The following is a 57,671-nucleotide window of genomic DNA, read 5'->3' as shown; positions in this document are numbered from 1 at the left end:
GCTCGGCGGGGACGGCCCGGGACGACCGCCGCGCCACCCGCACCGCCTCCCGGACGGCGATGACCCGCACCCAGCCGAAGAGCGCGCCGGGATCGCGCAGGCCCTTCAGCTCGCGCATGACCACGATCAGCGTCTCCTGGGCGGCGTCCGGCGCGTCCTGCAGCGCGATCGGCCCGCAGAGCCGGCGCACGTACGGGGTGAGCGCCTCCAGCACCTCGTTCAGCGCCATCAGGTCGCCGCGTTGCGCACGCCTCACGACGTCGGGATCCAGCGCGCTCACCGGCCTGACCTTATCCTCCACGTCGGTCGATAGTATGTTCGAGTGGTGCATGTCCCGTTCCTGTGCCCCCGCGGTCACCGCCTCGTCCCCGGCCGCGTCATCGTCGGCTGGTCCCCCTGCGTCTGCCCGCCCTGCGGCGGCCGCGCCCGCGGCCTGCGCGGCCACCGCACCTACCTGTGCCTCGACTGCAAGGACGAGCACGTCACGACGAAGTGCTACCTCCCGCACCACGTCCCTTCGCAGGGCGCCGCCTACCGCTGGCCGTGAGCCCCCCGGCGGCTACGCTGTGATCATGACGGAGCGGTGGGCACTGGGCGGCGACCTGGAGGTCGCGCGGATCGGGTACGGCGCGATGAAGCTGTCCGGCTGGCCGGGCGGTCCCCGCCCCGACCGCTACACGGCCCTGACCGTGCTGCGCCGCGCCGTCGAACTCGGCGTGAACCACATCGACACCTCGCACTACTACGCGCGGGACGGCGTGGCGGCCAACGAGCTGATCCGCGAGGCGCTGTCCCCCTACCCCGACGACCTGGTCATCGTCACCAAGGTCGGCGCGCTGATCGAGGGCCCCGACATCCACCTGCCCGGCCCCGAGCAGACCGGCCTCACCCCCGACGGCCTGCGCCGCGGCGTCGAGGCGAACCTCCGCTCGCTCGGCGTGGACCGCCTGGACGCGGTCAACCTGCGCATGGGCGAACTCGCGGACGCCCGCACCCCCATCGCCGGGCCGCTGGAGACCCTCCTCGCCCTCCGCGACGAGGGCCTGATCCGCCACATCGGCATCTCCAACGTCTCCGCCGCCGAATTCGCCGAGGCCCGCGAGGCCGCGCCGATCGCCTGCGTCCAGAACCTCTACAACGTCGCGCAGCGCGACGACGACCCGCTCGTGGACGCCTGCGCCGACGCGGGCATCGCCTACGTCCCGTACTTCCCGGTAGGCGGCTTCCAGCCGCTCACCGCGGACCGCCTGAACACCGTCGCCGCCCGCCACCAGGCGACCGTCCCGCAGGTCGCCCTCGCCTGGCTGCTCGCCCGGTCCCCGAACATCCTCCTCATCCCCGGCACCGGCTCCCCGGCCCACCTGGAGGAGAACATCGCCGCCGCCGGCCTCCACCTCACCCCCGAAGACCTCGCCGAGCTCGGCTGACCCGTCCGCGGGAACCCGAACAGGGCGTCCGAGGGATAACCGGTGTAGGCACACCGCGATCCCTTGGAGGCCCCCGATGACAGAGCCGTCCGCACAGCCGGCCCCGTGGTGATCGGAATCCGGGCGCGGCCCGGCCCTCCGCCCGGAACGGCGCAGGGCGACGCCGAACTGATCCGCAGATCCCTCGCGGAACCGGACGCGTTCACCGCGGTGTACGACCGGCACGCGCCCGCCATCCACCGGTACGTCGCGCGCCGCCTCGGACCCGACCCGGCCGACGACCTGATGGCCGAGACGTTCCTGATCGCCTTCCGCAAACGGCGGCGCTACGACCTGGCCCGCCCCGACGCCCGGCCCTGGCTGTACGGGATCGCGACCCGGCTCGTCGCCCGGCACCGCAAGGCCGAGACGGCCCGCTACCTGCTGCTGGAGCGGCTCGGCGGCGAGACGGCCGCCGAACCCGTCGACAGCGAGGCGCGGGTGAGCGCGCAGGCGCTGCGCGGCCCGCTCGCCCGGGCGCTCGCCGACCTGCCCAAGGCCTACCGGGAGCCGCTGCTCCTGGTGGCCTGGGCCGACCTGACCTACGAGGAGGTGGCCGCGGCACTGGACGTCCCCGTGGGCACCGTCCGGTCCCGGCTGTCGCGCGGCCGGGCCCGGCTCCGCGCGGCGCTCGGCGGCGCCGACCCCACCGAGGAGGACATCGATGGATGAGATGACGATGCTGCGCGAGGCCAGGCCCGACGTGCCGCCGCCGACCGACACCGCGCTGCGCGCGGGCCGCGACCGGCTCACCGCCGCCGCGCGTCCCGCCCGCCCCTGGTCGCGCCTCCCGAAGCCGGCCGCCATGGGCCTCCTCGGCGGCGCGGCCGCACTGGCCGCCGCCGTCGCGATCACGGTGGCGCAGGTCGTGGCGCCGGAGGGCCACGGGTCCGCCACCGCCGCGGCCGCGGCGGTGCTGCGCGACGCCGCGGCCACCGCCCGCGGCGGCCCCCCGGTCGGGCCGGGGTCGTACAGCTACACGCGGGAAGTGATCGTCCACCCCGGCGGGACGGGCGGAAACCAGTGCACGGAGACCTGGCTCCGGCGGGACGGCTCGATGGCGGCCTTCACCACGTATTCGGAGCGGTACGGTGGCCGCTGCGATTCCAAGAACCGGCCGCGCCGGACTCCGGCCCTCGGATCAGGCCAGGACGACCGGCGCCCGCACGCCGACGTCCGCACCCTGCCGACCGGCCCGTCCGCGCTCCGCGCGCGGCTGTACTCCGACGCCGCCCACGGCAGGGGCCAGAATCCGGACAACACGGGATCGCGCGACCAGCTCGTCTTCGACCGCATCGGACGCCTGCTGAGCATGTCCCTCCCGCCCGAGCTGCGGGCCGCGCTGTTCCAGACGCTCGCGACGATCCCCGGCGTCGACGCCGTCCGCGGCGAGAGGGACGCGCTCGGACGGCAGGGGATCGCGCTGGCCCGGTCGTTCGACGGCACGGCGACCCCGGGCCGCCTGGCGATCATCCTGGCCCCGGGCACCTACCGCTACCTCGGCGCGAAGGTGGTGCAGGACATCGGGGAGGGTGACCAGACCGACCTCACGGCCCTCCTGACCACGGCCGTCGTCACGAAACCGTTCCAACGCCCCTGAGACGCCCCGCCCGGCCCCGGCCGGGCGGGGTCACGCGTCCCCGGGGAGCGGCGGCAGCGGCAGGGGCAGCCCCGGCAGGCCGTCGATGCTGGTCGCGACGTGCTCCTTCTTGTGGAAGTAGGCGTCGAGCGACTCGTCGGTCTCCCGCGCGAACCGCGACCCGTGCAGCGGGCGGTCTCCCTCGTAGCTCATGAACGGCACGGCGTACCCGCAGGTGTCGCGGATCTTCTCCGCCCGCACCACGATGATCGCCCGCAGCCCGTGCGAGGTCACCTCGATGTCCGGGAAATGGCGCATCAGCTCGCCCCACCGCGGATCGTCCCGGAACACCGGCTCGCCCCGCCCGTGCACCCGCACGATGTTCGGCGGGCCGTCGAACGCGCACCACATCAGGGTGATCCGGCCGTTCTCCCGCAGGTGGGCGATCGTCTCGGCGTTGCTGCCCGCGAAGTCGAGGTAGGCGACGGTCAGCTCGTCGAGCACCGCGAACGACCCGGTCAGCCCCTTCGGCGAGAGGTTGACGGTCCCGTCCCCGTCCAACGGCGCCGTGGCGGTGAAGAAGATCCGCTGCGCCTCGATGAACTCCCGCAACCGGCCCTCAATACCCTCATAACTCTTCCCCATGACCCGAGTATGACCGCCCGCCGTTCCGTTCCCCAGTGGCCCCCTGGGGGCCGGCCGCACCGGTTGGGGGTGGCCGGTGCGGCCGGTTCGCGGGCGGGTCAGGTCAGCAGAGGCTGGCCGGGTTGGAGGTGCGGCAGAGGTTGCCGCGGAACCGGTTGGTCTCGCTGCCGCTGTTGTCGACCAGGTCGAACGGCGCGTTGCCGCGGACGACGTTGAGCTGGACGAGGTTGTGGCGGGCGGGCCGGTTCAGCGGCGGCGTCCCGCGGAAGAGCACGATGCCGCCGGAGTACGGCAGGTTGCCCCGGTTGCCGTTGACGACGTTCTTCTGGACGACGTTGTGGTCGCCGCCGAAGAACAGCACCCCGGTGCCGCCGAGCGGCGGGACCTCCTCGTGCGCGGCGCACGTCCGGTTGTTCTTCGAGACGTTGTTCTTCCACACCCTGGTGTTGCCCTGGCCGCCCTTCTGGCTGTCGTCGATCAGCGCGATGCCGACGCAGTTGCCGATGAGTGAGTTGTCCCATGCCTTGACGTTGCGGGCATGCCGGACGAGCAGGCCGATGGCGTTTCCGGTGGCCCGGTTGCCGGTGACGACCGTCCCGTGCGCGTTGGCGATGTCGCCGACGTAGAAGCCGGCCTCGTCGCCGTTGTCGACGGCCCAGTTGTGCGCGAACCGGCCGCGTGTGGAATGGAATTCCGAGATTCCGTACTCGCCGTTGTTCGCGGCCAGGACGTGTTCCACGGTGAGGCGGTCGGTGTAGTGGCCGAAGACCCCGTTCTTCGCGAATTTCCGCACGGTCAGGTTCTTGATCGTGACGCCCTTGACCGGGTGGTCGGCGCGGCCGACGACGCAGATGCCGGTGCCGGCTGACTGGGCGGCGGCGCAGTGGTCGGTGCCGCCGGGCCGCAGCACGGTCTTGACGCCGGCGCCGCGGATGGTGAGGCGCTTCTTGACGAGGACGCCCCCGTCATAGGTGCCGCGGAGGAGCCGGACGGTGTCGCCGGGCCGGGCCCGGTCGACGGCCGCCTGGATCGAGTGTCCCGGACGCACCACATGCGTCCGGGGCCGGTGTCCGGACGTGCTGCCGTCCTGCGCCGATGCCTGGCCCGCGGATGCGAAGGGGACGAGCCCGGCCAGTACGGCGACGGCGACGGCCGAACCCGCGGTAGTCCATCTCATTCTATTTTTCTCCGTTTCTGGCTGATCTGCACGCCGCGAATGCGTTCCGCGGCTTCGGCTCCGCGGCGTTGCGCCCGCGGGAGCCGCGCTGATCATTCCGTCAGGCCGGAGGAGCAAACATGGGAAGGGTGCTCGGGTTTTCGCAGCCGGTCGGCCGGGGTGCCCATTGGGCATTATGGCCAAATAGCTTATTTTGGACGGACTTCCGGAACGTCCGCTACCGCTCGGCGAGGGCGGCGCGGGCGGTTTCGATGAGGGAGCGGGAGGCGGCGGGGGTGAGGGCCTTCTCCTCGACGAGTTTCCAGGTGTCCCACAGGTCGGCCTGGGCGGCGTCGATGCCGAGGGCGGTGTGGACGAGCGACATCCGCTCGGTGACGCCGGGGAACTCCAGGACGTCGAACGCGCCGTGCAGGCCGGCGTACGCGCCGACGCCCGTGGGGACGACGCGGACGGTCGTGCGGGCGTCGGCGGCGAGGTCGAGCAGGTGCGCGACCTGGGCGTGCAGGACCTCGGTGCGGGGGCCGGAGTGGTCGAGCATGTAGCCGTCGATGATCACGTCGAGGGTGCGGGGCTCGCCGAAGGGGCGGTGCTCCTGGCGGTTGCGGAGCAGGTCCCACTCCTCGTCGGGGTCCGTCTCGCGGACCTCGAAGATCAGGCGGGCGTACTCCTCGCACCAGACGAGCTCGGGCATCCGGGCGATGCCGAACGTGTGGATGTAGGGCGACTCCGACTCGACGGTGTAGATGTCGCGGACCAGGGCCTTGAGGCGTCCGAGGTGGCGTGCCAGCCAGGGCGGGCCGGCGGGGCGGGAGGCCAGGTCGACCAGGACGGCGCGGACCTTGTCGGGCGCGCCGTAGGCGTCCAGCATCGCGCCGACCTGCTCGGGCGTGACCTCGCCGAAGCCCGTCTCGACGCGGGCCAGCCAGTCGGCGTCGCGGTCGAGGAGGGCGGCGGCGTCGGGGTAGGACAGCTCGAGGAGTTCCCGGATCCTGCGCAGCTGCTGCCCGAGGCTGCGCGCGTTGATGTTCGGGGCTCGGTAGTCGACCGGCATGCCCCCAGCGTAGGAGCCGGCCGGTTCCGGTGCGGGGTTTTCCGGTCGCCGACCGTGACGGCCCCCGGGAGGGCCTGGCGCGGCTGCGCGGCGCGCCCCCGGAGATCACTTCAGCGTGTGCTCGGACTGGTTCCAGAAGTCGGTGAGGGCGGTCGCGGTCGTCTCCGGCGCGTCCCACGCGGGGGAGTGCGCCGCGCTCGGGATCACGACCTTCGCCGCGTTGAGCCGCTCCGCCATCTCCGCCTGGGCGCGCGGCGCCCACACGTCGTCGTCCTCGCCGTACAGGACGAGCGTGCGCAGGCCCGTGTCGCCGCAGTGCTTGGCCAGCTCGTCGACGCGGTCGGGGGCGGAGAGGATCTCGCGGGACATGCCGATCAGCCCCGCCTCGGAGTTGCCCAGCGTCCGGTCCCTGAGGAACTCCAGGATCTCCGCCTGGACGCCGCTCGCGACGTAGTCCGGCTCCATGCCGACGCTCCAGATTGCGGCCATGCCCAGCTCGGGGATCGCGTCCTTCAGCGCCCGCGCCTTGTCGGCGGCGTGACCGGTGACCGCGGCCGGCCCCGAGCTCATCAGGGTCAGCGACGCCGGGCGCACCGCGCCGGCCAGCACCGCCTCCCGCGCCACCAGCCCGCCGAACGAGTGCCCGACCAGGTGCACCGGATCGGGGCCGAGCTCCTCCAGCAGCGCGGCGACGTCCTCGCCGAGCGCCGCGCGGCCGTAGGCGTCCGGATCGTCCGGGCCCGGCGTCTGGTGCTGGCCGCGCATGTCGATCGCCAGCACCCGGCGGCCGGACGCGGCGAGCGTCTGGAGCACCGCGAGGAAGTCCTCCTTGCTGCCGGTGAGGCCCGGCACGAGGAGGGCGGGACACCGCTCGGGCACCCGCGACCCCGGGAGCGCCTCCAGCGCGGCGAACGGGCCGCGCGAGGTCTCGACGGTCGTCCGGCTCACGCCGGGGGGCAGGGTCAGGAACCGGGGCGTACTCACGGAGTGCAACCATACTAAACGGGCATCCGCCGGCCACCGGCGCGAAACCGCGCGGTGATAGCGTCGCAGCGTGCGAGCGAAGCCGGCGATCTCGGCGCATCGACGGGACGAGGCGGGCCTGGCGGGCCTGCGTGAGGCGGTCGACTCCGGGGCCGAGTACGTGGAGATCGACGTCCGGCGCACCGGGGACGGGCGGCTCGTCGTCCACCATGACCGGGAGATCGGCGGCCTTCCGCTGGCACGGCTGTCTTACCGGCGGGCGAAGGAACTGTCACCCCGGCCGCTACCGCTGGTGGACGAGGCGATGGACATCATCGCCTCCCGCGCGCAGGGCCATCTGGACCTGAAGGAGCGCGGCTGCGAGCACGAGACCGTCGCGCTGGCGATGGAGGCGTTCGGGCCCGGCCGGTTCGTCGTGACGACCCGCGAGGTGTCCTCGCTGGTCCAGATCAAGAAGCGCTTCCCGCAGGCCAGGACGGCCCTGTCGGTGGGCCGCAACCTGTGGGAGCCGGGCGTCGCGCGCGACTTCATGCCGCTCCGGCTGATCCGCCGGGCCGGCGCCGACATGGTGGCGCTGAACCACCGGCTCGCCCGCGTCGGCGTGCTGCGCCAGTGCGGCCGCGCCGGGATCCCCGCCATGATCTGGACGGTCAACGCCCAGCCGCTGATGCGCCGCTTCCTCGGCGACCCCCGCGTCGCGGTCCTGGTCACCGACCACCCCGACACGGCCCTCACCATGCGCGAAGGCATCTGACCGCACCCCCACCTAGGGGGACGACCGTGACGCCGCGCCCCCAAGCGCCCGCTCAGGCGGCGAGCCACCGCGCAGCCACGTCCCCGAGCGGCTCTTTCCCCGACCACGCAACGACCCGAACCGTCGCGATCGCGAGCGAAGCCAAGTTCGAGCTTGCGAGAACTTGATCGCGCAGCGAGGCCCCCAGGGCCGAGTCGGAGCGATGCAGCGATCGCACGCAGTGCCCGCCGAAGGGAGGGCCCCCAGGGCCCGACCGCCAAGGGCACTGCCAATAAGCACGGCGACCGCGAGAGCACGGGGCGGGCCGTGTCTCGCGGTCGGGTGGTCGTCAGGCGCTCTGCGGCGCCTCGGTGGTGTCGGCGGCGGGCTTGCCGGCGCGGGTGCGGCGCCGGGGCCGGCTCCGCTTGCGCTCGGTGGCCACGGCGTCGACCACGGCGCCCTCGCCCGGGGCGTCGCCGGTCTCGGCGGCCTGGCCGGCGGAGACGCCCTCGACCGGCTTGCCGCCGCGGGTGCGGGTCCGGGCCCGGTTCCGGCGGCGCGGGCGCGAAGGCTCGCGGTCGTCGTCCCGGTCGCGGTCGCGGCCCCGCGTGTTGCTGCGGGTCTTGCCGGTCTCGCCGATGTCCTCCAGCTCCTCGGCGTCCAGCCCGGCCCGCTCGTGGCGGTGCTCCTTGGGCAGGGTGCCCTTCGTGCCCTCGGGGATGCCGAGCGCCGCGAAGTAGTGCGGGGAGGTGGAGTAGGTCTCCTCCGGGGCCGCGAACGGCAGGTCGAGCGTGCCGTTGATCAGCTTCCACCGGGTGAGGTCGGACCAGTCGACGAACGTGACGGCGACGCCCTCCTTGCCCGCGCGGCCGGTGCGGCCGATGCGGTGCACGTAGGTGTCGGCGCTGTCGGGGCACTCGTAGTTGACCACGTGGGTGACGTCGTCGACGTCGAGCCCGCGGGCCGCCACGTCGGTGGCCACCAGCATGCCGATCTTGCCGTTGCGGAACGCGCGCAGGGCCCGCTCCCGCTGGCTCTGCCCGAGGTCGCCGTGCACGGCCGCGGCGTCGAAACCGCGCTGGACCAGGTCGGCGGCGACCCGGTCGCAGGCCCGCTTGGTCTGGCAGAAGATCATCGTCAGCCCGCGGCCCTCGGCCTGCAGCAGCCGCGCCAGCATCTCCGGCTTGTCCATCTGGTGGGCCTGGAAGACGTGCTGGACGACCTGCGGCGTCGCGTCGGACTCCGCGTGCGACTCGGCCCGCACGTTCGTGGGCCGGGTCAGGTAGCGGCGCGACAGCGCGACGATCTCGCCCGGCATGGTCGCCGAGAACATCATCGTCTGCCGCTGCGCGGGGATCCGGTCGATGATCCGCTCGATGTCGGGCAGGAACCCGAGGTCGAGCATGCGGTCGGCCTCGTCCAGCACCAGCACGCCGACGTGCGACAGGTCCAGGTGCTTCTGCTTGACCAGGTCGAGCAGCCGCCCCGGGGTGCCGACGACGACGTCCACGCCCTCGCGCAGCGCGTCGATCTGCGGCTCGTAGGCCCGGCCGCCGTACACCGACAGCACGCGGGTGCCGAGCTTGCCGCCGGCGACCAGCAGGTCGTCGGTGACCTGGAGGGCCAGTTCGCGGGTCGGCGCGACGACGAGCGCCTGCGGCTTCTTGCCGCCGTGCTCGATGCGCTGCAGCAGCGCGGCGCCGAACGCCAGCGTCTTGCCGGTGCCCGTGCGGGCCTGGCCGATGATGTCGTGGCCGCCCAGCGCGATCGGCAGGGCGAGCTCCTGGATGGGGAACGCTTCGATGATGCCCTCGGCCTGCAGGGCATCTGCTATCTCGGGTACGACCCCGAGTTCACGAAAGGTAGTCAGGGCTTTCAGCCTCCAATATGCGGGGTCCTCGCTCCCCGGTGCGGCGCGGCTCGTCGCCCGCGTCGGCCGGATGCCGGCGGGCGGGCCCGTCAGGGGCGCCGTCGTTCGAGGTCACAGGGGCCGCCGGCAGGGCTTCGCCGTCCTGGCGCGCCCGCCGATCGCTTCCTGTGGCCGCGCGCTCGCGCGGGAGGGACCAGCCGTTGATCAAAATGTCTCGGCGACCGCAGTCAGGGGTTGAAAGCAGTCACTCGCTGTGGCTGCGTGCGGTCACACTCCGCCACGCAGTGTACCGACCGTCGGATGCATACACCAATAGCCGATCACTAGACCTAACGTTTCCGCGTTTTCGTCTATTCCCTCCCGCTCGCCAGCGTGATCCACGGCCTGGAACGCGCCCGGACGGACCGGCGCCGGGCGGCCCGGGCGCGGCCACATCCGGTCAGTGCGGGCCGTGCACGATCACCGGTTGCCCGGGCGCCGCGCCGTGCCGCACATTGATGGGCATGATCGAACCGTCCGGGGCCGTGCCGTCCGGCGCCGAACCGTCCGAGGCCGGACCGCCGCCCGCCGCACCGCCGCCCGCCGGACCGCCGCCGCCCGCCGAACCGCCGTGGCGTGTCGAGGGCTTCACCGAGGTGCGCGAGCTGGGCGCGGGCGCGCAGGGCCGGGTGGTGCTGGCGCGGCACGCCACCGCGGGCGCGCCGGTGGCGATCAAGTACCTGGTCCGCCGGGACGGGGACGAGGAGGCGATCGAGCGGCTGCGCGCCGAGGCCGTGATGCTCGGGCGCGTGGACGACCCGCACGTCGTCCGGCTCTACCGGTTCGTCAGCGCCGAGCGCGGCGCGGCGCTCGTGATGGAGGCGGTGGACGGGGTCCCGCTCAAGCGGATCCTGGCCGAGCACGGGGCGCTGGAGCCGGAGGCGGCGCTCACCGTGCTGAAGGGGTCCCTGCGCGGCCTCGCCGCCGCCCACGCGGCGGGCGTGGTGCACCGCGACTACAAGCCCGCCAACGTCGTCGTCCGGGCGGACGGGCTGAGCAAGCTGATCGACTTCGGGATCGCGACCGCCGCCGGGGACGGCGCCGGGTCCGGGACGCCGGCCTACATGGCGCCGGAGCAGTGGGAGCGGCGGCCCGCCTCGCCGGCCACCGACGTGTACGCTGCGACCTGCGTGTTCTTCGAGTGCATTACCGGCGCCCGGCCGTTCTCCGGGGATCTGGCGGCGCTGCGGGCCGGCCATCTGCGCGGTGCCGTGCCGGCCGGGCGCGTCCCGGAGGGGCTGCGCGACCTGGTCGCCCGCGGGATGGCCAAGTCCCCGGAGGACCGGCCGCCCGGCGCCGCCGCGTTCGCCGCGGAACTGGAGGCGGCCGCCGCCACGGCGTACGGGCCCGGCTGGGAGGGGCGAGGCGTGCGCGCTCTGGCGGGTGCGGCCGTGGCCTTCGCGGCCGCGTTCCCGCTCGCCGCCGCCGGACTGGTCCCGGCGGCCGCGGGCGGAGCGGCGGCAGGCGGTGCTGCGGCAGGCGGAGCGGCGGCCGCGGGCGGGGGTGCCGGGGCCGGCGCGGCGGCCGGCGGCGGGCTGTTCGCGGCGACCGGCGCCAAGGTCGCCGCCGCGGTCGCGGCGTCCGCAGCGCTTGCGGCGGGCGGCGCGGGAGCCTACACGGCCGCCTCCGGGGGCGGCGGCGCTCCGGACCCGCGGACGGACCTGCGCGTGCGGCCCGTGTCGGTCGTCCGGACGACCGGCCATCCCGCCACCCGCGTCACGGCGAGCTATCCGCAGCTCAGCGGCCTGCCCGCCGCGCTCCAGACCAAGGTCAACGCGCTGGTCCGCGAGCCCGCCGAACGCTGGGCGCGGACGGCCGGCAGCGACTTGGCCGCCTTCAACGGCACCACCGACCCGCCGACCCCCTACACGGGCAAGGTGACCTACGACGTGAGGCTGAGCGGGCCGAAGCTGTTCTCCGTCCGCTACGCCTACGGCGGGACGGTCCTCACGAGGAACACGGCCATGGTGCAGATGGTCACGGTCGACCTCACCACCGGGCGCGCGTTGCCGCCCCGCGACTTCTTCCAGGCGGGCGCGCTCACGGCGGCCGGCACCCACGCCTTCACCCGCCTGCTGGTCGAGTACGGGCCCGGCGGCGGCTCCCTGTGCGAGGGCGAGCCGCCGAGTCCGGACGGCGGGGACGTCACCCCCGCGATGATCAAGGACGGCAACGTCCACCTGATACCGACGCGCACGGGCGTCGACTTCTACCCGCCGGAGCCCGCGCTGGGCTACAGCATGGCCTGCGGACGGGCCTGGCGGGCGTTCAGCGTGCCCTACCGCCGGCTCGGCCGGTTCATCCGCCCGGAGATCTTCCGCGCGGTGGGCGTCCCCGTCCCGTCGCCCTGATGGCGCGTGACCCGGGGCCGCCGCGTGGCCCGGACAGGGGACGGCCCCCGCTCGCGTGGAGCGGGGGCCGTCCGCCGTGAGTCCGGCCGGAGGCCGGGGGGAGCCCCCGGCCGGGGGATCGGTCAGAAGGTGCGGCTCCGTCGCCGGCCGCGCCAGCCGCTGTGCCGCCATCCGCCGCCGCCGCGGGTGTTCAGGGAGGTGAGCGCGGCGACGCCGATCGCGGCGATCACCACCGCGAAGACGAAGGCGATGATCGCGCCCGCGCCGAGCGCGCTCGCGATCACACCGCCGACGATGGCGCCGACGATGCCGACCGCGATCGTCAGCAGGATGCCGATCGGGTTGCGGCCGGGGAGCAGGAGCCGCGCCAGGGCCCCGATGACGGCACCGACGACGATGAACCAGAGGATCGTCGTGAGCATGTCAGATCAGTCCATTCCGTTTCCGTCGGCCCGGAGTTTCCCTCGGGCCCGTGGTCGCAGACCGGTATGCCCGTTCTGCCGGAATGAAACAAAATCCTGGTCAAGCCCGGTACGGCCGCGTCAAAACCGCCCGGGACGGCCGAGCGCCCCCTGTCACGGCCTCACGCGTACTGGGTGCCGAACCCGACGCCGCGCCGCTCGTCCTCGGCGATCTCCAGGTAGCCGACCCGGCCGGCCGGGACGACCACCCGGCCCGAGCGCCGGTCCTTCAGCACGAAGACCCCGTGCGGCTCGGCCAGCGCGCCGGCGAGGGCGTCCTGCACCTCGTCGGCGGACTGGTCGGTCTCCACCACGATCTCCTTCGGCACGTTCTGCACGCCGATGCGAACCTGCACGCGCTGCTCCCCTCGTCCGTCCGTCCCGCCGCGCGACGGGCGCTCCCCACGATGGTCGCACGATCACCGATGCGATCACATCAGCCACCACACCGACCCCGCTGGGCCCCGGCCGTCGCGATCGCGAGCGGAGCCGGATTCGAGCTTGCGAGAATCCGATCGCGCAGCGAGCCCCCAGGCGAGTCGGAGCGATGCAGCGATCGCACGCAACGCCCGTTGAAGGGAGGGCCCCCAGGGCCCGACCGCCGAGGGCGGTGCAATCAAATCTGCGGGAAGCCGGAGATGCCGCGCCAGGCGAGGCGGGCGATGATCTTCTCGGCGGTGTCCTTGGGGATGGCGCGGTGCTGCGAGAGCCAGTAGCGGGCGCTGACCTCGGCCATCCCGACCAGGCCCATGCCGAGCAGGTGCGCCTCGTCGCTGGCGGCGCCGGTGTCCTCGGCGATCACCTGGGCGATCATCTCGGCGCACTGCTGGTTGGCGCGGTCGACGCGGGCCCGGACGGGCGCCACGTTGCGCAGGTCGGACTCGAAGACCAGCCGGTACGCCTCGCCGTCGCCGGCCACGAAGTCGTAGAAGGCCCGCATGCTGGCCTGCACGCGCAGCTTGTTGTCCGTGGTGGAGCCGAGCGCGTCGCGCACGGTCTTCACCAGGGCCTCAGCGTGCTCGTCCAGCAGGGCCAGGTACAGCTCCAGCTTGCCCGGGAAGTGCTGGTAGAGCACGGGTTTGCTGACTCCCGCACGCTCGGCGATCTCGTCCATCGCCGCCGCGTGGTACCCCTGCGCGACGAACACCTCCTGGGCCGCGCCGAGCAGTTGCCTGCGGCGCGCCAGCCGCGGCAGGCGAGTGCCACGGGGGCGGGCGTCCGGGGTAGCCGTCACCACACTCTCCGATCACCAGATCAGTGCGACGGTAGAGGGTGTCCGTCGCGGGGAAACAATCCCATCATCCTACGCGCCGGTAACCTCGTGGGTCACTAACAAAGCACCCCGACATTCCTCGCGCGCGCAGGTCAGTGTATTCCGGCGGCGACCCGCCGCGGCCGGACGAGCGGGCCGCCGCCCCCCGGAGGGGCTACCGGTAGTCGTCCTCGTCGAGCGGGATCTCGCGGTGCTGCTCGGCGGCGTCGGCCTCGTTGACGTCCATCGGCACCGGGCCCGGCCACTCGGCCGCCTCCTCGCCCTCGCCGGCCACATCGGCCCGCTGCTCGGCCCGGTCGGCCTCGTTGGCGTCGGCGGCGTCGTCGGGCTGCGGCTCCCGCCGCAGGTCGTCGGTCTCGCTCATCACGCGTCCTCCTCGCACGAGCCCTTCGGAAGATCGGTCACAGGCGTCCGGCCAGTTCCCGCAGCGGCGCCTCCAGGGACTCGCCGTAGGTCGGGAACGCGTGCACGACGTCGGTGAGCACGCTCAGCGGCGTCTCCGCGCGGATGGCCAGCGCGATCTCGCTCATCCACTCCTCAGCGTAGAGTCCGGCCGCGACGGCGCCGATCAGCAGCCCGCGGGAGCGGTCGGCGTACAGCTCGACCCGGCCGCGCTCGTCGGCCTCCACCGCCGCCCGCGCCGTCGCGGCGAGGTCGTACCCGGCGGTGAGGAGGTCTATTCCGAGTTCCTCGGCCTGCTTCGGGGAGATCCCGACCGCGTAGACGGTCGGCGTCGTGTAGACGACGCGGGGGATCGCGCGGTAGTCGGCCGCGCGGTGCTCCCCGAGCAGGTTCGCCAGCGCCAGCCGGGCCTGGTAGCGGGCGGCGTGCGTGGTGCGGGCGACGCCGGTGACGTCGCCGGCCGCCCACACGTCGCCGGCGGGGCAGGGCACCCGGCACGTCTCGTCCACCGGCACGCCGTGGCCGGGGGACGTGGCGATGCCGAGCGCCTCCAGCCCGAGGCCCTCCACCCGGGGCCGGCGCCCGGCCGCGACGAGGATCCGGTCGGCGTCCAGCGTGCCGCCGTCCGAGAGCCAGAGCCGCAGCCCCGACTCCTTGCGCTCCACATGCGAGAGGTCGGCGCCGAGCCGCAGGTCGACGCCCATCCGGCGGAGCGCCTCGGCGAGCACCTCGCCGGCGAACGGGGCCTCGGCGGTCAGCAGCCGCCCGGACGCCTCGACCACCGCGACCTGCGACCCGAACGCCGCGTACACCTGCGCCAGCTCGCAGCCGACCGGGCCGCCGCCGAGGATGACCAGCCGGCGCGGCAGGTCGGGCACCGACAGGGCGCCGTCGCTGGTCCACAGCGGGACGTCGGCGAGGCCGTCGACCGGCGGGATCACCGGCTCGCTGCCGGTGCACAGCACCAGGTCGGCGAAGCCGTGCTCGGCGCCGTCCACCTCGACGCGGCCGGGCCCGGTCAGCTGGCCCCGGCCGCGCAGCACGGTGACGCCCTCCTCGGCCATCCGGGCGACGATCCGCTCGTCGGTGCGGTGCCCGGTCAGGGCGTCGCGGCGGGCCACCGCCATCTCCCAGGTCTCGCCGCGGCGCGCCGACAGCAGCAGCGACTTGGACGGAACGCAGGCGAAGTACGGCGACTCCCCGCCGACCAGGCGGTTCTCGACGAGCGCGACATCGCGCCCGGCGCGGGCCAGGCCGGTCGCCACCAGCTCTCCCGCCGTCCCCCCGCCCAGCACCACGGCGTCGTAGTGATGGTTCTGCGACAACTGTTCTTCCTTCCGCACGGCGGGTGTGTGCCCGCTCACATAGCGTCCCCCGTGCACATGGTGGCGGAAGTCGACGCCGGAGCGTGCCGGTTCGGACACATACGGCGCCCGAAAAGTGAGAGATCGTGTCAGGGGCGCGTCACGGGAGGGCGCGGCGGCGCCCGTCCAGCAGGGGCTCCAGCAGGTCGCCGTGCCGCTCGACGCGGGCGAGCACCTCGTCGGGGGAGAACACCAGGTCGGCGGCGTCGCGGCAGGAGCCGAGCTCGTCCCAGTCGAGCGGCGCGGACACCGACGGGCTGGACGCCGCGCGCAGCGAGTACGGCGCGACCGTCGTCTTCGCCGGGTTGTTCTGGCTCCAGTCCACGAAGATCTTCCCCTTGCGCAGCCGCTTCTCCATCCGCGCGACGACCAGGTCCGGATGCTCGGACGCGAGGCGCTGCGCGGCGGCCTTGGCGTACTCCGACGTCCGCGCCGCGTCGTTCGGCTCCTTGATCGGCACGTACAGGTGCAGGCCCTTCTTGCCGCTGGTCTTCGGGTAGGAGTCGAAGCCGTCCTCGGCGAGCACGTCGCGCAGCAGCGCGGCCACCTCGCACGCCTCCACGATCGTGGCGGGCTCGCCCGGATCGAGGTCGAACACGACCAGGTCGGGGGCGTGCTGCTTGCCGCGCGGGCCGACCTTCCACTGCGGGACGTGCAGCTCCAGCGCGGCGAGGTTCGCGCACCACACGAGCGTGGGCAGGTCGTCGACGACGACGAAGTCCGCCGTCTCCCGGCCGGACGTGCTGCCCGGCGTGGGGATCTCCGCCGTCCGCACCCAGTCCGGCGTGTGCGAGGGGGCGTTCTTCTCGAAGAACTTCCCGCCGTCCACGCCCTCCGGCCAGCGGATCCGGGTGGCCGGACGGTCCTTCAGGTGCGGCAGCATCACCGGCGCGATCCGCGCGTAGTAGTCGATGACCTCGCCCTTGGTGAACTCCGGGTACAGGTTCTTGCCGAGGTTGGACAGGTTGAGGCGGCGCCCGTCCACCTCGACCTGCCTGCCGCTCACCACCGGTCCTCCAGTGCGGGGGACTCACTGCTCACTGGTGACCTCCAGGGGGTCCTTGTCGTCGCGGCGCCCCCGCCAGGACGGGAAGCGGAGGCGGCCGTCCCTGGTGCGGGCGCTGTAGGCGACCTCCCCGACCAGGCGCGGCTCAACCCACTGGGCGTCGCGGGCGTGCTCGCGCGGGACGGCCTCGTCGAACGGGCTGGTGGGGCGGCGCAGCGGCCACAGCGCCTCGTACAGGTCGTCCAGGGCGCGGTCGCTGAAGCCGGTGCCGACGTGCCCGACGAAGCCGAGCCGCCCCTTGGCGTCGTACTCGCCGAGCAGCAGCGACCCGACGCCGCCCTCGCGCCGGCCGCGGCCGGGCTTCCAGCCGCAGACGATCACCTCGCGGGTCTGGAAGTTCTTCACCTTCCGCCAGAAGTCGACGCGCCGGCCCGGCCGGTACGGGGAGTCCAGCCGCTTGGCGAGCAGGCCCTCCAGGTGCTCCTCGACGGTGAAGGCGAGCAGCTCGTCCACCTGGGAGGTGTCGCCTCCGTGCAGGTAGGGGGGCACCTCGACGGGGCCGCTGCCGGCGAGGTCGAGCCCGGCGAGCAGCGCCCGGCGCTCGGCGTAGGGGACGTCGTACAGCACCCGGCCGTCCAGGAACAGCACGTCGAACACGACGTACCGGACGGGGACCTCGCGGATCAGCCGGGGGTGCGGCTCGGCGACGTGCATCCGCCGCTGGAGGCGCTCGAAGCTCGGCCGGCCCCGGTCGAAGGCGACGACCTCGCCGTCCAGCACGACGTCGTGGTCGGGCAGCAGGTCGGACAGGGCGGTCAGCTCGGGGTAGCGGGCCGTCACGTCGTGCCCGCGCCGGCCGGTGGCGCGCACGCCGTCCGGCGAGACCTGCGACACCACGCGGACGCCGTCCCACTTGAGCTCCAGGGCCCAGCGCTCGCCGTCGCCGGGGAGGTCCCCGGTGGCGGCCATCATCGGCTCGACGGGCCATGGCATGGTCATAACGGCGTCTTACCCGATGGTCGCGCCGAAGAAAAGGATCAAGGGTCCGTTATGGTGCAAATCGAACGGGGTTGCGACGCTAAGGGGAGGAGCGGAACCGGCTGGGTAAGGACACGGCATGCGGAGCATCTGGAAGGGCGCGATCTCGTTCGGGCTGGTGACGATCCCGGTGAAGCTGTACTCCGCGACCGAGCAGCGGGACGTCAGCTTCCACCAGGTGCACCGGGAGGACGGCGGCCGGATCAAGTACAAGCGGGTCTGCACGGTCGACGGCGAGGAGGTCCCCTACTCCGACATCGCCAAGGGCTACGAGCTGCCGAGCGGGGAGATGGTGATCCTCACCGACGAGGACTTCGCCGACCTGCCGCTGTCCACCAGCCGGCGCATCGACGTGCTCCAGTTCGTCGAGGAGTCCGAGGTCGACCCGATCTACTTCGCCAAGTCCTACTACCTGGAGCCGGACGCGCAGGGCGCCAAGCCGTACGTGCTGCTGCGCGACGCGCTGGAGAACTCCGACCAGGTCGCGATCGTCAAGGTGGCGCTGCGGCAGCGCGAGTCGCTGGCGACGCTGCGGGTCCGCGACGGGGTGTTCGTCCTGGAGACGATGCTGTGGCCGGACGAGGTGCGCCGGCCCGACTTCCCGTTCCTGGACGAGGACATCGAGGTCCGCAAGCAGGAGCTGTCGATGGCCTCGTCGCTGATCGACTCGATGGCGGGCGACTTCGACCCGACCGAGTACAAGGACGCCTACCGGGAGGCGCTCCAGTCGGTGATCGACGCGAAGGTGGAGGGCCGCGAGGTCACCCGGCCGTCCGAGGAGGCCGAGGAGGAGCCGGCCGCCGACCTGCTGAGCGCGCTGCGCGCCAGCGTCGAGGCCGCGAAGAAGAGCCGCGGCGGCGGAGGCGGCGGCAAGGCGGCGGCATCGTCGTCGGAGAAGGCGCCGGAGAAGAAGCCCGCGTCGCGCAGCCGCAAGACGGCGTCGAAGTCGGGCGGCAAGAAGGAGCCGGCGAAGAGCCGGACCCGCAAGTCGGCCTGAGGGCTACTCGATCGGCGCCAGCGTGGGGCGCTTGGCGGTGACGAGGTCGCCGGACGAGCGGCCCCGCAGCCGCCGCGCCACCCACGGCGCCAGGTACCCGCGCGCCCACCGGGCGTTCGCCAGCCGCCGCGCGCTCCGGCTCAGCTCCGGCAGCGGTTCCAGCTCCGGCTTGCGCCAGTCGCCCGCGTCCGGGACGCCGAGCGCCTCCAGCATCGCCAGCGCCACGCGCCGGTGCCCCTCGGGCGCCATGTGCAGCCGGTCGGCGCCCCACATCCGCCAGTCGCGCAGGACGTCCATGGACCACTGGTCGACGACGAACGCGCCGCGCCGGGCCGCGATCGCCCGCAGGTGCTCGTTGTAGACGGCGACGCGCCCGCGGGTGCGGCGGATGACGGGCGAGCCCACCGGGTCGACGCCGGTGAACAGGACCGCGTCGGCGCCCGTCGCGCGGATCGCCGCGACCGCCTCGTCCATCCGGGCGGCGAGCGCGTCGATGTCGGCGCCGGGGCGCAGGAGGTCGTTGCCGCCGCCCGACACCGACACGAGGTCGGGCTTCAGGTCCAGGGCGGCGGGGAGCTGCTCGTCGACGATCCGGCCGAGCAGCCGGCCGCGGATCGCGAGGTTGGCGTAGCCGAACCCGTGGGAGCCGGGTCCGTTGGACCGGACGGCGAGCTCGGCCGCCGCCCGGTCGGCCCAACCGCGCCAGCCCCCGCCTGCGGCGCCCCCCGCGTAGGGGTCGCCGACCCCTTCGGTGAAGGAGTCGCCGATCGCCGCGTAACGCGTCCAGAGCATGAGCTACATGCTATTTGACCTGCGGTGATCGCCAGGCCGTCCGGAATGTGAGTTAGTTCTCCCGGGGCGGCGGGCGGGGTCAGCCGTCGCGGCGGGTGGCGAGGACGCGGCCGAGCATCGCGGCCGCGGCGGAGGGGTCGGTGCACGGCGCGATCCGCTCGCCCCAGCTGTAGAAGTACGACCAGGAGGCGTCGGAGCGCTCCTGCACCGCGATCACGTTCTCGTTGAACATCCGCATGTCGGGGTTGGCGACGAGGGCGGAGGGCCAGCGGTCCGACGGCGGGGCCATGTCCACCGCCCAGCCGCGCGAGCGCAGTTCCTCGGTGAGGCGCTCCAGATGGCCGAAGGCCGTCTCGGCTTCGGTGATCGCCAACGCGGACATGATGCCTCCAGGGAAGTACCCGTGAACCGGGAGAGCCGGGGTCGCCGGGCGCGGGCCGTCGCGGTGCGCGTCACACGAACGGCGCCGGGCGAATGGCATTCAGTTTCCCGCCGGGTGGCGCGGTCCACAACCGCTTTGCCATTGTTGGCGGCCCTTTTCTCGCGGACGGTCCCGGCCCGGCCCCGACCGGCGGCCCCGACCAGCGGCCCCGACCGGCGGCCCCGGCCCCGGTCCCGCAGAGGGGAGCCGGGGCCGGGGAGCCGGGTTCAGCGCACGGGCGCCGGCTCGGCCGCCCGCGGCGGCGCGGCGGAGTCGCCCTCGCGGATCCCGTACCGCCCGTACAGCCGGGCCAGCGGGCCGGGCGCCCACCAGTTGGCGCGGCCGAGCAGCCGCATCGTCGCCGGCACCAGCAGCGCGCGGACGACCGTCGCGTCCACCAGGATCGCGATCGCCATCCCCACCCCGGTCATCTTGATGAACGCGACGCCGGACGTGGCGAACGCGCCGATCACCACGATGAACAGCAGCGCGGCGCTGGTGATGATGGCGCCGGTGCGCTGCACGCCGGTCGCGACCGCGGTCGTGTTGGAGCCGGTCAGGTCGTACTGCTCCCGGACCCGCGACAGCAGGAACACCTCGTAGTCCATCGAGATGCCGAACAGCATCGCCAGCATCAGGATCGGCATCGAGGGGGAGATGGCGCCGGTGGCGGTGAAGCCGAGCGGGCCGGACAGGTGGCCGTCCTGGAAGATCAGCACCACCACGCCGAACGTCGCCGACAGCGACAGCATGTTCATCACGATCGCCTTCAGCGGCAGCACCACCGACCCGAACGCCAGGAACAGCAGCACGAACGTGACGCCGCCGACGAGCAGCCCCAGCCAGGGCAGCGTGCCGCCGATGCTGGACAGCTGGTCCACGACGTCGGCCGTGCTCCCGCCGACGTATGTGTGGGCGCCCGGCGGCGCCGGGACGTCCCGGACGCGGTGGACCAGGTCGCGGGCCGCGCTCGAGTGGGGCTCGGCGGAGTAGGTGAGCGCGATCCGGGTCGTCTCGCCCTTGGCGCCGGTCACGGTGGCGCCGGTCGCGCCGGGCAGCGCGGCGAGCCGGTCCTCGTAGGCCTGGACGGCGGCCCGGTCGGACGTGCCGGTCACGACGGCCTGGATCGCCTCGGTTGGGTTGCTCGGGAACCGGGTCTGCAGCTCCTCGGAGACGACCCGGGCGTCCGCGCCGGACGGCAGCACCTTGGCGTCCACACCGCCCCAGTTGATGTGGAGGAAGGGACTCCCGAGCGTGAGCAGCAGCGCGACGGTGGCCACGGCGTAGACCACCGGGCGGCGCATCACGCTGTGCGCGAGCCGTCCCCACCAGCCGTCCGCCTCGCTCTTCGCCGCGGCGGGGGCGGCCTTGCGGCGGCGGATCGCCAGCGCGTTCACCTTCGGGCCGAGGACGGCCAGCAGCGCGGGCAGCACGGTCAGCGCGCCGAGCATGCAGACGAAGACGGTGGCGATGCCGCCGTAGCCCATCGAGACCAGGAAGTTCTGGTCGAACAGCAGCAGCCCGGACAGCGACACCGCGACCGTGACGCCGGAGACCGCGACCGTGCGGCCGGCGGTGGCCATCGTCGCGGCGAGCGCGTCCTCGGCGGTCGCGCCGTCCCGCCGGATCTCCTCGCGGAACCGGCTGACCATGAACAGGCCGTAGTCGATCGCGAGGCCGAGCCCGAGGAAGGTGGTGATGTTCACCGCGAAGATCGACACGTCGGTGACGTAGCTGAGCGCGTGCAGCGCGGTGAACGAGCCGAGGATGGCCAGGCCGCCGATCAGCAGCGGCAGGCTCGCCGACACCAGCCCGCCGAAGATCAGCACGAGCAGCACCAGCAGCACCGGCATGGCCATGCCCTCGGCCCGGCCGATGTCGGACGAGACCCGCTCGTTGATCGCGGTCTGCGTGCCGAGGGAGCCGCCGACCTTCGCGGTCAGGCCGCCGCCGGCGGCGGTGAGGTCGTCCTTGATCGCGTCGTAGGAGTCCTGCCGCGCGCCCTCGTCCTTGCCGCTGAGCTGCAGCACGGCGTAGGTGGACGTGCGGTCCTTGCTGACGAACTGCGGCGCCCTGGTCGTCCAGTAGGTGGACGTCCCGGCGACCCTGTCCTTCGGGATGGCGGCGAGCGCCCTGTCCACCGACGCCTTGTAGGCCGGGTCGTCCACCGTCATGCCGGGGCGCCCCGTGTAGAGGATCACCACGTCGGCCTGGTCGCGGCCGAGGTCGCGCTCGGCGACCTGCGTCGCCCGCGCGCTCTCGCTGCCCGGCGTGTCGAAGCCGCCGGACGAGGTCAGCGCGCCGAACACGCCCGTGCCCCAGACGCCGGCGAAGACCAGCGCCGCACCGGCGACCGCGAGGACCCACCGCCGGCGGCGGTGGACCCAGCGGCCCCATCGCTCGAACATCGTCGTTCCCCCTGCCTGTTACCCCGCGTCACGTCCGTGAACGCTGTAAACTAGCGAACGCTGTAAACTTTGCATATGACGTTCACTTTCGTCAATGGTGTTTTTGGGGAATCATGCGGAGGCGGCCGGAGGCGGCCGCGCCGGGGAGGAAGAGAGGCGGAGCGTGACGACACGGCGTGACCGGCTGCGCGAGGCGACGGTGCGGGAGATCTCCGAGACCGCGCGGCGGATCCTGGTCGAGCACGGGCCCGAGGCCGTGACCTTGCGCGCCATCGCCCGCGAGATGGGCATGACGGCGCCCGCGCTCTACCGCTACTACGACAGCCACTCCGAGCTGCTGCGCCACGTCGTCGGCGACATCTACACCGAGCTGACGGCCGAGCTGCAGGCGGCCATCGCGAAGGTGCCGCACGACGACATGAGCGGCAAGTTCCTGTCGGTGGCCCGGCAGTTCCGCCGCTGGTCGCTCGGCCACCCCCGCGAGTACGCGCTGCTGTTCGGCGCCCCGATCCGCGGCCTCGCCCCCGACGAGCAGGCCGACTTCGCCGAGGAGTGCGCCCAGCAGTTCGGCTGGACGTTCATGTCGCTGTTCCTGGAGCTGTGGCAGAAGAAGCCGTTCCCCGTCCCGCCGGACGACGAGCTCGACCCCGGCCTGCTGCCGCAGCTGCGCCGCTATCGCGAGGAGCGTCTCGGCGTGGCGCTGCCGCTCGGCGTGATCCAGCAGTTCCTCAAGTGCTGGGTGCGCCTGCAGGGCAGCGTCAGCCTGGAGGCCTTCGGCCATCTGAGCTTCGCCCTGGAGGACGCCGCCCCCATGTTCGAGATCATGCTCCAGGAGATCGCCCCGCCGCTCGGCCTCACCTACGCCCCGCCCGCGAAGGAGTAGCCGGCCCGGACGGCGCGGACCGTCCGGGCAGCACGAAGCCCCCGGATCCGCGGCGGATCCGGGGGCTCGGTGTCAGCGCGTCAGTAGCTGGGCTGGCTCGGGTCGATCTGGTTCACCCAGGCCAGGACGCCGCCGCCGACGTGCACGGCGTCGCCGAAGCCGGCGTTCTTCACCACGGCGAGGGCCTCGGCCGAGCGGACGCCCGACTTGCAGTGCAGGACGATCTTCCGGTCCTGCGGGAGGCGCTCCAGCGCCGAGCCGTTCAGGAACTCGCCCTTCGGGATCAGCGTCGCGCCCGGGATCGAGACGATCTCGTACTCGTTGGGCTCGCGGACGTCGACCAGGAAGATGTCCTCGCCGCGGTCCTGCATGCCCTTAAGGTCCTGGACGGTGATCGTGGAGTCCTTGACGGCCTCGGAGGCCTCCTCGGAGACCGCGCCGCAGAAGGCCTCGTAGTCCTCCAGCAGCTCGGTCTGCGTCGGGTTCTTGCCGCACAGCGGGCACTCGGGGTCCTTGCGGACCTTGACCGACCGGTAGGTCATCTCCAGCGCGTCGTAGATCATCAGGCGGCCGACCAGCGGCTCGCCGATGCCGGTCAGCAGCTTGATGGCCTCGTTCACCTGGATGGACCCGATCGACGCGCACAGCACGCCGAGGACGCCGCCCTCGGCGCACGACGGCACCATGCCGGGCGGCGGCGGCTCGGGGTAGAGGCAGCGGTAGCAGGGGCCGTGCTCGGCCCAGAACACCGACGCCTGCCCGTCGAACCGGTAGATGGAGCCCCACACGTACGGCTTGCCGAGCAGCACCGCCGCGTCGTTCACCATGTACCGGGTCGCGAAGTTGTCGGTCCCGTCGACGATCAGGTCGTACTGGCCGAAGATGTCCATGATGTTGTCGCGGTCGAGCGCGGTGTCGTGCACCACCACGTCGATCAGCGGGTTGATCTCACGGACGGTCTCGGCGGCCGACTCGACCTTCGGCCTGCCGAGCGACGACTGCCGGTGGATGATCTGGCGCTGCAGGTTGGACTCGTCCACGACGTCGAAGTCGATGACGCCGAGGGTGCCGACGCCGGCGGCGGCGAGGTAGAGCAGCGCGGGGGAGCCGAGACCGCCCGCGCCGACGACCAGGACCTTGGCGTTCTTGAGGCGCTTCTGCCCGGACATCCCCACGTCGGGGATGATGAGGTGCCGCGAGTAGCGGTTGACCTCGTCGCGGGTGAGCTCCGCTGCGGGCTCGACCAGAGGTGGCAACGACACGGTGGGTGCTCCTGTGCTGACGCTCGGCTGTTACGGGGGCGGGACGTCGTCGTCCCCTCACGGCACAACCTTGCCATGTCCGCGGTCATTCCCCGAAGGGCGGTGCCCCGGGCGGCATGGATGCATGGATCGGAACAGAGCGGGCAGGGCCTTCTGCAGTACGGACCTCGTACGGAAGAAGGAGCCATGGGCATCCTCGACAAGCTCAAGAACAAGACGCAGAAGGCCAAGGGCCGAGGCAAGGAGGAGGCCGGATACCGCTCCGGCGACCCCTACCTGGAGGCCGAGGGCCGCAAGGACCAGGCCGCCGGCGGCGCCAAGCAGGTCGGCGAGCAGGTCAAGGACGCGGCGAAGGAGGCCCGCCGGACGATGGAGCGGTGACCCCGCCGCACGGCGCGCGGTGACCCGCGCCACGGCGGTGCCGCGAGCGCGCCATGAGCGAGAGGGGCCCCTCCCCGGAGGGGCCCTTTCCCCTGTCCGGGGGCGGGGACGTCCGGGTTAGGACGGTCCCCTCACCCCGATGTAAGGGCGGAATGTCATGAACCAGAGTTAATCTTGGCTGTTGTGGCATTCCTGCCCCCCTCCCAGCAACCGCCCCCGCCGGGCCCGCGCTTCCAGCCCGGCCCCCAGGCTCCCCCCGGTCCCCGGCCGGGCGCGCCCCCCGGCCGCCCGCCCGGACCGGCCCCCGGCATGCCCGCCGGGCCGTACGGCCCGATGGCGCCGCCGGGTGCCCCGGGTGCCCCGGGTGCTCCAGGTGCTCCAGGTGTGCCCGGTGCGCCCTCGGTCACCGTTCTGGGGCTGCGCGCCCGCCAGTGGCTCGTCGTCGCCATCGTCCTCGGCTGCGTCTACCTCGCCACCGGCACGATCGCGATCGGCGGCGCCTGGGCGGAGCTGCACCGCGACCCCACCAACGCCGAGGTGGAGCGGGCCGCGAACGCGGAGGTCGCCCGGCGCTGGCAGGCCTGGCCCGCCGAACGGATCTTCCCCACCAAGATCGCCTACAGCACGCGGGACGCGGGCGGCGAGTACGCCACCCGGACCGGCATCGTCCCCGACACCGGCTGCGCCACCGGCGTCGACCGGGAGGTCGCGGCGACGCTGGGCAAGCACGGCTGCAAGGCCGTCCTGCGCGCCACCTACACCGACCAGCTCCAGGGCATCGTCGTCACCGTCGGCGTCGTCGCGTTCGCCGACCCCTGGGCCGCCGACCGCGCCTTCAAGGAGCTGCCCGGCTCGCAGGGCCCGGACGGCAGCGGCTCGGTCGGTCCCGCGCTGCGCGCCGCCCCGTTCCCCGGCACCGCGTCCGCCCGGTTCACCGACGCCGCCCGCCAGGACCGGACGTCCGACCGCGGCGGCCCCTACGTCGTGCTGACCACCTCCGGCGAGGCGGACGGCCGCCCGGCCGCCGCCGTCACGAAGGAGCGGCCCGGCAAGCCGTTCTCGATCGCGGCGCAGATCGGGCACACGGTCGCCCGGAGCCTCGCCGCCAAGGCCCTGCCGGACTGCCACGAGCGCGGGTGGAAATGCTGACCGGAACACGGACGGGCCGCCCGGCGGCGTCCCGGCGGCGGCGCGCCGCCGCGTCGGGGCTGCTGGCCGCGGCGCTCGCCGGCGCCTGGATCCCGCTGGTCCCCTCGCCCGCTCGCGCCGACGACGTCCGGGCCCGGCAGCGGGGCGTCCTGAACGAGCTGGGCATGGACGCCGCCTGGAAGATCACCAAGGGCCGGAACGTCACCGTCGCCGTGGTCGACTCCGGCGTCGACCCGCAGCAGAAGGACATCGCCGGGTCGGTCACCGTCGGCCCCAACCTGCTCGCCGCGATCGACGGCGGCAGCAAGCCCGCCCACCTGCACGGCACCGGCATGGCGTCGCTGATCGCCGGGCACGGCCACGGGCCGGGCGGCGGCGACGGGGTCATCGGCCTGGCGCCGGAGGCGCACATCCTCGCGATCCGCGTCATCGGCGAGAAGGAGGACCCGAGCTTCGCCCGCTACCGGGGCTCGCGCGAGGCCGAGGACGCCGTCGCGAAGGGCATCCGGTACGCCGCCGACCACGGCGCCGACGTCATCAACCTCTCGCTCGGCAAGGACGACGAGATCTCCGCCGAGCGCGAGGCGATCGGCTACGCCATCGGCAAGGGCGTCGTGGTGGTGTCCGCGGTCGGCAACGACGGCGACGACGAGCGGCTCATCGACGGCAACGGGTTCGCGCCGTATTCCTATCCGGCGTCCTACCCGGGCGTCATCGCCGTCGCGGCGACGCAGCCGTCGCACGCCCGCGCGCCGTTCTCCAACCGGAACCTGTCGGTGGTGGTGTCCGCGCCCGGCGCCGGCCTGCCCGTCGCCGGGCCCGGCGGCGAGTACTTCCTGTCCGACGGCACCAGCGACGCCAGCGCCCTGGTCTCGGGGATCGCCGCGCTGATCCGCGCCCGGCACCCGAAGATGGCGCCCGCGCTGGTCTCCCAGGCCCTCGTCGAGGGGACCCGCTTCGGCCCGCAGGCCGGCTACGACCCCGACGTCGGCTTCGGCGAGGTGAACGCGCCGCGCGCGCTCACCGCCGCCGACTCGCTCGCCCGCGGCCGTCCCGCGTCGGCGGCCGGCAAGCCCGGCGCCAAGCGGTTCGGCGAGGCCGACCCCGGCCCCGTCACGATCATCGACCGCCCGGCCTGGGTCACCCCCACGGTCGCCGGGATCATCCTGCTCGGCGTCGCCGGCGTCGTCGGGTCGACCGTCATCGCGGTCGCGTTCCACCGCCGCCATCCGCGGTTCCTGCCGGCCGGCTCCGTGCCCGCTCCGGCGGGCCCGCCCGGCGGCGGATTCGCGCCTCCGGCCAGGCCGTCGTACGCGCAGTACGGGGGTGTTCCGGCCGGCGCGCCCAACCGCCCGGTGTACGGGGCGCCCGCGCCGCAGGCGCCCGGCGGCGGGTACGGCCGTCCGGGGTTCGGGCCGCCCGGGTCCGCACCTCCCTCCGCGCCGGCCGGCCCCTCCGCCGACACGCCCCGGCAACCTGGTCAGGGAGCCCCGGCCTTCGCGCCGCCGGACCGGCAGGGCCAGGGGACCTCGGCTTTCGCGCCGCCGGACGCGCCCGCCGGCGGCCGGCCGCCGGTCGCGGCGCCGGACGGCCCCGCGCCGCCGGACCCTGCGGCGCGCCCCTCGTTCGGGGCGCCGGAGGAACCGTCCGGCGAATCCTGATCTGACCGGCCGGTCATCGGGCGCCGCCGGGGGCGCGTCCGTTACGCTCCGCTCGTGGCGCGCGCGGAGACCCCTGGCCCGGACACCGAACCGGGCGCGGCCCGGGGCGAGCGCCCCGGCGCGGTCCCGGACGGCCCGGCCGGCCCGTCCCGCCACCGGCGCCGGCCGCCCCGCGCCACGGCGCCCCTGCTGATCGCCTCGGGATGCGCGGCGGTGCTCGCCGTCGCGGCCGTCCGGCTGGCCGGCGAGGTGACGCGCGCGCCGACGCCCGCCGAGCGCTCCGCCGCGGTCGCCACCGAGATCGGCCGGCGCTACCGGGCCTGGCCCGCCGGGCGGATCTTCCCCGCCGGGCTCCGCTACACCCTCGACGAGGGGTCCGCCGAGACGGCCCGGCGCGTCGGCATCGGCACCGACACCCGCTGCGGCACCGCCGTCGACCCAGGGCTGACCGCGTCGCTGACCGCGCGCGGCTGCCAGGCGGTGCTCCGCGCCACCTACCTCGACCAGGCGCAGGGACTCGCCGTCACGATCGGGGTCGCGGCGTTCCCCGACACCGCGTCCGCGCACGGCGCCGTCGCGTGGTTCCCGCCGCGCGCGCCCGCGCCGGGACTGCGGGCCCTGCCGTTCGCCGGGACGGTCGCGGCGCGGTTCGGCGACGCGGCCCGGCAGGCGTCCGCCGCCGCGCAGCGCGGCCCGTACGTCGTCGCCGCCACCGTCGGGTACGCCGACGGGCGGCCCACGCTGCGCGCCGCGCGGCGGCTCCCCGAGCTCGCCGAACTGGCGCCGCGGCTCGTCGACGCCGTGCTGCGCCCCCTCACCGCGCCCGCCGCGATCCGCTGCGGCACCCGGGAATGGTCGTGCTGAGAAGGCTGGCCGCGGCGCTGGCCGCGGCGGTCCTGGCCGTCCCGCCGCTCGTCCCCGGCACCGCCCGCGCCGACGAGGTCCGGGACGCGGCCATGCGGGTGCTGGAGTCGCTGGACGTCCCGCGGGCCTGGGCGTTGTCGCGGGGCGCCGGCGCGACCGTGGCCGTCCTGGACTCCGGTGTCGACGCCGCGCAGGCCGACCTCGCCGGCTCGGTCACGACCGGCCCCGACTACACCGCGGGCGCGTCGCCGCCCGGCGTCCCGCCGAAAAGGCTGCACGGCACGAACATGGCGTCCGTCATCGCCGGCCACGGGCACGGCCCCGGCGGCGGCCTCGGCATGGTCGGGGTTGCGCCGCAGGCCCGGCTGCTGGCGTTGCGGGTGATCCTGGAACGGGACGAACCGGGCTTCGCGGCGTTCACCGGGAACCGCCGGTACGCCGGGACGATCGCGCAGGGCGTCCGGTACGCCGTTGACCACGGCGCCGACGTGATCAACCTGTCGCTCGGCCGCGCGTACCCGACCGAGCGGGAGCGGGCCGCCGTCGCCTACGCGGTCGCCCGGAACGTCGTGGTGGTCGCGGCGGCCGGCAACGGCGACGCCGACCGGACCGCCAAGCGCGGCGGCCACACCGAGTACACGTATCCCGCGTCGTTCCCCGGTGTCATCTCCGTCGCCGCCGTGGACGCGCAGGGCCGGCACGCGAACTTCTCCAACCGTAATTCGGCCGTCGTCGTGTCGGCGCCGGGCGTCCAGATCATCGGCGCGGGCCCCGGCGACCGGTACTGGATCGGCGACGGCACCAGCCCCGCGACCGCGTTCGTGTCGGGTGTCGCGGCGCTCGTCCGGGCCCGCCACCCCGGCCTCGCGCCCGCGCTGGTCACGCAGGCGATCGTGGCGAGCGCCCGGCACCGCCCGGCCGGCGGCTACGACCTCGGCGCCGGGTTCGGGCGGGTCGACGCGCTGGCCGCGCTCACCGCGTCCGACGCGCTCGCGGGCACCCGGATGGACGGCGCGGGCCTGCCCCCGGACCGCCGGTTCGCGACCGGCGGCGCCCGGCCCGTCGAGGTCGTGCACCGCTCGGGCGCGCTCGTCGTCGGCTGCGTCGCGATCGGCGCGCTGTCCCTGGCGGGTCTGGTCCTGGCCGGTTGGCGGTGGCGGGGCGGGGACTGGAGAATCGGCGCATGTGGTCGGAACCTGACGAGTACGCCGAGGCGGTCCTGGACACGGTGGACCGCATCCCGCCGGGCCGCGTCCTCGCCTACGGGGACATCGCCGAGATGGTGGGGCGGGGCGGGCCGCGGCAGGTCGGACGGGTGATGTCGCTGTTCGGCGGCGGGGTGCCGTGGTGGCGGGTGATCCGCGCGGACGGGCGCCCGCCGGCCTGCAACGAGGTCGAGGCGCACGAGCACTACCGGGCCGAGGGCACCCCGCTGCGCCCGGACGGCCGGCGGGTCGACATGACCCGCGCCCGCTGGAACGGCCACTCCTGACCGCGCGGCGGGCCGGTCAGGAGACGCGGACCGCGTGCAGGCGGCGGGCCGCCAGCACGACCACCAGCAGGACGGCGGGGCTGAGCGCCGCCGCCAGCACGGGCGCGTGGGCCATCAGCGCGCCGGCGACGGCCGCGCCGGCGGCGAGGCCGAGGATGACGCAGGTCCGCAGCCCCGCGGCGGCGGTCTGCCCGACGGCGAGGCCGCCCATGACCGAGGTGAGGGTCCCGGTGACGAACGTGGTGGTGATGCCGTCGGCGGCCATGCTGCGGGCCGCCGCCGTCTGCGCGCCCATCGCGGTGGACGACAGGGCGATCAGCGCGAGCAGCCCCGCGCCTCGCGGTTCCGCATCGGCGAGCGCCCAGCCGGCGAAGAACACCGTCTGCAGGGCGAGGACGACGCACAGGACGGCGGTCACGCGCGGCGGCCACACGTGCCCGGGGTCGGTGCGTCCGGCGACGCGGAACCCGGCCAGCAGGCCGAGCGCGAACGCCAGCGTGGCGATCCCGCAGCGGGCCAGGTCGACGCCGTGCGCCTCGCCGGCGGCGAGGCCGAACAGCACGATGTTGCCGGTCATGTTGGCGGTGAAGACCTTCTCCATGCCGAGGAAGCCGACGATGTCGGTCGTCCCGGCGCCGAAGGTCAGCAGCACCAGCAGCACCGCGCGCAGCCCGGCGGGGGACAGGTCGGACGAGGTGGTCACCATGCTCCTTGCCGAGGGGGTGGACGCCGGACGGGCCGGTCAGAAGATGATCAGGCCGGCGACGGTCGCGACCACCAGGCCCGCCACCACCGGCAGGAACGAGCGCCGGACGAGGTCCATGACCGGCACCCGGGCGAACCCGGCGACGGCCAGCAGCGACGACCAGGCGATCAGCACGCCGCCGCCCGACCACACGCAGCCCATCTGGCCGATCGCGGCGAGCAGCGCCGGGTCGACGCCGGAGGTCGGGCCGAGCGTGCCGGCGAGGGAGCCGGTGAGCGGCAGTCCCGCGAAGCCCGACCCGTCCAGCCCGGTGATCATGCCGATGAGCAGGACGCCGAAGCCCACGACGTAGCGGCTGTCGGGGATGGCGCCCTCCATGTGGGTGACGGACTCGAACAGGAAGCCGGGCGCCTTGGCGCCGTCGCCGAGGCTCATGATCTTGCCGGCGAAGTCGGCGTTGCCGATGAAGAAGAACCCGGCGATCGGGATGACGACCCCCATCGCGCGGACGGCGAAGACCAGGCCGTCCACGATGTGGTCGGCGCAGGCCTGCAGCGCGTTGCCGGCGTCGCGGGCGACGGCGGCGGCGAGCAGCAGCGCGACGGTGACGCCGCCGACCAGCGCCGCGGCGTCGCCGCCGACGACCTCCGGGACGGCGTCGGTGAACTTGCCGAGCATCATGTAGCCGACGAGCCCGACGAGCGCGAGCGGGATGATCGCCGCGAACGCCCTGGACCGCTTCGGGCAGTCGTCGCCGGGAAGGTCGCCGCCGTTCAGCGACTTCAGCGCGGCTGCGGCCATCGCGTCGCCCGGCTCGCCTCCGGACCGTCCGAGACCGCCGTTCCGCGTCCCGGAGGCGGGGCCGTCGCCGTTGCGCGGTGCGGGGACGGTCACCGAACCGGCACCTGCCCCCTGGCCGCTGCCAGGGCCGGGGCCCGCGTCGAGGACGGCGACGGAGCCGTCGCCCTCGGCGGCGGTGGCGGCGGCGGGCGCGGGCTGCAGGACGCGGCGGCGCAGCGGCAGGCCCGGGATGAGCGAGCGGCGCGCCACCGGGGCGGCGGCCTCCGTCTCGCCGGCCTCCCAGCGTTCGAGCAGCAGCGCGTCCGGCTCGCGGTACTGCGAGCGGGTCATCAGGTAGCCGAGGAACAGCGCCACGCCGCCGGTGATCAGCGACAGCACCATCGCCTTGTCGGCGACGGCGTCGGTGCCGACGTTCGCGGCCTTCGCCGACAGCCCGGGCGCGACCTGGATGACGTAGTCGCTGGACAGCGCCATGCCCTGCCCCGCGACGGCGATGGCCAGCGCGGCGGCGATGGGCGGCAGGCCGGCGGCGATCGCGGCGGGCAGCAGGATCGCGCCCATCAGCGGCACCGCCGGCGTCGGCCAGAAGAACAGGCTGATCGCGTAGGTGACGAACGCCAGCACCCAGAAGGCGGAGTGGCCCGACCGCATGACCAGCCGGAACGGCTCCACCATGCGGCGGTCGGCGCCGAGCGCGCGCAGCGCCCCGAGCAGCGCCGTGACGAGCGCGATGATGAGGAAGATGTTGAACAGCTCGGAGGCCGAGGTCAGGCTGGCATTGAAGATGGACTCCAGTCCCTTGACGAAGCTGCCGGTGAACGTCCAGGCGGTGAGGAACGTCGCCGCGATGGCGGGTATCACCACGTTCTTCCGGGCGATCATGACGGCGATGATGAGGACGATTCCGGACAGATAGACCCAGTGAGCGGCTCCCACGGGCGCGCCACCTCCCTGTCAGCGCCATCTGCGAGGCGATGGGCGCAACGGTTGCAGAGAATCTGGTCGATCCCTCCCCGGCGAGCAATGAGGAACGTGCACACGGCACGGCCAGTCATTTTGTGCATGATGTCGGACTCGTTGGCAAGCAATCAGGGGTGTCCGGTTCGCCTGTGCACAGTGCCCAAGGAAGGCTGCTGATCTTCGGCATTCGGTCCGTATCGGGGCTTATCGGGACGCGCCGAAACTGGGCGTCATGTCAGTACGGAACGCAACGCCGGCGGGCTTCGGGCACCCCGGCCGGGGCCCCGCCGCCGCCACCGGCGGCATGGTCGCCTCCAGCCATCCGGCGGTCAGCCAGGCCGGCGCGCGGGTCCTCGCCGAGGGCGGGAACGCGGTGGACGCGGCGCTCGCCATGGCCGCGCTGTCCTGGCTCGCGCTGCCCGGCCAGTGCGGCGTCGGCGGCGACGCGTTCGCGCTGCTGCGCCGCCCGGACGGGTCGGTCGCCGCGTTCAACGGCAGCGGCTTCGGCCCGGACGGCGGCGAGCCCGCCTTCTACCGCGACCGCGGCCTGACCGCCGTCCCCCTGGAGGGGGCCCTCGCGGTCGCCGCCCCCGGCGCGGTCGGCGCGCTCGCCGCCCTGCACGCCGACTCGGCGTCCCGCGGGCTGCCCGAGCTGTGGGCGCCCGCGATCGCCGCCGCCGAGGACGGCCTGCCCTGCACTCTCAAGACCCGCGCCGACATCGTCGAGCGGCGCGACGCCCTCGCCCGCGACGCCGGCACCGCCGGGACGTTCCTGCCGGGCGGGCGCGTCCCGTCCGCCGGTGAGCCGCTCCACCAGCGGGAACTCGCCGGGACCCTGCGCCGCCTCGCCGCCGACCCGGGCGACCTGTACGCGGGCGGGCTCGCCGAGCGATGCGTGGACGCGCTCGTCGCCGCCGGCGCCCCGTTCTCCGGCTACGAGTGGATGGCGAGCGGGCGTTCCGCCGCCGAGACGCCGCTGACCTGCACCTACCAGGGCGCGACCGTCCACCTCACGACGCCGCCGACGCCCGGCTGGATGGTCGCCCAGCAGGCCGGCCTGTGCGACGGCGTCCTCGCCGGGCTGCCGTGGCTGTCCGCCGGGGCCGTCCACCGGATGGCGTCCGCCGCCCGGCTCGCGTTCGCCGACCGGTTCGCCGGGTGCGGCGCCGACAGCGACCACTGGCGCGGCCTGCTCGCCGCCGACGCGATCGCCGCCGCCCGCGCCCGCCTCGACGGCGGCGAACTCCCGGCCACCGCGCCCTCGCCCGTCCCCGCCGGCGGCGACACCACGTCCATGGTCGCGGTCGACGCCGAGGGACGCGCCGTCAGCCTCATCCACTCGCTCGCCTTCACCTTCGGCGCCCGGATGACCGTCCCCGGCACCGGGATCGTGCTGAACAACCGGCTCGGGCGCGGCGCCTACCTCATCGACGGCCACCCCAACGAGGTCCGGCCGCGGCGGCGTCCGCTGCACACCTTGAACGCCTGGCTCGTCACCGACGCCGCCGGACGCCTGCTGCACGTCGGCAACACCCCCGGCGGCGACGGCCAGGTCCAGTGGAACACCCAGCTGCTCTCGCACCTGCTCGACCACGGCCACGACCCCGCGACGGCCGTCGCCGCGCCCCGCTTCACCGTCCACCCCGGCAGCGACGCCGACGTCATCGGACGGCCGCCGGAACTGCGCGTCGAGTCCCGGCTCGGCGCCGGCCGCGTCGAGGCGCTCCGCGCGTCCGGCCATGACGTCGTCGTCCAGGACGCCTGGGACGCCGGTGGCAGCGCCCAGATCATCTCCGTCGCCGGAGACGCCCTCCTCGGCGCCTCCGACCCCCGCCAGGACGGGGTGGCCCTCGGTGTCTGAAACAAGCTCGGTGTCTGAATCGCTTTCGCCGCCGCGCCCGCAGGGCGCCTACGTCACCGCCGTCGCCGAGCCGCTGCGCGCGGGCGACGTCCTGGTCGCCAGTGCCGGGATGACGCCGCGCGAGGACGGCCGGCTGGTCGTGACCGGCCTCGTCGGGCGGGACGTGGACGTCGCCGCGGCCCGCGCCGCCGCCGCGCTCGCCGCCCGCAACGCCGTCGCCGCCGTGACGGCCGGGGAGTCCGCCCGGATCCGGCGGTGGGTGCGGATGACCGTCTACGTGGCCTGCGCCGACGGGTTCACCGAGCTGTCCGCCGTCGCGGACGGCGCCTCGCGGGTCCTGGACGGCCTCGGGCTCGGGCGCCCCGCGCGCAGCGCGGTCGGCGTCCGGGCGCTGCCCGGCGGCGCCCCGGTGGAAGTCGAGCTGACCGCGATCGCCGCAACGAACGTGGAGGACGAGTGACCGTGCACGAGGGCCTGAACTTCATCGGCGGGGAATGGGTTCCCGCCTCCTCGGGAGTGACGTTCCGGCGCCACAATCCCGCCGATCTCGGTGACGTCGTCGGCGAATTCCCCGAATCGTCGGCCGCAGATGTGGAAAGGGCCGTGAAGGGCGCCGTCGAAGGCGCCGCGGAATGGGGGGCGACGGCCGCCGAGAAACGTGCCGACGTTCTCGAGGCGGCCGCGCGGTGGCTGGAGGACCGGGCGGGCGACCTGGTCGGCGAGCTCGTGCGCGAGGAGGGCAAGACCCGTGCCGAGGCCGCGATGGAGATCTCCCGGACGCCCCGCAACCTGCGCTTCTACGCCGCCGAAGCCCACCGGATCGCGGGGGAGAGCCACCCGTCCGCCGACGGCGGCCTCGTCTACACGCGGCGCGAGCCCGTCGGAGTGGTCGGCGCGATCACGCCGTGGAACTTCCCGCTGAACATCCCGTCCCGCAAGCTCGGGCCCGCGCTGGCGGCGGGCAACGCGGTGGTGTTCAAACCGTCGCCGGTGACGCCGCTGCTGGCGCAGCGGCTCGTCGAGGCGCTGCTCGCGGGCGGGCTGCCGGCGAAGGCGATCGCGCTGGTGCACGGCGGCGCGGAGGCCGGCGCGGCCGTCGCGGCGGACGAGCGGGTCGGCGCGGTGACGTTCACCGGCTCCACCCGCGCGGGACGCGCCGTCCACGCCGCCGTCGGGCCGTCGCGGCGCGCCCAGCTGGAGATGGGCGGCAAGAACCCCGTCGTCGTCATGGACGACGCCGACCTGGACCGGGCCGCGCAGATCATCGTCAAGGGCGCGTTCGGGCTGTCCGGCCAGGCGTGCACCGGCACCAGCCGGGTCATCGCGCACGACGCCGTCCACGACGAGCTGCTCGACCGGGTCGTGCGCGCCGCCGAGGCGCAGGTCGTCGGGAACGGCCTGGACGACGGCGTCCAGATGGGCCCGCTCGCCGCCGACTTCCAGCTGGAGAAGTTCCTCGACTACGTCCGGATCGGCGCGGACGAGGGAGCCGAGCTCGTCACCGGCGGGCGGCGCCTGCCCGGCGACGGCTACTTCGCCGCCCCCGCCGTCTTCGCCGGCCTCACCCCGGACATGCGGATCACCCGCGAGGAGATCTTCGGGCCGGTGCTGGGGTTCCAGCGGGCGTCCGGTCTGGACGAGGCGGTCGAGCTGGCGAACGGCACCGACTACGGGCTGTCCGCCGGGATCGTCACCCGCGACCTGGGCCGGGCGCTGGAGTTCGCCCGCCGCTCCGAGACCGGCCTGGTGAAGGTGAACCAGCCGACGTCCGGAATGGCGATGACCGTGCCGTTCGGCGGCCTCAAGGACTCCAGCACGCAGACCTACAAGGAGCAGGCCGGCCCCTCGATGATGCTCTTCTACCTGCGCGAGAAGAGCATCTATGTGACCCCCTGAATAACGAATCGCCGCACCACCGGAAGGAGCAAGGAAATGGCAGAGCTGCTGTCCAAGGAAGAGTTCCGCGCCGCGCTGGAGAACGCCATCAAGGGGCGCGAGGCGAAGAACGCCTCGTTCAGCCGGGCGTGGGCCGACGGTGAGCTGAAGCGCGAGCACTTCGCCCGCTGGGCGGAGAACCACTACCACTACGTCGGGCCGTTCGCCGACTACCTCGGCTACGTCTACGGCAACACGCCCGACGAGTTCACCGGCGCCAAGGACTTCACGCTCCAGAACATGTACGAGGAGGAACTCGCCGACATCCGGCACACCGACCTGCTGATCCGGTTCGCCGAGGCGTGCGGCACCACCCGGGAGCGGGTCGAGAATCCCGACAACATGAACGCCATCACCCGCGGCCTCCAGGCCTGGTGCTACGCGGTCGCGATGCGCGAGCACTTCGTGGTCGCCACCGCCGCCCTCGTGGTCGGCCTGGAGTCGCAGGTGCCGAGCATCTACAAGAAGCAGATCGTGCCGCTGCGCGAGGTGTACGGGTTCACCGAGGACGAGATCGAGTTCTTCGACCTGCACATCACCTCCGACGTGGTGCACGGCGAGCGCGGCTATCAGATCGTCCTGGACCACGCCGACACGCCCGCGCTCCAGCAGCGCTGCCTGAAGCTGTGCCGGTGGGGCGCGGAGATGCGCTTCTCCTACACGCAGGGCCTCTACGACACCTACGTCAAGCCCGACCTCGTCACCGCCTGATCCGAACCCGACCCGGCGGCGGGGGCCGGCGCCCCCGCCGCCGCACCACACGCGAGGAGGGACCCGTGGAAGAGCAGCGGGCGGGCGAGCGGCCGGAGGAGTGGGTGGAGGCGGCGTCGCTGGCGCAGCTGCGCAAGCGCAGGCGGCTCGGCGTGACCGTGGCCGGGCGGCCGATCGCGCTGTTCCTGGTCGGCGACGACGTCTACGCGCTGGACGACGTGTGCGTCCACAAGCAGCGGTCCCTGTCGAAGGGGACGGTGCTGAACGGGCGGGTGATCTGCCCCGGCCACCAGTGGCTGATCGACCCGGCGACCGGGCGCGTCGAGGACCGGGACGAGTGCCAGCCGAGCCACGCCGTGCGGATCGCCGGCGACGCCGTCTACGTGGACCCGCGTCCCCGGGTCCTGACAGAGGAGCATTAGATGACGACACGCACTTCTTCGGGGGGTACAGGGGGGTCGTCCCCCCTGAGGGAACTCGAGTCGGTCGTGGTGGCCGGGGCGGGGCAGACCGCCGCCGTCGCCGCCCGCACGCTGCGCCGCCGCGGCTTCGAGGGCCGCGTGACCCTGGTCGGCGCCGAACCGCACGTCCCGTACCAGCGCCCGCCGCTGTCGAAGGAGTACCTGGCGGGCGAGGACGGCCGCGACGAGCTGTACCTGCTCACCTCCGACTGGTGCGAGCAGAACGGCGTCGAGCTGCGGCTCGGCGCGGCGGCGACCGCGATCCGGCCGTCAGAGCGGAGCGTGGAGCTGGCGGACGGCTCGTCCCTGCGGGCCGGCGCGCTGCTGATCGCGACCGGCGGGCGGCCGCGCCGGCTGCCGGGGATCGAGGGCGACCGGGTCCGCTACCTGCGCACCATCGACGACGCGGACCGGCTGCGCGCCGAGCTGCGGCCCGGCGCGCGGGTCGTGGTGATCGGCGCCGGGTTCATCGGCTGCGAGGTCGCTTCCACCGCGATCGACCTCGGCGCGCAGGTCACGCTTGTGGAGCAGGCGGCACGGCCGCTCGGGCACGTCCTCGGCGACCTGATGGGCGACGTCATGGCGGCGCTGCTGCGCACCAGCGGCGTCGACCTGCGCACCGGCGAGAAGGTCGAGGGCTACGCCGAGACCGCGTCGGGCGCGGTCGTCACGACCAGCGGCGGCGCGTCCCTGGAAGCGGACGTGGTCGTCGTCGGCGCCGGAATGGTGCCGAACGTCGAGGCCGTCACCGGCGCGGGCATCGAGACCGCGGGCGGCATCCCCGTCGACGAGTACTGCCGCACGTCCGTCGACGGCGTCTACGCGGCCGGCGACGTCGCCCTGCAGTGGCGGCCCGAGCTGGGACGCCGCGTCCGCGCCGAGCACTTCGACAACGCCAACGCGCAGGGGATGGCCGCCGCGAAGAACATCCTCGGCGGGAAGTCCGCGCACACCGCGCCGCCGTGGTTCTGGTCCGACCAGTTCGGCCGCAACCTCCAGCACGCCGGGCACTGCGACGGCGCCGACCGGGTCGTCGTCCGCGGCCGCGTCGAGGACTTCGACTTCATCGCCTTCCACCTCGCCGGCGGCGTGCTGCGCGGCGCGTTCAGCGTCGACCGCGGCGGCGACCTCGCCGTGGCGCGGCAGCTGATCGGCGCGGGCGCCGCGCCCGATCCCGACGTCCTGCGCGACGAGGACGCCGACCTCACCGAACTGTTCGACACCCTCTAGCCGACCCGACGCACCCTGAGGAGCGACCGATGGAATACCAGCCCGTGGCCCGCTCGGGCCAGGTGCCCGAGGGCGTCGTCCGCCGCTTCTTCGTGGGCGAGGCCGAGGTGGCCGTCGCCCGCTGGGACGGCGAGGTGCACGCCATGTCCAACTACTGCACCCACCTGGACTGCCTGCTGTCGTCCGGCCACGTCACCGAGGACGGCCTGCTGTGCTCCTGCCATGGCAGCGTCTTCGACTTCGGCACCGGCGAGCCGATCACGCCGCCCGCCACCAAGGCGATCCGCGTGTACCCGGTGAAGGAGGAGGACGGGCAGATCCTGGTGCACGTCCCGCCGGAGGACGCCGCGGACGGCGGCCCGCGCCGCCGCAAGCTCGCCCGCGGATGACGGCGGTCGGCCGGGGACGCGGTACCCGCGGCCGCGACGAGGCGGGGCGCGGGTCGTGGGCGGCGCTCGTCCCGCTGCTGCTCGGCACGTTCACCGGGACCGTCGCCAACACCATCGTCAACGTCCCGCTGACCCTGATCCTGCGGGACCTGGACGCCCCGATCTCCGCCGGGACCCTGGTCGTCGTCGCGTTCACGCTGACATTCGCGGTGCTGCTGCCCGTCTCGGGCTGGCTGGGCGACCGGATCGGCCCGCGCCGGGTGTTCGTCGCGGCCATGCTCGCGCTGGCGCTCGCCTCGGCGGGCGCCGGGCTCGCCGGGACGCTGCCGCTCCTGGTCGCGATGCGCGCGGTGCAGGGCGTCGCGACCGCCGCGATGCTGCCCGCCGTCATGGCGCTGATCGCCGCGCGGTTCGACGGCGACCGGCGCGGCCGGGCCCTCGGCCTGTGGGCCGCCGCGAACGGCGTCGGGCAGGCCGCCGGGCCGGCGCTCGGCGGCGGCCTCGCCACCTGGTTCGGCTGGCACGCGGTGTTCTGGCCGGTCGTCCCGGTGTGCCTCGCCGCCGCCGCCCTCGCGCTCCGGTTCGTCCCGCCGGGGCGGGCGCGGGCCGTCCCGCTCGACTGGCGCGGCGCCGCGCTGCTCACCCTCGCCGCGGCGCTCGGCCTCGGCGCCACGTCCGCCGCCGCGAGCCTCGGCGCCGCGTCGCCCGTCGTGTGGTGCGGCGCCCTCGCCGGGCTGCTCGCCGCCGCCGGGTACGTCGCGTCCTCGCGCGGACGCCCCGACGCGTTCCTGCCGCCGCGCCTGCTGATCGAGACCCGCTACCTGCGGTCGTGCCTCAGCGTCCTCGCGCAGATGTTCTGCCTCGGCGCGACGCTGCTCGCCGTCCCCGTGTACCTGACCACGCAGCGGCACACCGCCACCCTCGCCGCCGGCGCCTACCTGCTGAGCCTCCCGCTGGCGATGGCGCTGCTCGGGCCCGTCACCGGTGTGCTGATGGAACGGCTCGGCGCCCGGACGGTCCTGCGCGGCGGCCTCGCCGTGCTCATCGCGGGCCAGGCGCTGGTCGCCGCCGCGCTCGCCTGGCCGGGGCCGATCCCGCTGCTGCTCGCCGCGCTCGCGCTCACCGGGGCCGGCGTCGCGTTCGTCCAGACGCCCGCCGCGACCGGCGCCACCCGCTCCGGCGCCGGACGGACCGGCGCCGGCCTCGGCCTGTTCAACCTGCTGCGCTTCGGCGGCTCGGCGGTCGGCGCCGCGTGGGTCGGCGCCGTCCTCGACCACGCCCCCGCGTTCGGCCTGGTCTTCACCGTCTGCGCCGCGACCGCCGCCCTCGGCCTCCTGGCCTCCCACCTCGGTCCCGATCCCGTGGCGCGCCCGGACTAGCGAGGGGCGGCGGCGGGCGGGGCCATCTCCTCGGCGAGGCTGCCGGTGACCGTCGTCAGCGTGTCGATGTGCAGCGCCAGCCAGAACATGAACTGCGCGTCCGCCGACCGGATGTCCATCCGCAGCGCCCGCGACGCCCGGTCCAGCTTGTAGAGCATCGTGTTGCGGTGCATGCCCAGCTCGCGGGCCGCCGCGTTCAGGTTCCCCGACGTCCTGATGTAGGCCAGGACGATCTGCTCCAGGTCGCCGCCGTTCGCGCGGCGCAGCGGGGCGAGGGTCTCGTGCGCGAACGACTTGGCCTCCGCGCTGCCCGCGACGTCCTTCAGCGCGGCGAACACCCGCAGGTCGTCGTAGCCGCAGACGGGCGCCGCCGAGGTGTGCCAGGCCAGGCCCATCGCCAGCCGCGCCTCGTGGTAGCCGGCCGCGACGCCCGCCGCGCCGGCGCCCGGACGGCCGTGCGTCACCCGCAGGTCGTCGCCGAGCCGCGGGCGCAGCGACCGGTGCAGCCGCTCGGCGAACCGGGCCGCCTCCGCGCGCTGCTTCAGCGGGTCGGTGCCGGCCGCCACCTGCCGGATCACCACGATCGTGGAGCCGATCGCGGCCGTCAGCGTGCAGCCGGCGGGGTCCAGGGTCTGCGCGGTGCGCGTCGCGGTGACCGTCCGGCGCAGGTAGTCGCGGCCGACGGGCAGCAGCGCCGCCGCCGACACCACGTGCACCGCGTAGTGGCCGTCCACGTCGAAGCCGTGGTGGCGGGCCCGCGCGCCCAGCTCGTGCGGGTCGGCGAACCGGCCGTGGACCAGGGCCTCGACGAAGTCGCCGCGGGCGCGCTCCTCGGCGGCCCGCACCGACCGCTGCCGCAGCATCTCCGACCCGATCAGCGTGGCGCCGTGCTCGGCGACGACGCGGTGCTGCGCCAGGTCGTGCGGGTCCGGCGGGCACGCCGGCTCCACCATCACCAGCCGCCCGAACGGCTCGCCGCCGACGACCACCGGCGTGATCAGCGCGTTCACGGCCGCGCCCGGCGCGACGGGCAGCTCGGTCTCGGCCGCGTGCGCGTGCCCGTCCAGGACGGCGTCCGGCCCGTGCGGGGCGGGCGCGGGGAGGGCGGCCTGCACGGCGTCCGGGTCGGGCGCGGGACCGTCCGGCGTCTCCGCCCACGCCAGCCGCTCCCCGTCGGCGTCGCAGATCAGCACCGAGCAGCGCGACAGCCCGACGATCGCGTGCGCCATCGCCGGGATGCCCGGCCCGTGCGCGAGGACCTCGGCGAGCGTGCGGTGCACCCGCGTCCCGTACTCCAGGATGTGCGCGGCCTGCGCGAGGGCCTTCTGCCCGACGAGCCGGCTCACCGTCCGGTAGTCGGCCTCCGCGGGCAGCTCCAGCAGCGGGACGCCCGCCGCGTCGGCGGCGCGGGCCGCGGCGGCGAGGTCGGTGCCGTCGCCCCGGGGGCGCCGGGCGAGCAGCGCGGCGGCGTCCCGCCGGACCAGGCCGGCGACCAGCGCCGCCGCCTCGTCCGGCGGCGCCAGCGCGGTCACCGGCAGGTGGACGGCGACGCCGGCGAGGTCGGTCTCGGTGCTGGTCTCCGACAGCGGCAGGCACCAGCCGACGCCGCGGTCGAGCCCGGACGCGCCGGCGATGAGGGTGCCCCGCAGCAGCGGCTCGGCGAGCAGGGTCCGCACCGGTACCTGGTCGCCCGCGCCGGTGGCGGAGGGGGTCGTCGTGGATGCTGGAGATTGTGCCATGTGCCCACATCCCGTCCGGATCGTTCGGCAGAGTGTACATAGCCGCGGAGGCGGCGGTCCTCCGAGACTGACGGGACATGAAGGCGATCGTGGCGGACGGTGGGAGCCGGCGCTTTATCCGTCAGCCACATCCTGCGCGACAATTCCGATTCCGGCAATACCCACTGTCCGCCGCCATGGAATCGGCGGCGAGGGCAGGTCCGGGTCGGTCTTTCCCGCTCGAGACGACCGGAGGTCCCGTGCACACCGTTCACCGGCTCACCCTGGAAGACGCCCTGGTCATGCTGACCGCAGCCGAGGAGGAGGCGCGGCGGATCGGGGTGAGGCAGACGATCTGCATCGCCGACGACGGCGCCCACCCGATCGCGCTGCACCGGATGACCGGCGCCCGGCTCACCGGCGTCGAGATCGCGATCGCGAAGGCGTTCACCGCGGCCGGCCACCAGCGCGACACCCACAAGTTCAACGAGCCGCCGAACGGGCCCGCGCTGCCCGGCAACGAGGCGTTCGGCATCAACCAGATGCTGCCCGGCAAGTTCGCGATCTTCGTCGGGGGCTTCCCGATCGTGCACGAGGGCGAGGTCGTCGGCGCGGTCGGCGTCAGCGGCGGCAACGGCGACCAGGACAAGGCCGTCGGCGCCGCCGCCCTCCGCGCCTTCCAGGAGAAGATCGCGACCGCGTGACCCGGGCCGGACGACGCGCACGCCGCCGTCCGGCCCGGCGCAGTCAGGTCGCGGGCCAGGGCCGCAGGCGCTCGAAGGCCGCGGCCGCGGCGAGGACGCGGGCGTCCTCGTGGCGCCGCCCGACGATCTGCAGGCCGGTCGGGGCGCCGCCCGCCCACCCGGCGGGCACCGACACCGCCGGATGCCCCGACAGGTTGAACGGGAACGTGACGGCCAGCGCGCCCCAGTGGTCCACCGGGCGCCCGGCGATCTCGGTGGGCATCGGCCCCTCCGCCGGGAACGCCGGGGCCTGCGTCGCCGGGGTCAGCAGCAGGTCGAACCGGCCGAACGCCTCGGCGAGCGTCTCGACCAGCCGCGCGCGGGCCTCGTGCGCGTCGACCAGCGCGTCCGCGTCCAGCGCCTGCGCCGCGTCGCCGTAGCGGCGGACGGTCGGGTGGACGGACCCGAGCCGGTCGTCCGGCGCGTTCCGCAGCTCGGCGTGGACGTCCGGCACCGACAGCGTCCGGAACGCGGCCCCGCAGGACTCCAGCCGGAGCCCGGCGGCCACCTCCCGTGCGCCGGTGCCGGCGACGAACGCCTTCGCCGCGTCCTCGACGACCGCAGCCACCTCCGGATCGCAGGGCGCGCCGCCCAGGTCGGGCGACCACGCGACCCGCAGCCCGCGCAGGTCCTCGCGTTCCAGCGCCGTCTCGAACGGGACGGGCGGGGCGGGCAGCGATGCGCGGTCGTACTCGTCCGTCCCGCAGACGCAGTCGAGGAACCGGGCGGTGTCGCGCACCGTGCGGGTGAGGACGCCGTAGTGGTCGTTCTCGGCGGTGCCGCGGTGCCGGGGCCCTCGCGGGACGCGCCCGTACGTCCCCTTGAACCCGACGAGCCCGCAGTAGGACGCGGGGATCCGCAGCGAGCCCGCGCCGTCCGTGCCGGTCCCGACCGGCACCATGCCGGCCGCGACCGCCGCGGCCGACCCGCCGCTGGACCCGCCCGGCGTCAGCTCCGGCGCGTGCGGGTTGCGGGTGACGCCGTGCAGGACGGACGCGGTGAACGACGCCCGCCCGAACTCCGGCGACGCCGTCAGCCCCACCGGGACGGCCCCGGCCGCGACCGCCCGCGCGACGATCGTCGACGTGTGGCCGGCGACGCGGTCCGCGTGCAGGACGCTGCCCATCGCGTATGGCCATCCGGCGACGGCGTGCAGTTCCTTCACGGCGAGCGGGACGCCGGCGAGCGGCCCGGGGTCCTCGCCGCGCGCCACCATCGCGTCGATCTCGGCGGCGCGGGCGAGCGCGCCCTCCGCGTCCACGTGGACGAACGCGCCGAGGTCCCCGTCCAGCCGGGCGATCCGGTCGAGCGCCGCCGCCACCGCCTCGCGCGCCGCCAGCGCGCCCGTCCGGACCAGCTCCGCGGTCTCCACCGCGTCCCGTGCCGCGCTCACAGCGCCACCGCCGCGACCGCCGTGGCCACGACCAGGCCCGTCACCACCGGCACGAACAACCGTCTGGCCAGGTCGATCACCGGGACGCCGGTGAGGCCCGCGACGACGATCAGCGACGACCAGATGACGAGCGTGCCGCCGCCGGTCCAGCTCGCGCCGTTCTGCGCGATCGCGGCCAGCGTGGCGGGGTCGGCGCCCGAGGCGTGCCCGAGCTCCCCGGCCAGCGACCCGGTGAACGGCAGGCCGGGCCAGCCGTTGCCGTCCAGCCCGATCACCATGCCGACCAGCAGCATCGCGAACGAGGCGAACACCGGCACGTGCGGGATGTGGTCCTGGACGTGCCCGATCGCGTCCAGCAGGAGCGCGGGGCCCTTCGCGCCGTCCGGCATCCCGAGGATCTCGGCCGAGTAGTCCGACAGGCCCACGTAGACGAACCCGGCGATCGGGATGACGACCCCCATCGTGCGGAACGCGAACCCGATGCCGTCGGTGAAGTGGTCGGCGCAGCTCTGCAGCCAGTTCCGGCGGTCCGCGACGACCGCGACGGCGACCAGCGCCAGCGCCGCCGTCCCGCCGACGAGCGGCGCGCCCTGCCCGTCGTCGATGTCGGGGACGAGGGAGGTGAACCGGCCGAGGAGCATGACGACGAGCAGCACGGCGAACACCAGCGGCACGGCCACCGCCACGATCCGGGCCCGCGTGCCGGGCTTCGCGGGCTCCTCGTCCGGGCCCGCGGCGCCCGCCGGGCCCGTCGCCGTCAGGGTCGCGGTGGCGCCGGCGCCGTCCTCGCCGCCCGCCGTCCTGCGGGCCTCACCGTGCGCCTCCGCACGGACGTCGCCGTCGCCCGCGGCGGCGAGGTCGAGCGTCGCGGCCGCCGCCACCACCGGGTCGAGCAGCTTGGTGCGGACGTCCCGCAGGTAGGACACGCCGAGCGCGACCACCCCGGCGATGAGCGAGATGATCAGGGCGCGGTCGGCGATCGCGCCCGCGGGCACGTGCGCGCCCTGCGCGGACAGCCCGGACGCGACGCCCATGATGTAGTCGGAGCTGAGCGCCATGCCCTGCCCCGTGATCGCGATCGCGATGGCCGCGGCGAGCGGCGGCAGCCCGACCCGGACCGCCGCCGGCAGCAGGATCGCCGCGATCAGCGGCAGTACCGGCGTCGGCCAGAACGACATCGACAGCAGGTAGGTGACGACGGCGAGCACGAGGTAGGCGACGTGCCCGTTGCGGACGAGCCGCTGCAGCGGCCGCACCATCATCAGGTCGGCGCCGAGCCCCCGCATGGCGCCGAGCATCGCGGTCACGATCGCGATGATGAGGAAGATCGGCAGCAGCTCGCGGGCCGCGACGATCCCGGCGTTGAACACCGCCGCGATCCCGGTCGTGACGCTGCCGCTGTAGACGAGGGCCGTGACGAAGGTCCCGCAGACCGCGAGACCCACGACGTTCTTGCGCGCCACCACGGTGGCGATGAGGGCGGCGAGGCCCAGGAGATAGATCCAGTGCGCAGGCGACAAAGGGTGAAGACCTCCCACCTCCCCGGGACGCGGCCGTCCGCGTTCGGTGCACGGGGGTGGGCCGACTCTCCATGATCGGTCGCGCGGAGGGCAACGGAAGACCGCACAATCGCGGCGGGCCGCGATTGTGCAGGCTGCCGAGCCCCGCGTCCCGCGCGTTCCGCGTCGCGTCACGTTCGCGACATGCGTCCGTTGTGGTCCGAGCAGCCCCGGTGATCTGTTCCAATGAACTGTTGTGCCGCCTGCTTCCTACCGTCTCGTGCGCCGCGCGGGTCCCGCGCGGGCCGTTCCGCCCCTGCTCGACGAGCAGCAGCGGCGGGTCGTCGAGCATGCCGGCGGGCCGATGCTGGTGCTGGCCGGGCCCGGCACCGGCAAGACCACCACGATCGTCGAGGCGGTCGTCGACCGGATCGAGAACCGGGGCGTCGACCCCGAGCGGGTGCTCGTGCTCACGTTCAGCCGCAAGGCGGCCGGCGAGCTGCGGGAGCGGATCACCGGCCGGCTGCACCGCACGACCCGGACGCCGCTGGCGCTGACGTTCCACAGCTACGCCTACGCGCTGATCCGGCGGGACGCGGTGCTGAACGAGGAGCCCGCGCCCCGGCTGCTGTCCGGTCCGGAACAGCTCCTCGAAGTGCGGCGGCTCCTCGAAGGGGAGATGGCGGACGGCGCGCGCGGCTGGCCGGAGCGGCTGCGGGCGGCGCTCGCGACGCGCGGGTTCGCCGAGGAGCTGCGCGACTTCACGCTGCGCGCCGTCGAGCGGCAGCTCACCGCCGAGGAGCTCGTCGCGCTCGGGCGGATGCGCGGCCGCGACGACTGGCCCGCCATCGGCGCGTTCATGGAGCGGTACGTCGAGCGGTTCCTGCTGGACCCCGTCCCCACCTACGACTACGGCGAGCTGATCTACATGGCCGCCGGGATGCTCGCGGACGAGGAGGTCCGCATCCGCGAGCGGAACGCCTACGACGTGGTGTTCGTGGACGAGTACCAGGACACCGACCCGGCGCAGGAGGCGCTGCTGCACCTGCTGGCGGGGGAGGGCCGCGACCTGGTCGTGGTCGGCGACCCCGACCAGTCGATCTACGGGTTCCGGGGCGCGGACGTGCGCGGCATCCAGGAGTTCCCGGACCGCTTCCTGACGCTGGACGGGCGGCCCGCGCCGGTGGTCGCGCTGCGCACCTGCCGCCGCATGGGCCCGGAGATCCTGGCGGCGTCGCGGCGCATCGCGCGCCGCCTGCCCGCCGGCTCCGCCGGGAGCGCCGCCGAGCACCGCGCCCTGCTCACGCCCGACGAGGCGGAAGAGGGCGAAGTCCGTGCGGTGTCTTCCAGGGGGGGCGACCCCCCTGGACCCCCCGATGAAGTGCGTGCTGTTATCGCCGACTCCGAGAGCCAAGAATCGGCGCTGGTCGCGGACGAACTGCGGCGCGCGCACCTGCTCGACGGCGTGCCGTGGTCGCGGATGGCGGTGCTGGTCCGCAGCGCGGTCCGGCAGGTGCCGGTGCTGCGGCGGGCGCTCGCGCAGGCGGGCGTCCCGGTCGTCGTCGCGGGCGACGAGGTTCCGCTGATGCAGGAGCCGGCCGTCCGCCCGTTCCTGGTGCTGCTGCGCGCGGCGCTGAAGAAGGGCTACCTGGACGAGGTCGTCGCGGAGGACCTGCTCACCGGCCCGCTCGGCGGCGCCGACGCGCTGGCGATGCGGCGCCTCAAGCGCGCGCTGCGCGACCTGGAGGAGCTGTCGGGCGGGCAGCGCCCGCTGGGGGAGCTGCTCATCGCGGCGGTGAACGACCCGCGCGAGCTGGTGCCCGTCCACGAGAAGGTGCGCGCCCCCGCCGAGCGGATCGCGCACCTCATCGACGTGGCGCGGCGCAACGTCCGCGACGGCGGGTCCGCCGAGGAGGTGCTGTGGGCGGTGTGGGAGGAGAGCGGTCAGGCGGACGTCCTGCTGGAGCAGAGCGTCAAGGGCGGGACGCGCGGCGCCTCCGCCGACCGGGACCTGGACGCCGTCGTCGCGCTGTTCGACCACGCGGCCCGGTTCGTCGACCGGCTGCCGCAGGCGGGCCCGGAGCTGTTCGTCGACAACATCGCCGCGCAGGAGATCGCCGGGGACACCCTCGCCGAGCAGGCGCCGGAGGGCGAGGCCGTCCGGATCCTCACCGCGCACCGGTCGAAGGGCCTGGAGTGGGACGTCGTGATCGTCGCGGGCGTCCAGGAGGGCGTGTGGCCGGACGTGCGGCTGCGCGGTTCGCTGCTGGGCGTCGAGGAGCTGATCGAGCACGCGGCGGGCGCCGCCCCCGACTCCGACGCGGCGGCCGGCGCGTCCATGGCGGCCAAGATGCTGGACGAGGAACGCCGCCTCTTCTACGTCGCGGTCACGCGCGCGCGCAAGCGGCTCGTGGTGACGGCGGTCGGCGGCGACGACACCGAGGAGCGGCCGTCCCGGTTCCTCAACGAGCTGCTGCCCGGCGCGATCGAGCAGTCCCAGCTGGACGAGAAGACCCGCTGGCTGTCGCTGTCCGCGCTGGTCGCGGACCTGCGGTCGGTGGTGTCGGACCCGACCCGCCCCGAGCCGCTGCGCCGCGCCGCCGCCGGGCACCTCGCCCGCCTCGCGCGCGCGGGCGTGCGGGGCGCGCGGCCGGAGAACTGGTACGCGATCACCGCGCTGTCCGACCCGGGCCCGGCGTTCGCCGAGGACGAGCAGATCGCCATCTCCCCGTCCCAGGTCGAGGCGTTCACCACCTGCGGGCTGCGCTGGCTGCTGGCGTCGGCGGTCGGCGCGCAGGAGGGCGGCCCGAACGAGTTCAGCACCATGGGCAAGGTCATCCACGCGGTCGCCGAGATGGCCGGCGCCGACGACGGCGTCAGCGAGGTGCACGTCGCCGAGCGCCTCGACGAGATCTGGAACGACCTGGACTTCCGCAGCTCCTGGTACTCGGAGAAGCAGCGCGAGCAGGCCGCCGCGATGGTCGACAAGTTCCTCACCTGGCACCGCGACAACCCCAACGAGGTCGTCGCGCTGGAGGAGTCGTTCAAGGTCGACCTCGGCCGCGTCGTCATCAAGGGCCGCATCGACCGCGCCGAACGCGACGAGCAGGGCCGCGCCGTCATCATCGACATCAAGACCTCCACCACGGCCGTCCCGAAGGACGACCTGGCCCGCCACCCGCAGCTCGGCGTCTACCAGTACGCCGTGATGCTCGGCGCGTTCGAGCGGCACGGGCTGATCGAGCCGGGCGGCGCGAAGCTGATCCAGGTCGGCAAGGCCGCGTTCACCGCGAAGGCCCGCGAGCAGGAGCAGCCGCCGCCCGCCGAGGACGCCGACCCCGAATGGCCCAAGAAGCTGGTCGAGATCGTCGCGACGGGGATGGCCGGCGACGTCTTCCAGGCGCGTGCGAACGACAAGTGTCGGACCTGTCCCGTACGCTCCTGCTGTCCCGTCCACGACGAGGGCGGGCAGGTAGGCGACTGACACTGACGGGCGCGGGGGCCGTCTCACCCCGCGGTGACGGCTCGGGGGAGCGGCTGGTGGGCGAACGTACATGAACCTGAGGACCTCTGCGGACCTCCCCGCAGGCGGCGTCCAGGTTCTGTCAGAGGACGCGGCTACGGTGCGGAGTGTGAAGGTTACGCAGGCGTACCGATTCGCCTTGGACCCCACCCCTCGGCAGGAGCGGGTGTTGCGGTCGCACGCGGGTGCGGCGCGGTTCGCGTGGAATTGGGGACTGGCAGCCTGCCGGGACCGCTACGACGCCGAAGGCAAATGGTGGTCGGGCATCGAGTTGCACCGGCTGTGGAATCAGGTGAAGAAGACCGACCCCGCGCTGGAGTGGTGGGGCGAGCACTCCAAGTGCGTCTACCAGGAGGCGTTCCGTGACCTGGACCGGGCGCTGCGCGAGTTCGTCGCCTCCCGCAACGGTGTCCGCAAGGGACGCCGCCTGGGGTTCCCCCGGTTCAAGAAACGCGGCCGGTGCCGCGACTCCTTCCGCTTCGGGTCCGGGGTGATGCGGTGCTCGGGACGGATGGTGACGCTGCCGCGCATGGGTGCGATCGCCACGCACGAGTCCACCCGCAAGCTGGCCCGCCGCCTGGAGAACGGGACGGCGCGGATCCTGTCGGCGACGGTGTCGCGGATTGCACATCGCTGGTACGTGTCGTTCACCGTGCAGGTCGACCGCGACATTCCTGGACGACATGCCCGGCCGGGCAGCGCCGTCGGCATCGACCTGGGGGTCAGGACCCTGCTGACCGCCGTGGACGACCGGGGCGCGGTCATCGAGATCGACGGTCCGAAGTCGCTGGGAGCGGGGCTGCGGAAACTGCGGCGCCTCGGCAAGGCCTGCTCCCGCAAGCAGCGCGGGTCGGTCAACCGGGCCAAGGCGGCCGCGCGGCTGGCCCGCCACCACGCCCGCATCACCAACGTCCGGGCCGACGCGTTGCACAAGGCCACCAGCATGCTGGCCGCCCGCTATGAGATCGTCGTGGTGGAGGATCTCAACGTATTGGGGATGCTGGCGAACCGACGGCTGGCCCGGCGTGTGGCCGATGCCTCGTTCGGGGCCGCACGGCGAATGCTGGAGTACAAGACGGCATGGAAGACCGGCCGCCTGATCACGGCGGGCCGCTGGTATCCGTCGTCGAAGACCTGCTCGGGTTGCGGTGAGCGAAAGCCAAGCCTGCCGCTGTCCGAGCGCACCTTCCGCTGTGACGCTTGTGACCTGGTCCTGGGCCGGGACGTCAACGCCGCGCGGAACCTGCTCGTGCTCGCCGCCAGTGGGGCGGAGAGGGGAAACGCCTGTGGAGGTGACATGAGACCCGGCCCGGCCGGGCCGACACCTGCGAAGCAGGAACCCGGCGCCACGCCTGGCGTGGAAGACCGGGACCGCCGCCGCGCAAGCGACGGCCGCCCAGAGCCGTGTTCGCATTCGATCACGGCCCGGGTGACGGGAGCGAGGTGATCTCGCCGGGAGAGCTGGCCCGGCTGCTGGAGATCCCGGAGCCGACGGAGGAGCAGGCCCGGGTGATCGAGGCGCCGATGGCGCCGATGGCGGTGATCGCGGGCGCCGGGTCCGGCAAGAGCGAGACGATGGCCGCGCGGGTGGTGTGGCTGGTCGCGAACGGGTTCGTGCGGCCCGAGCGCGTCCTCGGCCTGACCTTCACCCGCAAGGCCGCCGCCGAGCTCGGCGTGCGGGTCCGCAAGCGGCTCGACAAGCTGCGCGAGGTGCTGCCGGGCGACGAGCTGGAGCGGCTCGGCGGCGAGGCGCTGTTCGACGGCGAGCCGATGGTGTCGACGTACCACTCGTACGCGGCGCGGCTGTTCGGCGACCACGCGCTGCGCGAGGCGCTGGAGCCGACGATGCGGCTGATCTCGCCGGCGGTCGCGTGGCAGATCTGCTCGCGGGTCGTCGACGCCTACGACGGGCCGATGGACCGCATCGAGTGGCAGCCCGACACCGTCACCAAGGCCGTGATGGAGCTGTCCGGCGACCTGTCGGAGCACCTGCGCACCGCCGACGACGTCCGCAAGGTCGGCGCGTGGCTGGACGAGCGGTTCGCCGCGGTGAAGAAGCCGCTGAAGGCGCAGCGCGACATCCTCGCGAAGCAGGCCGTCCGCGAGCAGATGATGCCGCTGATCGAGAAGTACGGGCGGGCCAAGGCCGACCGCGAGGTCATCGACCACGGCGACCAGATGGCGCTCGCCGCGCGCATCGCCTACAAGCACCCCGAGGTCGGGATGATCGAGCGGTCCCGGTTCTCCGTCGTGCTGCTCGACGAGTACCAGGACACCAGCCAGGCGCAGCTCGTCCTGCTGAAGTCGCTGTTCGCGGGCGGGCATCCGGTGACGGCGGTCGGCGACCCCTGCCAGTCGATCTACGGGTGGCGCGGCGCCAGCGCCGGGAACCTGCTGCGCTTCGCCTATGACTTCCCCTCGCAGGCCGCCGTGGGTTCGGGACGGCCGGTCCCGGCGCCGGTCGTGCAGCTGAGCCGGTCGTTCCGCAACGGCGAGCAGATCCTCGAGGCCGCCGCGAAGATCCAGGAGGAGCTGCGCGCGGAGACCAGGGCGGTGCCGCGGCTCGTCCCCGGCGCCGGACGGGAGGGGCGCGGGCGCGTCGAGTGCGCGCTGTTCCCCACCGTCGAGGACGAGGCCGACCGGATCGCGGGGCGCGTCGCCGGGCTGATGGCCGGCGACCCGGCGGTCGCGCCGGACGGCGGCGTGCAGGCCGAGCCGCTCCAGTACTCCGACGTCGCCGTCCTCGCCCGCAAACGGTCGCAGTTCCCGCTGATCCGGCGGGCGCTGGAGGCGCGCGGCATCCCCGTCGAGGTCGTCGGGCTCGGCGGGCTGCTGACCGTCCCCGAGGTGCAGGACGTCGTCGCGACCCTGCGCGTCATGCACGACCCGACGGCGGGCGCGTCGCTGGCCCGGCTCCTCACCGGCCCGCGCTGGCGGCTCGGCCCCCGCGACCTGGTCGCGCTCGGACGGCGCGCGCGGGCGCTGGCGCAGGAGTCCGCGCGCGACGTCACCCCGCCCGAAACCGCCGCGGAGGAACCGCCCGAGGGCGGCGAACCGGCGCCGGAGACGGGCGACGACCCGCTCCGCCAGCTGGTCAGCGAGCTGAACCAGGAGACCGGCAGCCTCGTCGACGCGCTCGACGACCTCGGCGCCCCCGAGACCTACTCGCCCGAGGGGTACGGGCGGCTGCGGCGGCTGCGCGACGAGCTGCGGGCGCTGCGGAGCCAGGTCGGGCTGCCGCTGCCCGACCTGGTCAACGAGGTCGAGCGGGCGCTCGGCCTGGACATCGAGGTCGCGGCCCGGTCCGGCCTCGACCCCGTCACCGCCCGCGCCGACCTCGACGCGTTCATCGACGCCGCCGCCACCTTCGCCGGCGACGCCGAGGACCCGACGCTCGGCGCGTTCCTCGCCTACCTCAAGGCCGCCGAGACCGAGGAGTTCGGCCTGGAGGCGGGCCGCGTCGGCGAGACCGACAGCGTCAAGCTGCTGACCGTCCACGCGTCCAAGGGCCTGGAATGGCCGGTCGTCGTCGTGCCGGGCCTGTCGTACGTGCCGCAGAAGAACGGCGGCCCCGCCAAGGGCTCGATCTTCCCGTCGCCGCCGCAGAACGCGACCCGCTGGACGGCGAACCCGCGCGTCCTGCCGTTCATGCTCCGCGGCGACCGCGCCGACCTGCCGCCGCTGACCGGCCTGGAGAAGGACGACCTCGCCGCGTTCGACCAGGCCTGCTCCGAACGCGACCTGCGCGAGGAGCGCCGCCTGGCCTACGTCGCCGTCACCCGCGCGTCCAGCCTGCTCATCACCACCGGGTACTGGTGGGGGTCGTCGGGGCGCCCGCTCGGGCCGTCACCGTTCCTGGAGGAGGTCCGCGCGGTGTGCCTCGCCGGCGCCGGGACGGTCGCGGTGTGGGCCGACCCGCCCGCGGAGGGCGAGACGAACCCGCTGCTCGCCGACCCGGAGGAGGCGCAGTGGCCCGTCGCGCCGGGGGAGCGCGGCAGGACCGACGCGTCCGCCCGCGAACGCTACGAGGCCGTCGTCGAGGCCGCCCGCATGGTCGAGGACGCGATGGCCGGGCGGAACCGGCTGTGGGCCGGTGACGAGGGCCTGTCCGACGCCGACCGGGGCCGCATGACGGCGTGGGCGCGCGACGTCGAGCTGCTCCTCGCCGAACGCGACCGGGGACGCGGCGGCGACGGCCTCGTCGTCGAGCTGCCCGCGCACCTGTCGGTGTCGTCGCTGGTGTCGCTCGCCCGCGACCCGGCGGCGCTCGCCCGGCAGATCCGCCGCCCGATGCCGCGCCCGCCCGCCCCGTACGCGCGGCGCGGCACCGCGTTCCACGCCTGGCTGGAGGGGCGCTGGGGGCAGCAGCGCCTCATCGACCCCGACGAGCTGCCCGGCGCCGCCGACGAGGGCGCCGCCGACGACTCCCACCTCGTCCGCCTCCAGGAGAGGTTCGAGGAGTCGGAGTGGGCGTCGCGCGAACCCCTCGACATCGAGGTGCCGTTCGAGACCATCATCGGCGACCGGCTGATCCGCGGCCGGATGGACGCGGTGTTCCGGCGGCGCGGCGGCGGCTACGAGGTCGTCGACTGGAAGACCGGCCGCCCCCCGTCCGGCGACGACGCCCGGTTCGCGTCCGTGCAGCTCGCCGCGTACCGGCTGGCGTGGGCGGAACTCGCGGGAGTGGACGTCGCCGAGGTCAGCGCCGCGTTCCACTACGTCAGCGCGAACACCACCGTCCGGCCCGCCGACCTCCTGGACGCCGCCGGCCTCGCCGCTCTCCTGGAGACCGTCCCGGCAGCGTGACGCGTGCTTACCGTCCGTCAGTGAAGACCGTCACTGCCTCTGTTCACCGCACCCCGTTTCAGAGATGATCCGGAGAACGCTACGAGGGAGGCGACGTGACGGTGACCCACGGCGACAAGGTCGTACGGGAGTTCTCCAAGCAGGCGGCCGGGTTCGCCGACCCGCGGCTGAACGTCGCGTTCACCCGGCACCTGGACGACCTCGTCCGCTTCATGGATCCCGAACTGGACCTGGACGACAACGTCCTGGAGGTCGCCGCCGGCACCGCGATCGTGTCCCTGGCGATCGCGCATCGCGTCCGGCACGTCACCGCCCTCGACCTCACCCCCGCGATGCTCGCCGAGGGCAAGCGCGAAGCCGACCGGCGGGGCCTCACCAACGTCACCTTCACCGAGGGCGACGCGACCGCGCTGCCCTACCTCGACCGTTCCTTCACCCTCGTCGTGACGCGCTTCTCCCTGCACCAGGTCACCGCGCCGGAGGCCGTCGTGCGGGAGATGGCCCGGGTCAGCCGGCCGGGCGCCGCGCTGATCATCGCCGACCTCGTCCGGCCGGACGGCCTGGAGGGCGACCCCGACCGGATCGAGCGGCTCCGCGACCCCTCGCACGGCACCATGCTCACCGAGGCGCAGATCGCCGGCCTCGTCACCGAGGCGGGCGCCGAGGTGAAGCGGTCCCGGCGCATCGACTTCACCCGCCCGCTGGAGCCGTGGCTGGAGCTGTCGCGGACGCCCGCCGACGCCGCCGCGCGGATCCGCGGCGAACTCGAAGCGGAACTGGCCGGCGGCCCCGCCACCGGAATGCGGCCGAGCCGCGAGAACGGCGAACTGCACTTCACGCACTCGTACCTGTTCCAGCACGCTGTCGCCGGCTGATTCGCGCGTTTTGCTCGAATGTTTTCGAGTGAATGTTCGACGTGCGTCGCTCGTGTGTTCTATCTTGTCGAACATGGGTTCTAGCACCGTGCGCCCCCTCGATCGCGAGCCGGCCGCGCTGGCGATGCGCATCGGCGTGGTGGCCGCCGAGGCCGCGCTGGCCACCTTCGCCCGCAACCTCGACCTCGACGACCTGGAGGACGGCATCGACTTCCAGGGCGCCATCGGCCCCGCCGAGTGGCCGGTGTTCTCCCTGGTCATCGACACCCTCGCGGAGGCGGGCCCGGGCGACCGGCGCACCCTCGACGAGCGCCGCGCCGACGCCCTGAACGACCTCGCCCGCATCTGCATGGCCGCCAAGAACCGCGGCGCCGCCTGAGCCGGCCCGCTCGCTCACGGGGTGGTGACGGGGCGCGTCCGGAGTCCGCGGCCTTGGTTCCGGACGTCGCCCTCCGTCACTCGGTCAGCGCCTTCGAGCGGACCTTGCCGGTGCTGGTGCGGGGCAGTTCGTCCACGAAACGGACGTCCCGCGGCACCTTGTAGCGGGCCAGGTGCTTCTTCACGTGGGCCTTCAGGTCGTCCTCGGTGACCTGCGAGCCTTCCGCGCGCACCACGTAGGCGGCGAGCCGCTGGCCGAACTTCTCGTCCTCGACGCCCTTCACCGTCACCTCGGCGACGTCCGGATGCTCGCCGAGCAGGCTCTCGACCTCGCCCGGGAACACGTTCTCCCCGCCCGAGACGATCATGTCGTCGGCGCGGCCGTCGATGAACAGCCGCCCTTCGGCGTCGAAATGCCCGAGGTCGCCGGTGCCGGTCAGGCCGTCGCGGACCTTCTTGCCCCCGCCGCCGGTGTACCCGGCGAACCGCAGGCCGCCGCCGGTGTAGATCTCGCCGGTCTCCCCGGCGGGGACCTCGTCGCCGTCCTCGTCCAGGATCTTGACGGTGAGGCGGAAGGACGGGCGGCCGACCGTCCCGGGCGCCGCCCGCAGGTCCGCGGGCGTCGCGATGGTCGCCCAGCCGGTCTCCGTCGCCCCGTAGACGTTGATCAGCACGTCGCCGAACTCGTCCATGAACGCCTCGGACAGGTGCGGATGCAGCGCCGAGCCGCCGCACACGACGACGCGCAGCGACGGCGTCCACTGCCGGTTGCTCTTCGCGGCGTCCAGGATCCGCTGCAGCATCACCGGCACCGCGACGAGCGTCTCCGCCTGGCAGTCCACGATGGCCGTCAGCACGTCCTTCGGGTCGAACCGCCGGAACAGGACGAGCGGCATGCCCATGCCGAGCCCCACCGCCGTGTACGCGAAACCGAGAATGTGGAAAAGCGGCGGTGCGATGACGAGGGGCGCCCCCGATCGCACCGGGACGCGCATCAGATGGCTCAGCGCCGCGGGCAGCAGCGACGCCATCGACAGGTCGTGCCGCGCGCCCTTCGGCGTGCCCGTGGTCCCGGACGTCATCACGATCACGTTGCTGGTGCGCTCCGGGTTCAGCGGCTCGGCCTCCGTGGCGGCCACGAGCGCGTCGATCGACTCCCTCGCGCCGCCGTCGCCGTCCGTCCACGCGAGCACCCGCGCCCCCGCGAACCCCGACTCGTCCACGGTCGCGCCGAACTCCTCGTCGTGGACGAGCAGTTCGACGCCCTCCCGCTCGGCGACCTGCCCCAGCTGCGTCGCGGAGAAGTCGGTGTTGAGCAGCACCACGTCGTTGCCCAGCCGGGACGCCGCGAGCACGGCCTCGATGAATCCGCGATGGTTGCGGCACAGCACGCCGATCCTGCCGTCGCCGACCCTGTCGCGCAGCGCGGTCGCCAGCGACGCCGCCCGCTTTTCGAGTTCGGCGTACGTCAGCGCGCCCCGCTCGTCCACGAGCGCCGTCCGGCCGGGGAACCGCAGCGCCGCCATCGCGCCCACCGTCGCCGGCACCGGCCCGAACCGCACGTAGGGGAACAGCAGCCGCGCCGCCCGATCGGGACGCACCGGATGCATGATCCCGGTGTCCCGCACGGCCCGCGTCGCCCTCGCTCCCGCCTTCACGACCGACCGCATCCGCTCCAGCACCGGATCCTCCTCGCATCGCCCAGCGACATACGTTGCCGCGCCAATGATTCCTAATCCGCCGCGCCCGCGTACGCCCGGCCACCGGCCCGGTGGCTGCTCCCAGTACCGTCGTGGGATGCGAGACATGGTGACAGCGGACGACCTGGAACGGGCTGTTCGGGCGGCGGTCGAAGTGCTGCGGAAGGCGCCGCCCGACGCGTGGGACGGCAAGGCGGGCACGTTGGAATGGACGTGCTGGGAGACCGTCGAGCATCTGAGCGACGACCTGTTCGCCTATGCGGCCCAACTCGGCGCACGGGCCGCCGACCGGGAGGTGCCGTTCCTGTGGGAGAGCCGCCGCCCCGGCGGCCCCGCCAACGTCACCTACGCCGACCGCGACGCGGGACCCGGCGGCCTGTTGCAGGTTCTGGACGCCTGCGGCGCGATGCTGGCCGCGCTGGTGCGGACGACGCCACCTGACGTCCGCGCCCACCACGGCTTCGGGGCATCCGATCCCGCAGGCTTCGCGGCCATGGGAATCGTGGAGACGCTCGTCCACGTCCACGACGTCGCACAGGGGCTCGGCCTCGCCTGGGAACCGCCCGCCGACCTGTGCGCCAAGGTGCTGGCGCGCCTGTTCCCGGACGCCCCGCACGCCGCCGAGCCCTGGCCGGCGCTCCTCTGGTCGACCGGACGCGGCGACCTGCCCGGCCGAGCCCGCCTGACGAAATGGCGCTGGGACGGCGCGCCCCGCGTCAGCGGCGGAGGATCTTGAAGTCCTCGATGACGAGGAGCCGCTCGATCGTGGCGTCCTCGTACCAGCGCTCGTAGCCGACGAAGTCCCCGCCGCCTCCGCTCTTGGTGGTGCCGTCGGAGTCGACGTGGTCGTAGTC

53 protein-coding genes (2 of these 53 running past the window's edge) are annotated in these 57,671 nt (G+C 74.2%); 29 read left to right on the top strand and 24 right to left on the bottom strand.

The features are described from left to right. On the bottom strand, positions 1-280 hold the 5' portion of the coding sequence (locus ACA514_RS10985; protein ID WP_375040948.1) for an RNA polymerase sigma factor. The gene continues 233 nt to the left of window position 1, outside the view; the window shows 280 of its 513 coding nt (coding positions 1-280); it begins with the start codon at positions 278-280; its stop codon lies off the left edge, out of view. A gap of 42 nt (positions 281-322) precedes the next feature. On the opposite strand from ACA514_RS10985, the gene ACA514_RS10980 reads away from it, so the two are divergent. From ACA514_RS10980 to ACA514_RS10965, 4 genes are all read left to right on the top strand, one after another. Continuing rightward, positions 323-547 (top strand): hypothetical protein, encoded by a 225-nt coding sequence (locus tag ACA514_RS10980; protein ID WP_375040947.1) that lies wholly within the window; start codon positions 323-325, stop codon positions 545-547. Between the two features lie 25 nt (positions 548-572). Further along, positions 573-1,427, top strand: a complete 855-nt coding sequence (locus ACA514_RS10975; RefSeq protein ID WP_375040946.1) for an oxidoreductase — start codon at positions 573-575, stop codon at positions 1,425-1,427. A gap of 105 nt (positions 1,428-1,532) precedes the next feature. Continuing rightward, complete coding sequence (locus ACA514_RS10970; protein ID WP_375040945.1) at positions 1,533-2,138, top strand: RNA polymerase sigma factor; 606 nt, start codon at positions 1,533-1,535, stop codon at positions 2,136-2,138. Further along, a complete protein-coding gene (locus tag ACA514_RS10965; protein WP_375040944.1) occupies positions 2,131-3,066 on the top strand; it encodes a CU044_5270 family protein in 936 nt (311 codons plus the stop codon). Before ACA514_RS10970 ends, ACA514_RS10965 begins: the two co-directional genes overlap by 8 nt. A gap of 30 nt (positions 3,067-3,096) precedes the next feature. Here ACA514_RS10965 and ACA514_RS10960 read toward each other — a convergent pair whose 3' ends face one another. From ACA514_RS10960 to ACA514_RS10945, 4 genes are all read right to left on the bottom strand, one after another. Then, the gene (locus ACA514_RS10960; RefSeq protein ID WP_375040943.1) at positions 3,097-3,690 is read right to left on the bottom strand and encodes a pyridoxamine 5'-phosphate oxidase family protein; all 594 of its coding nucleotides are present in this window, start codon (positions 3,688-3,690) and stop codon (positions 3,097-3,099) included. A gap of 103 nt (positions 3,691-3,793) precedes the next feature. After that, positions 3,794-4,867, bottom strand: coding sequence for a nitrous oxide reductase family maturation protein NosD (locus ACA514_RS10955; protein ID WP_375040942.1), 1,074 nt, complete (start codon positions 4,865-4,867; stop codon positions 3,794-3,796). Positions 4,868-5,084: 217 nt separating this feature from the next. Then, on the bottom strand, positions 5,085-5,918 hold the full coding sequence (locus ACA514_RS10950) for a helix-turn-helix domain-containing protein (RefSeq protein WP_375040941.1): 834 nt from the start codon (positions 5,916-5,918) through the stop codon (positions 5,085-5,087). 105 nt (positions 5,919-6,023) lie between these two features. Further along, complete coding sequence (locus tag ACA514_RS10945; protein ID WP_375040940.1) at positions 6,024-6,902, bottom strand: alpha/beta fold hydrolase; 879 nt, start codon at positions 6,900-6,902, stop codon at positions 6,024-6,026. Positions 6,903-6,972: 70 nt separating this feature from the next. Between ACA514_RS10945 and ACA514_RS10940 the strand changes: the two genes are divergently transcribed. After that, positions 6,973-7,656 carry a glycerophosphodiester phosphodiesterase gene (locus tag ACA514_RS10940; protein WP_375040939.1) on the top strand — a complete coding sequence of 228 codons (684 nt, stop codon included), beginning with the start codon at positions 6,973-6,975 and terminating at the stop codon, positions 7,654-7,656. A 328-nt stretch (positions 7,657-7,984) separates the two neighbouring features. Here the strand turns inward: ACA514_RS10940 and ACA514_RS10935 are convergent, their stop codons facing one another. Beyond that, positions 7,985-9,439 carry a DEAD/DEAH box helicase gene (locus tag ACA514_RS10935; protein ID WP_375041106.1) on the bottom strand — a complete coding sequence of 485 codons (1,455 nt, stop codon included), beginning with the start codon at positions 9,437-9,439 and terminating at the stop codon, positions 7,985-7,987. A 569-nt stretch (positions 9,440-10,008) separates the two neighbouring features. Between ACA514_RS10935 and ACA514_RS10930 the strand changes: the two genes are divergently transcribed. Beyond that, the gene (locus ACA514_RS10930; RefSeq protein ID WP_375040938.1) at positions 10,009-11,895 is read left to right on the top strand and encodes a protein kinase; all 1,887 of its coding nucleotides are present in this window, start codon (positions 10,009-10,011) and stop codon (positions 11,893-11,895) included. A 122-nt stretch (positions 11,896-12,017) separates the two neighbouring features. On the opposite strand, the gene ACA514_RS10925 is transcribed toward ACA514_RS10930, so the two are convergent. The 7 genes from ACA514_RS10925 to ligD (ACA514_RS10895) all read right to left on the bottom strand — a co-directional run bounded on the left by ACA514_RS10925 (position 12,018) and on the right by ligD (ACA514_RS10895) (position 17,400). Continuing rightward, positions 12,018-12,317, bottom strand: a complete 300-nt coding sequence (locus ACA514_RS10925; protein WP_344280709.1) for a GlsB/YeaQ/YmgE family stress response membrane protein — start codon at positions 12,315-12,317, stop codon at positions 12,018-12,020. 161 nt (positions 12,318-12,478) lie between these two features. Beyond that, positions 12,479-12,712 (bottom strand): DUF3107 domain-containing protein, encoded by a 234-nt coding sequence (locus ACA514_RS10920; protein ID WP_375040937.1) that lies wholly within the window; start codon positions 12,710-12,712, stop codon positions 12,479-12,481. A gap of 260 nt (positions 12,713-12,972) precedes the next feature. Continuing rightward, positions 12,973-13,590: a TetR/AcrR family transcriptional regulator gene (locus ACA514_RS10915; RefSeq protein WP_375040936.1), complete on the bottom strand. Its 618-nt coding sequence runs from the start codon at positions 13,588-13,590 to the stop codon at positions 12,973-12,975. Positions 13,591-13,783: 193 nt separating this feature from the next. Next, complete coding sequence (locus ACA514_RS10910; protein WP_375040935.1) at positions 13,784-13,993, bottom strand: hypothetical protein; 210 nt, start codon at positions 13,991-13,993, stop codon at positions 13,784-13,786. A gap of 37 nt (positions 13,994-14,030) precedes the next feature. Then, on the bottom strand, positions 14,031-15,356 hold the full coding sequence (locus tag ACA514_RS10905) for a dihydrolipoyl dehydrogenase family protein (protein WP_375040934.1): 1,326 nt from the start codon (positions 15,354-15,356) through the stop codon (positions 14,031-14,033). A gap of 139 nt (positions 15,357-15,495) precedes the next feature. Continuing rightward, entirely contained in the window at positions 15,496-16,401 is a 906-nt protein-coding gene (ligD, locus tag ACA514_RS10900) for a non-homologous end-joining DNA ligase (RefSeq protein ID WP_375040933.1), read from the bottom strand. A gap of 24 nt (positions 16,402-16,425) precedes the next feature. Then, complete coding sequence (ligD, locus tag ACA514_RS10895) at positions 16,426-17,400, bottom strand: non-homologous end-joining DNA ligase (protein WP_375040932.1); 975 nt, start codon at positions 17,398-17,400, stop codon at positions 16,426-16,428. Between the two features lie 118 nt (positions 17,401-17,518). Between ligD (ACA514_RS10895) and ACA514_RS10890 the strand changes: the two genes are divergently transcribed. Next, entirely contained in the window at positions 17,519-18,436 is a 918-nt protein-coding gene (locus tag ACA514_RS10890) for a Ku protein (RefSeq protein WP_375040931.1), read from the top strand. Positions 18,437-18,439: 3 nt separating this feature from the next. On the opposite strand, the gene ACA514_RS10885 is transcribed toward ACA514_RS10890, so the two are convergent. The 3 genes from ACA514_RS10885 to ACA514_RS10875 form a co-directional block, all read right to left on the bottom strand. Further along, the gene (locus ACA514_RS10885) at positions 18,440-19,228 is read right to left on the bottom strand and encodes an SGNH/GDSL hydrolase family protein (RefSeq protein ID WP_375040930.1); all 789 of its coding nucleotides are present in this window, start codon (positions 19,226-19,228) and stop codon (positions 18,440-18,442) included. Between the two features lie 79 nt (positions 19,229-19,307). Beyond that, a complete protein-coding gene (locus ACA514_RS10880) occupies positions 19,308-19,610 on the bottom strand; it encodes a hypothetical protein (protein ID WP_375040929.1) in 303 nt (100 codons plus the stop codon). Between the two features lie 266 nt (positions 19,611-19,876). Beyond that, positions 19,877-22,057: an MMPL family transporter gene (locus ACA514_RS10875; protein ID WP_375040928.1), complete on the bottom strand. Its 2,181-nt coding sequence runs from the start codon at positions 22,055-22,057 to the stop codon at positions 19,877-19,879. 163 nt (positions 22,058-22,220) lie between these two features. Between ACA514_RS10875 and ACA514_RS10870 the strand changes: the two genes are divergently transcribed. Beyond that, entirely contained in the window at positions 22,221-22,940 is a 720-nt protein-coding gene (locus tag ACA514_RS10870) for a TetR/AcrR family transcriptional regulator (RefSeq protein ID WP_375040927.1), read from the top strand. Positions 22,941-23,020: 80 nt separating this feature from the next. Here ACA514_RS10870 and moeZ read toward each other — a convergent pair whose 3' ends face one another. After that, a complete protein-coding gene (moeZ, locus tag ACA514_RS10865) occupies positions 23,021-24,202 on the bottom strand; it encodes an adenylyltransferase/sulfurtransferase MoeZ (RefSeq protein ID WP_375040926.1) in 1,182 nt (393 codons plus the stop codon). Positions 24,203-24,388: 186 nt separating this feature from the next. Between moeZ and ACA514_RS10860 the strand changes: the two genes are divergently transcribed. The 6 genes from ACA514_RS10860 (at position 24,389) to ACA514_RS10835 (ending at position 29,749) form a co-directional block, all read left to right on the top strand. Then, entirely contained in the window at positions 24,389-24,583 is a 195-nt protein-coding gene (locus tag ACA514_RS10860; RefSeq protein ID WP_285916892.1) for a CsbD family protein, read from the top strand. A gap of 384 nt (positions 24,584-24,967) precedes the next feature. Continuing rightward, on the top strand, positions 24,968-25,732 hold the full coding sequence (locus tag ACA514_RS10855) for a hypothetical protein (protein WP_375040925.1): 765 nt from the start codon (positions 24,968-24,970) through the stop codon (positions 25,730-25,732). Beyond that, positions 25,726-27,393, top strand: coding sequence for a S8 family serine peptidase (locus ACA514_RS10850; RefSeq protein WP_375040924.1), 1,668 nt, complete (start codon positions 25,726-25,728; stop codon positions 27,391-27,393). Before ACA514_RS10855 ends, ACA514_RS10850 begins: the two co-directional genes overlap by 7 nt. Positions 27,394-27,447: 54 nt before the next feature. Next, positions 27,448-28,257: a hypothetical protein gene (locus tag ACA514_RS10845; protein WP_375040923.1), complete on the top strand. Its 810-nt coding sequence runs from the start codon at positions 27,448-27,450 to the stop codon at positions 28,255-28,257. After that, on the top strand, positions 28,245-29,576 hold the full coding sequence (locus ACA514_RS10840; protein ID WP_375040922.1) for a S8 family serine peptidase: 1,332 nt from the start codon (positions 28,245-28,247) through the stop codon (positions 29,574-29,576). Before ACA514_RS10845 ends, ACA514_RS10840 begins: the two co-directional genes overlap by 13 nt. Further along, positions 29,486-29,749 carry an MGMT family protein gene (locus tag ACA514_RS10835; RefSeq protein WP_344280655.1) on the top strand — a complete coding sequence of 88 codons (264 nt, stop codon included), beginning with the start codon at positions 29,486-29,488 and terminating at the stop codon, positions 29,747-29,749. The genes ACA514_RS10840 and ACA514_RS10835 overlap by 91 nt, the downstream gene beginning before the upstream one ends. Before the next feature lie 16 nt (positions 29,750-29,765). Here ACA514_RS10835 and ACA514_RS10830 read toward each other — a convergent pair whose 3' ends face one another. After that, positions 29,766-30,452, bottom strand: a complete 687-nt coding sequence (locus ACA514_RS10830; protein ID WP_375040921.1) for a YoaK family protein — start codon at positions 30,450-30,452, stop codon at positions 29,766-29,768. Between the two features lie 39 nt (positions 30,453-30,491). Beyond that, the gene (locus ACA514_RS10825; RefSeq protein ID WP_375040920.1) at positions 30,492-32,192 is read right to left on the bottom strand and encodes a hypothetical protein; all 1,701 of its coding nucleotides are present in this window, start codon (positions 32,190-32,192) and stop codon (positions 30,492-30,494) included. Positions 32,193-32,448: 256 nt separating this feature from the next. Here ACA514_RS10825 and ACA514_RS10820 point away from each other — a divergent pair, with 256 nt between their 5' ends. The 8 genes from ACA514_RS10820 (at position 32,449) to ACA514_RS10785 (ending at position 40,182) form a co-directional block, all read left to right on the top strand. Further along, on the top strand, positions 32,449-34,077 hold the full coding sequence (locus ACA514_RS10820) for a gamma-glutamyltransferase family protein (RefSeq protein WP_375040919.1): 1,629 nt from the start codon (positions 32,449-32,451) through the stop codon (positions 34,075-34,077). Positions 34,078-34,087: 10 nt separating this feature from the next. Next, a complete protein-coding gene (locus tag ACA514_RS10815) occupies positions 34,088-34,537 on the top strand; it encodes a RidA family protein (protein WP_375040918.1) in 450 nt (149 codons plus the stop codon). Further along, complete coding sequence (locus ACA514_RS10810; RefSeq protein ID WP_375040917.1) at positions 34,534-35,973, top strand: aldehyde dehydrogenase family protein; 1,440 nt, start codon at positions 34,534-34,536, stop codon at positions 35,971-35,973. The genes ACA514_RS10815 and ACA514_RS10810 overlap by 4 nt, the downstream gene beginning before the upstream one ends. 36 nt (positions 35,974-36,009) lie before the next feature. Further along, the gene (locus ACA514_RS10805) at positions 36,010-36,723 is read left to right on the top strand and encodes a TenA family transcriptional regulator (protein ID WP_375040916.1); all 714 of its coding nucleotides are present in this window, start codon (positions 36,010-36,012) and stop codon (positions 36,721-36,723) included. Between the two features lie 65 nt (positions 36,724-36,788). Beyond that, on the top strand, positions 36,789-37,145 hold the full coding sequence (locus ACA514_RS10800; protein ID WP_375040915.1) for a Rieske (2Fe-2S) protein: 357 nt from the start codon (positions 36,789-36,791) through the stop codon (positions 37,143-37,145). Further along, positions 37,146-38,414, top strand: coding sequence for an NAD(P)/FAD-dependent oxidoreductase (locus tag ACA514_RS10795; RefSeq protein WP_375040914.1), 1,269 nt, complete (start codon positions 37,146-37,148; stop codon positions 38,412-38,414). Positions 38,415-38,443: 29 nt separating this feature from the next. Further along, entirely contained in the window at positions 38,444-38,803 is a 360-nt protein-coding gene (locus tag ACA514_RS10790) for a Rieske (2Fe-2S) protein (protein ID WP_375040913.1), read from the top strand. Further along, positions 38,800-40,182 carry an MFS transporter gene (locus ACA514_RS10785; protein ID WP_375040912.1) on the top strand — a complete coding sequence of 461 codons (1,383 nt, stop codon included), beginning with the start codon at positions 38,800-38,802 and terminating at the stop codon, positions 40,180-40,182. Before ACA514_RS10790 ends, ACA514_RS10785 begins: the two co-directional genes overlap by 4 nt. Here the strand turns inward: ACA514_RS10785 and ACA514_RS10780 are convergent. Then, a complete protein-coding gene (locus tag ACA514_RS10780; RefSeq protein ID WP_375040911.1) occupies positions 40,179-41,921 on the bottom strand; it encodes a helix-turn-helix domain-containing protein in 1,743 nt (580 codons plus the stop codon). The genes ACA514_RS10785 and ACA514_RS10780 overlap by 4 nt on opposite strands. A 239-nt stretch (positions 41,922-42,160) precedes the next feature. On the opposite strand from ACA514_RS10780, the gene ACA514_RS10775 reads away from it, so the two are divergent. Then, positions 42,161-42,604 (top strand): heme-binding protein, encoded by a 444-nt coding sequence (locus tag ACA514_RS10775; protein ID WP_375040910.1) that lies wholly within the window; start codon positions 42,161-42,163, stop codon positions 42,602-42,604. A gap of 43 nt (positions 42,605-42,647) precedes the next feature. On the opposite strand, the gene ACA514_RS10770 is transcribed toward ACA514_RS10775, so the two are convergent. Both ACA514_RS10770 and ACA514_RS10765 read right to left on the bottom strand, forming a co-directional pair. Beyond that, a complete protein-coding gene (locus ACA514_RS10770) occupies positions 42,648-44,036 on the bottom strand; it encodes an amidase (RefSeq protein ID WP_375040909.1) in 1,389 nt (462 codons plus the stop codon). Next, the gene (locus ACA514_RS10765; protein WP_375040908.1) at positions 44,033-45,556 is read right to left on the bottom strand and encodes a hypothetical protein; all 1,524 of its coding nucleotides are present in this window, start codon (positions 45,554-45,556) and stop codon (positions 44,033-44,035) included. The genes ACA514_RS10770 and ACA514_RS10765 overlap by 4 nt, the downstream gene beginning before the upstream one ends. Positions 45,557-45,815: 259 nt before the next feature. Here ACA514_RS10765 and ACA514_RS10760 point away from each other — a divergent pair, with 259 nt between their 5' ends. The 5 genes from ACA514_RS10760 to ACA514_RS10740 all read left to right on the top strand — a co-directional run bounded on the left by ACA514_RS10760 (position 45,816) and on the right by ACA514_RS10740 (position 55,118). Further along, entirely contained in the window at positions 45,816-49,019 is a 3,204-nt protein-coding gene (locus tag ACA514_RS10760; protein ID WP_375040907.1) for an ATP-dependent helicase, read from the top strand. Between the two features lie 148 nt (positions 49,020-49,167). After that, complete coding sequence (gene tnpB / locus ACA514_RS10755; RefSeq protein WP_375040906.1) at positions 49,168-50,505, top strand: IS607 family element RNA-guided endonuclease TnpB; 1,338 nt, start codon at positions 49,168-49,170, stop codon at positions 50,503-50,505. Then, positions 50,502-53,864 (top strand): ATP-dependent helicase, encoded by a 3,363-nt coding sequence (locus tag ACA514_RS10750; protein WP_375040905.1) that lies wholly within the window; start codon positions 50,502-50,504, stop codon positions 53,862-53,864. The genes tnpB and ACA514_RS10750 overlap by 4 nt, the downstream gene beginning before the upstream one ends. 95 nt (positions 53,865-53,959) lie before the next feature. Continuing rightward, positions 53,960-54,739 carry a class I SAM-dependent methyltransferase gene (locus ACA514_RS10745; RefSeq protein WP_375040904.1) on the top strand — a complete coding sequence of 260 codons (780 nt, stop codon included), beginning with the start codon at positions 53,960-53,962 and terminating at the stop codon, positions 54,737-54,739. 73 nt (positions 54,740-54,812) lie between these two features. Next, positions 54,813-55,118, top strand: coding sequence for a hypothetical protein (locus tag ACA514_RS10740; protein WP_375040903.1), 306 nt, complete (start codon positions 54,813-54,815; stop codon positions 55,116-55,118). A 76-nt stretch (positions 55,119-55,194) separates the two neighbouring features. Here the strand turns inward: ACA514_RS10740 and ACA514_RS10735 are convergent, their stop codons facing one another. Further along, positions 55,195-56,799, bottom strand: a complete 1,605-nt coding sequence (locus ACA514_RS10735) for an AMP-binding protein (protein WP_375040902.1) — start codon at positions 56,797-56,799, stop codon at positions 55,195-55,197. A 124-nt stretch (positions 56,800-56,923) separates the two neighbouring features. Between ACA514_RS10735 and ACA514_RS10730 the strand changes: the two genes are divergently transcribed. Continuing rightward, positions 56,924-57,553 carry a DinB family protein gene (locus ACA514_RS10730; RefSeq protein ID WP_375040901.1) on the top strand — a complete coding sequence of 210 codons (630 nt, stop codon included), beginning with the start codon at positions 56,924-56,926 and terminating at the stop codon, positions 57,551-57,553. On the opposite strand, the gene ACA514_RS10725 is transcribed toward ACA514_RS10730, so the two are convergent. Next, a protein-coding gene (locus tag ACA514_RS10725; RefSeq protein ID WP_375040900.1) for a hypothetical protein crosses the window boundary here: on the bottom strand, positions 57,534-57,671 show its 3' end. Its footprint extends 348 nt past the window's final position; the window shows 138 of its 486 coding nt (coding positions 349-486); its start codon lies beyond the right edge, outside the window — the gene reads right to left on this strand; its stop codon occupies positions 57,534-57,536. The genes ACA514_RS10730 and ACA514_RS10725 overlap by 20 nt on opposite strands.

This window comes from Actinomadura sp. NTSP31 (assembly GCF_041951385.1).
Taxonomy (GTDB): Bacteria; Actinomycetota; Actinomycetes; order Streptosporangiales; family Streptosporangiaceae; genus Spirillospora; species Spirillospora napierensis.
Note: the sequence above shows the minus strand (reverse complement) of the source record. Positions and strands in the feature narration are given on the sequence as shown.

Coding starts and splice junctions, on each gene's coding strand:
- ACA514_RS10730 (WP_375040901.1), top strand. CDS start 56,924: ATGGTGACAGCGGACGACCTGGAACGGGCTGTTCGGGCGGCGGTCGAA.
- ACA514_RS10910 (WP_375040935.1), bottom strand. CDS start 13,993: ATGAGCGAGACCGACGACCTGCGGCGGGAGCCGCAGCCCGACGACGCC.
- ACA514_RS10785 (WP_375040912.1), top strand. CDS start 38,800: ATGACGGCGGTCGGCCGGGGACGCGGTACCCGCGGCCGCGACGAGGCG.
- ACA514_RS10880 (WP_375040929.1), bottom strand. CDS start 19,610: ATGTCCGCGTTGGCGATCACCGAAGCCGAGACGGCCTTCGGCCATCTG.
- ACA514_RS10850 (WP_375040924.1), top strand. CDS start 25,726: ATGCTGACCGGAACACGGACGGGCCGCCCGGCGGCGTCCCGGCGGCGG.
- ACA514_RS10860 (WP_285916892.1), top strand. CDS start 24,389: ATGGGCATCCTCGACAAGCTCAAGAACAAGACGCAGAAGGCCAAGGGC.
- ACA514_RS10950 (WP_375040941.1), bottom strand. CDS start 5,918: ATGCCGGTCGACTACCGAGCCCCGAACATCAACGCGCGCAGCCTCGGG.
- ACA514_RS10875 (WP_375040928.1), bottom strand. CDS start 22,057: ATGTTCGAGCGATGGGGCCGCTGGGTCCACCGCCGCCGGCGGTGGGTC.
- ACA514_RS10805 (WP_375040916.1), top strand. CDS start 36,010: ATGGCAGAGCTGCTGTCCAAGGAAGAGTTCCGCGCCGCGCTGGAGAAC.
- ACA514_RS10780 (WP_375040911.1), bottom strand. CDS start 41,921: ATGGCACAATCTCCAGCATCCACGACGACCCCCTCCGCCACCGGCGCG.
- ACA514_RS10955 (WP_375040942.1), bottom strand. CDS start 4,867: ATGAGATGGACTACCGCGGGTTCGGCCGTCGCCGTCGCCGTACTGGCC.
- ACA514_RS10975 (WP_375040946.1), top strand. CDS start 573: ATGACGGAGCGGTGGGCACTGGGCGGCGACCTGGAGGTCGCGCGGATC.
- ACA514_RS10930 (WP_375040938.1), top strand. CDS start 10,009: ATGATCGAACCGTCCGGGGCCGTGCCGTCCGGCGCCGAACCGTCCGAG.
- ACA514_RS10890 (WP_375040931.1), top strand. CDS start 17,519: ATGCGGAGCATCTGGAAGGGCGCGATCTCGTTCGGGCTGGTGACGATC.
- ACA514_RS10740 (WP_375040903.1), top strand. CDS start 54,813: ATGGGTTCTAGCACCGTGCGCCCCCTCGATCGCGAGCCGGCCGCGCTG.
- ACA514_RS10925 (WP_344280709.1), bottom strand. CDS start 12,317: ATGCTCACGACGATCCTCTGGTTCATCGTCGTCGGTGCCGTCATCGGG.
- ACA514_RS10965 (WP_375040944.1), top strand. CDS start 2,131: ATGGATGAGATGACGATGCTGCGCGAGGCCAGGCCCGACGTGCCGCCG.
- ACA514_RS10840 (WP_375040922.1), top strand. CDS start 28,245: ATGGTCGTGCTGAGAAGGCTGGCCGCGGCGCTGGCCGCGGCGGTCCTG.
- ACA514_RS10960 (WP_375040943.1), bottom strand. CDS start 3,690: ATGGGGAAGAGTTATGAGGGTATTGAGGGCCGGTTGCGGGAGTTCATC.
- ligD (WP_375040932.1), bottom strand. CDS start 17,400: ATGACCATGCCATGGCCCGTCGAGCCGATGATGGCCGCCACCGGGGAC.
- ACA514_RS10795 (WP_375040914.1), top strand. CDS start 37,146: ATGACGACACGCACTTCTTCGGGGGGTACAGGGGGGTCGTCCCCCCTG.
- ACA514_RS10820 (WP_375040919.1), top strand. CDS start 32,449: ATGTCAGTACGGAACGCAACGCCGGCGGGCTTCGGGCACCCCGGCCGG.
- ACA514_RS10885 (WP_375040930.1), bottom strand. CDS start 19,228: ATGCTCTGGACGCGTTACGCGGCGATCGGCGACTCCTTCACCGAAGGG.
- ACA514_RS10790 (WP_375040913.1), top strand. CDS start 38,444: ATGGAATACCAGCCCGTGGCCCGCTCGGGCCAGGTGCCCGAGGGCGTC.